The sequence below is a fragment of the Deinococcus piscis genome (genome assembly GCF_014653275.1).
Lineage (GTDB): Bacteria > Deinococcota > Deinococci > Deinococcales > Deinococcaceae > Deinococcus > Deinococcus piscis.
Window position 1 is genome coordinate 1 of record NZ_BNAL01000024.1, and the last position, 47,142, is coordinate 47,142.

The 47,142-nt window shown below is 63.9% G+C and carries 42 protein-coding genes; 23 read left to right on the forward strand and 19 right to left on the reverse strand.

Going from position 1 to position 47,142, the window contains the following annotated elements:
* The first annotated feature begins 182 nt into the window (after positions 1-182).
* The 3 genes from IE158_RS09435 to IE158_RS09445 all read left to right on the forward strand — a co-directional run bounded on the left by IE158_RS09435 (position 183) and on the right by IE158_RS09445 (position 3,941).
* On the forward strand, positions 183-1,850 hold the full coding sequence (locus IE158_RS09435) for a DNA repair protein RecN (protein WP_189643420.1): 1,668 nt from the start codon (positions 183-185) through the stop codon (positions 1,848-1,850).
* Between the two features lie 122 nt (positions 1,851-1,972).
* Entirely contained in the window at positions 1,973-3,055 is a 1,083-nt protein-coding gene (locus IE158_RS09440) for a protease complex subunit PrcB family protein (RefSeq protein ID WP_229839034.1), read from the forward strand.
* A 106-nt stretch (positions 3,056-3,161) separates the two neighbouring features.
* Complete coding sequence (locus IE158_RS09445; protein WP_189643421.1) at positions 3,162-3,941, forward strand: shikimate dehydrogenase; 780 nt, start codon at positions 3,162-3,164, stop codon at positions 3,939-3,941.
* A gap of 48 nt (positions 3,942-3,989) precedes the next feature.
* Here IE158_RS09445 and IE158_RS09450 read toward each other — a convergent pair whose 3' ends face one another.
* The 7 genes from IE158_RS09450 to gap all read right to left on the reverse strand — a co-directional run bounded on the left by IE158_RS09450 (position 3,990) and on the right by gap (position 10,162).
* On the reverse strand, positions 3,990-4,784 hold the full coding sequence (locus IE158_RS09450) for a Cof-type HAD-IIB family hydrolase (RefSeq protein ID WP_189643422.1): 795 nt from the start codon (positions 4,782-4,784) through the stop codon (positions 3,990-3,992).
* Between the two features lie 102 nt (positions 4,785-4,886).
* Positions 4,887-6,218: an asparagine--tRNA ligase gene (gene asnS, locus IE158_RS09455; RefSeq protein WP_189643423.1), complete on the reverse strand. Its 1,332-nt coding sequence runs from the start codon at positions 6,216-6,218 to the stop codon at positions 4,887-4,889.
* Positions 6,219-6,322: 104 nt separating this feature from the next.
* On the reverse strand, positions 6,323-7,054 hold the full coding sequence (gene tpiA, locus IE158_RS09460; RefSeq protein ID WP_189643424.1) for a triose-phosphate isomerase: 732 nt from the start codon (positions 7,052-7,054) through the stop codon (positions 6,323-6,325).
* A gap of 9 nt (positions 7,055-7,063) precedes the next feature.
* Positions 7,064-7,426 carry a nuclear transport factor 2 family protein gene (locus IE158_RS09465; RefSeq protein ID WP_189643425.1) on the reverse strand — a complete coding sequence of 121 codons (363 nt, stop codon included), beginning with the start codon at positions 7,424-7,426 and terminating at the stop codon, positions 7,064-7,066.
* Positions 7,423-7,884, reverse strand: coding sequence for a bleomycin resistance protein (locus tag IE158_RS09470; RefSeq protein ID WP_189643426.1), 462 nt, complete (start codon positions 7,882-7,884; stop codon positions 7,423-7,425). Before IE158_RS09470 ends, IE158_RS09465 begins: the two co-directional genes overlap by 4 nt.
* Positions 7,881-9,053, reverse strand: a complete 1,173-nt coding sequence (locus tag IE158_RS09475; protein WP_189643427.1) for a phosphoglycerate kinase — start codon at positions 9,051-9,053, stop codon at positions 7,881-7,883. Before IE158_RS09475 ends, IE158_RS09470 begins: the two co-directional genes overlap by 4 nt.
* Positions 9,054-9,160: 107 nt before the next feature.
* Positions 9,161-10,162 (reverse strand): type I glyceraldehyde-3-phosphate dehydrogenase, encoded by a 1,002-nt coding sequence (gap, locus tag IE158_RS09480; RefSeq protein WP_189643428.1) that lies wholly within the window; start codon positions 10,160-10,162, stop codon positions 9,161-9,163.
* A 193-nt stretch (positions 10,163-10,355) separates the two neighbouring features.
* Between gap and IE158_RS09485 the strand changes: the two genes are divergently transcribed.
* From IE158_RS09485 to IE158_RS09515, 7 genes are all read left to right on the forward strand, one after another.
* Entirely contained in the window at positions 10,356-10,868 is a 513-nt protein-coding gene (locus IE158_RS09485; RefSeq protein ID WP_229839035.1) for a hypothetical protein, read from the forward strand.
* Positions 10,869-10,880: 12 nt separating this feature from the next.
* On the forward strand, positions 10,881-11,645 hold the full coding sequence (locus IE158_RS09490; RefSeq protein WP_189643430.1) for an MbnP family protein: 765 nt from the start codon (positions 10,881-10,883) through the stop codon (positions 11,643-11,645).
* Between the two features lie 18 nt (positions 11,646-11,663).
* The gene (locus IE158_RS09495) at positions 11,664-12,659 is read left to right on the forward strand and encodes a cytochrome-c peroxidase (RefSeq protein WP_189643431.1); all 996 of its coding nucleotides are present in this window, start codon (positions 11,664-11,666) and stop codon (positions 12,657-12,659) included.
* Positions 12,656-13,066, forward strand: coding sequence for a hypothetical protein (locus IE158_RS09500; protein WP_189643432.1), 411 nt, complete (start codon positions 12,656-12,658; stop codon positions 13,064-13,066). The genes IE158_RS09495 and IE158_RS09500 overlap by 4 nt, the downstream gene beginning before the upstream one ends.
* Positions 13,063-13,479, forward strand: coding sequence for a copper resistance CopC family protein (locus IE158_RS09505; protein WP_189643433.1), 417 nt, complete (start codon positions 13,063-13,065; stop codon positions 13,477-13,479). The genes IE158_RS09500 and IE158_RS09505 overlap by 4 nt, the downstream gene beginning before the upstream one ends.
* Before the next feature lie 2 nt (positions 13,480-13,481).
* A complete protein-coding gene (locus tag IE158_RS09510; protein WP_189643434.1) occupies positions 13,482-14,258 on the forward strand; it encodes a CopD family protein in 777 nt (258 codons plus the stop codon).
* Positions 14,259-14,398: 140 nt separating this feature from the next.
* Complete coding sequence (locus tag IE158_RS09515; protein ID WP_189643435.1) at positions 14,399-15,805, forward strand: aspartate kinase; 1,407 nt, start codon at positions 14,399-14,401, stop codon at positions 15,803-15,805.
* A 16-nt stretch (positions 15,806-15,821) separates the two neighbouring features.
* Here the strand turns inward: IE158_RS09515 and IE158_RS09520 are convergent, their stop codons facing one another.
* The 5 genes from IE158_RS09520 to ileS form a co-directional block, all read right to left on the reverse strand.
* Positions 15,822-16,826 carry a DsbA family protein gene (locus IE158_RS09520; RefSeq protein WP_189643436.1) on the reverse strand — a complete coding sequence of 335 codons (1,005 nt, stop codon included), beginning with the start codon at positions 16,824-16,826 and terminating at the stop codon, positions 15,822-15,824.
* A 271-nt stretch (positions 16,827-17,097) separates the two neighbouring features.
* The gene (locus IE158_RS09525) at positions 17,098-19,098 is read right to left on the reverse strand and encodes a sucrose-specific PTS transporter subunit IIBC (protein ID WP_189643437.1); all 2,001 of its coding nucleotides are present in this window, start codon (positions 19,096-19,098) and stop codon (positions 17,098-17,100) included.
* Complete coding sequence (locus IE158_RS09530; protein WP_189643438.1) at positions 19,095-20,024, reverse strand: carbohydrate kinase family protein; 930 nt, start codon at positions 20,022-20,024, stop codon at positions 19,095-19,097. The genes IE158_RS09525 and IE158_RS09530 overlap by 4 nt, the downstream gene beginning before the upstream one ends.
* Positions 20,021-21,478: a sucrose-6-phosphate hydrolase gene (locus IE158_RS09535; RefSeq protein WP_189643440.1), complete on the reverse strand. Its 1,458-nt coding sequence runs from the start codon at positions 21,476-21,478 to the stop codon at positions 20,021-20,023. The genes IE158_RS09530 and IE158_RS09535 overlap by 4 nt, the downstream gene beginning before the upstream one ends.
* 122 nt (positions 21,479-21,600) lie before the next feature.
* The gene (ileS, locus tag IE158_RS09540; RefSeq protein WP_189643442.1) at positions 21,601-24,888 is read right to left on the reverse strand and encodes an isoleucine--tRNA ligase; all 3,288 of its coding nucleotides are present in this window, start codon (positions 24,886-24,888) and stop codon (positions 21,601-21,603) included.
* Between the two features lie 420 nt (positions 24,889-25,308).
* Here ileS and fsa point away from each other — a divergent pair, with 420 nt between their 5' ends.
* From fsa to IE158_RS09555, 3 genes are read left to right on the forward strand one after another with little or no spacing between them, the layout of a single operon-like run.
* Positions 25,309-25,974 carry a fructose-6-phosphate aldolase gene (gene fsa / locus IE158_RS09545; protein WP_189643443.1) on the forward strand — a complete coding sequence of 222 codons (666 nt, stop codon included), beginning with the start codon at positions 25,309-25,311 and terminating at the stop codon, positions 25,972-25,974.
* Positions 25,971-27,233 carry a transcription termination factor Rho gene (gene rho, locus IE158_RS09550; RefSeq protein WP_189643445.1) on the forward strand — a complete coding sequence of 421 codons (1,263 nt, stop codon included), beginning with the start codon at positions 25,971-25,973 and terminating at the stop codon, positions 27,231-27,233. Before fsa ends, rho begins: the two co-directional genes overlap by 4 nt.
* The gene (locus IE158_RS09555) at positions 27,226-27,987 is read left to right on the forward strand and encodes an alpha/beta fold hydrolase (RefSeq protein WP_189643446.1); all 762 of its coding nucleotides are present in this window, start codon (positions 27,226-27,228) and stop codon (positions 27,985-27,987) included. Before rho ends, IE158_RS09555 begins: the two co-directional genes overlap by 8 nt.
* Before the next feature lie 153 nt (positions 27,988-28,140).
* Here IE158_RS09555 and IE158_RS09560 read toward each other — a convergent pair whose 3' ends face one another.
* Genes IE158_RS09560 through IE158_RS09570 form a run of 3 tightly spaced genes read right to left on the reverse strand, consistent with a single transcriptional unit; the run spans position 28,141 to position 30,617 of the window.
* The gene (locus IE158_RS09560; protein ID WP_189643447.1) at positions 28,141-29,157 is read right to left on the reverse strand and encodes a dipeptide epimerase; all 1,017 of its coding nucleotides are present in this window, start codon (positions 29,155-29,157) and stop codon (positions 28,141-28,143) included.
* A gap of 3 nt (positions 29,158-29,160) precedes the next feature.
* The gene (locus IE158_RS09565; RefSeq protein WP_268248070.1) at positions 29,161-29,913 is read right to left on the reverse strand and encodes a C40 family peptidase; all 753 of its coding nucleotides are present in this window, start codon (positions 29,911-29,913) and stop codon (positions 29,161-29,163) included.
* Entirely contained in the window at positions 29,913-30,617 is a 705-nt protein-coding gene (locus tag IE158_RS09570) for a metallophosphoesterase family protein (protein WP_189643451.1), read from the reverse strand. The genes IE158_RS09565 and IE158_RS09570 overlap by 1 nt, the downstream gene beginning before the upstream one ends.
* 52 nt (positions 30,618-30,669) lie before the next feature.
* On the opposite strand from IE158_RS09570, the gene lnt reads away from it, so the two are divergent.
* Both lnt and IE158_RS09580 read left to right on the forward strand, forming a co-directional pair.
* Positions 30,670-32,106 carry an apolipoprotein N-acyltransferase gene (gene lnt, locus IE158_RS09575; protein ID WP_229839037.1) on the forward strand — a complete coding sequence of 479 codons (1,437 nt, stop codon included), beginning with the start codon at positions 30,670-30,672 and terminating at the stop codon, positions 32,104-32,106.
* Positions 32,107-32,144: 38 nt separating this feature from the next.
* Positions 32,145-33,380 carry an MFS transporter gene (locus IE158_RS09580; RefSeq protein WP_189643453.1) on the forward strand — a complete coding sequence of 412 codons (1,236 nt, stop codon included), beginning with the start codon at positions 32,145-32,147 and terminating at the stop codon, positions 33,378-33,380.
* Between the two features lie 563 nt (positions 33,381-33,943).
* Here IE158_RS09580 and IE158_RS09585 read toward each other — a convergent pair.
* On the reverse strand, positions 33,944-34,948 hold the full coding sequence (locus tag IE158_RS09585; protein WP_189643455.1) for a diacylglycerol/lipid kinase family protein: 1,005 nt from the start codon (positions 34,946-34,948) through the stop codon (positions 33,944-33,946).
* A 36-nt stretch (positions 34,949-34,984) separates the two neighbouring features.
* Between IE158_RS09585 and IE158_RS09590 the strand changes: the two genes are divergently transcribed.
* The 5 genes from IE158_RS09590 to bshA all read left to right on the forward strand — a co-directional run bounded on the left by IE158_RS09590 (position 34,985) and on the right by bshA (position 42,083).
* Positions 34,985-35,350, forward strand: coding sequence for an IPT/TIG domain-containing protein (locus IE158_RS09590; protein ID WP_189643456.1), 366 nt, complete (start codon positions 34,985-34,987; stop codon positions 35,348-35,350).
* Between the two features lie 62 nt (positions 35,351-35,412).
* A complete protein-coding gene (hisS, locus tag IE158_RS09595; protein ID WP_189643458.1) occupies positions 35,413-36,702 on the forward strand; it encodes a histidine--tRNA ligase in 1,290 nt (429 codons plus the stop codon).
* The gene (gene aspS, locus IE158_RS09600; protein ID WP_189643460.1) at positions 36,699-38,426 is read left to right on the forward strand and encodes an aspartate--tRNA ligase; all 1,728 of its coding nucleotides are present in this window, start codon (positions 36,699-36,701) and stop codon (positions 38,424-38,426) included. Before hisS ends, aspS begins: the two co-directional genes overlap by 4 nt.
* Before the next feature lie 363 nt (positions 38,427-38,789).
* Positions 38,790-40,619 carry an excinuclease ABC subunit UvrC gene (uvrC, locus tag IE158_RS09605; protein WP_189643462.1) on the forward strand — a complete coding sequence of 610 codons (1,830 nt, stop codon included), beginning with the start codon at positions 38,790-38,792 and terminating at the stop codon, positions 40,617-40,619.
* A 321-nt stretch (positions 40,620-40,940) separates the two neighbouring features.
* Positions 40,941-42,083: an N-acetyl-alpha-D-glucosaminyl L-malate synthase BshA gene (gene bshA / locus IE158_RS09610; RefSeq protein ID WP_189643464.1), complete on the forward strand. Its 1,143-nt coding sequence runs from the start codon at positions 40,941-40,943 to the stop codon at positions 42,081-42,083.
* On the opposite strand, the gene IE158_RS09615 is transcribed toward bshA, so the two are convergent.
* The 3 genes from IE158_RS09615 to sucC all read right to left on the reverse strand — a co-directional run bounded on the left by IE158_RS09615 (position 42,073) and on the right by sucC (position 44,836).
* Complete coding sequence (locus tag IE158_RS09615) at positions 42,073-42,639, reverse strand: hypothetical protein (protein ID WP_189643465.1); 567 nt, start codon at positions 42,637-42,639, stop codon at positions 42,073-42,075. The genes bshA and IE158_RS09615 overlap by 11 nt on opposite strands.
* Before the next feature lie 131 nt (positions 42,640-42,770).
* Positions 42,771-43,676 (reverse strand): succinate--CoA ligase subunit alpha, encoded by a 906-nt coding sequence (gene sucD, locus IE158_RS09620; protein WP_189643467.1) that lies wholly within the window; start codon positions 43,674-43,676, stop codon positions 42,771-42,773.
* The gene (gene sucC / locus IE158_RS09625; protein WP_189643468.1) at positions 43,676-44,836 is read right to left on the reverse strand and encodes an ADP-forming succinate--CoA ligase subunit beta; all 1,161 of its coding nucleotides are present in this window, start codon (positions 44,834-44,836) and stop codon (positions 43,676-43,678) included. Before sucC ends, sucD begins: the two co-directional genes overlap by 1 nt.
* 115 nt (positions 44,837-44,951) lie before the next feature.
* Between sucC and IE158_RS09630 the strand changes: the two genes are divergently transcribed.
* The 3 genes from IE158_RS09630 to IE158_RS09640 all read left to right on the forward strand — a co-directional run bounded on the left by IE158_RS09630 (position 44,952) and on the right by IE158_RS09640 (position 46,961).
* Entirely contained in the window at positions 44,952-46,004 is a 1,053-nt protein-coding gene (locus tag IE158_RS09630) for a M24 family metallopeptidase (protein ID WP_189643469.1), read from the forward strand.
* Positions 46,001-46,417 (forward strand): septal ring lytic transglycosylase RlpA family protein, encoded by a 417-nt coding sequence (locus IE158_RS13740; protein ID WP_308430684.1) that lies wholly within the window; start codon positions 46,001-46,003, stop codon positions 46,415-46,417. The genes IE158_RS09630 and IE158_RS13740 overlap by 4 nt, the downstream gene beginning before the upstream one ends.
* Positions 46,418-46,499: 82 nt before the next feature.
* Complete coding sequence (locus IE158_RS09640; RefSeq protein ID WP_189643471.1) at positions 46,500-46,961, forward strand: YbjN domain-containing protein; 462 nt, start codon at positions 46,500-46,502, stop codon at positions 46,959-46,961.
* The last annotated feature ends 181 nt before the right edge of the window (positions 46,962-47,142 follow it).

Genomic DNA, 47,142 nt, shown 5'->3' on the forward strand with positions numbered 1-47,142 from the left:
AAGGGCAGTTGGTGGAGCCAACTGGGGAATTGCAATATGATGCAATCTACACCCGGAAGCTACTTATCTCTGGACTTCTCCTGCGCCTGTTGGTGGCGGGCTAGAAATGGCGCGGCCTGTGACTGCCGAGTTTCTATGCCGAACTTTCTGGGGGAGCCGCCCACTTGCGTTAAACTGAGCCAGTGAATCGCCGCGTGGCCCTGGCTCCTTTTTTGACCCGCCTCGAAGTGCAGTCGCTGGCGACCATCGAGACGCTGGACCTGGAGCTCGGCGGTGGCCTGAGTGTCTTTACTGGTGAGACTGGGGCCGGCAAAAGCATCATCGTAGACGCGCTGGGCCTGCTGCTGGGCGAGCGGGCCAAGCCTGATCTGATTCGGCGCGGCGAGGAGCAGTTGCTGGTGACGGGCTTCTGGTCAGAAGGCAAAGACGAAGCCATCAGCTCGCGCCGGGTCAGCCGTCAGGGCCGCTCGGTGGCGCGACTCAACGGCGAAGTGGTGGCCGTGCGTGAGCTGTCGGGCTGGACAGAGCAGCGCCTGACCATTCACTGGCAGCACTCGGCAGTCAGTCTGCTGTCGCATGCAGCCCAGCGGAGATTGCTGGACGGTCAGTGCGCGGAGGCGGTGGGCAACTACGCTGCTGCCTACGCCGCGTGGCAGGCCGCTGCTGCGCGGTTGGAACGCCTGCGTACCGGCGAGCGGGAGCGTGCCCGGCTGCTGGACCTGCTGGAGTATCAGGTGGGAGAGATCCGTACTGTGGGGCCGCAGCCCGGCGAGGAAGAGCCGCTTCAGGCCCAGCTGTCGCGCCTGACCCACCAAGAAGCGATAGCTGGCGCGGCAGCTGGGGCCCTGGACCTGCTGGCTGACGGTGAGGTAACGGCTGAGGGCCTGATGCAAGCTGCCCTCAAGACCCTTGGTGCCGGTGCCCGCTACGACCAGGCTTCGGAAGACCTGCTGGAAGAACTGCGTGCGGCTCTGGACGCCGTGGAAGCGCTGGTGCCAGAACTGCGCCAGATTGCCGAGGGCAGCGCCCCCGACCCCGAAGAAATCGCGCAGGCCGAGGAGCGTTTGGCCGCGCTGGGCCGTCTCAAGGCCAAGTACGGCCCCGAGCTGAGTGACGTGCTGGCCTTTGCCGAGCAGGCCGAAACCGAGCTGGCCGCCTTGCAGCAAGACCAGGAAGATGCGGGCGACCTGGCAGGGGAAGTGGAGCGCCTGTACGCCGCGCTGCGGGCAGCGGGTGAGCGGCTAGACGCGGCCCGCACCAAAGCCGCAGGCCCACTGGCAGGCAGCCTGCTGGCGGTGATTCGTCAACTGGGGATGCCGCACGCCCGGCTGGAGTTTAGCCTCATGCCGCTGGCTCAGCCGGGGGCCGCTGGCCTGAGCGATGTCACCTTGCTGTTCAGCGCCAATCCCGGTGAGAACATGGGGCCGCTGGCCGAGGTGGCTTCAGGCGGTGAGCTCTCGCGGGTGATGCTGGCGATCAGCACGGTGGTAGGAGCCGAGACTCCAGTGGTGATCTTTGATGAGGTAGACGCAGGTATCGGTGGCGCGGCGGCAGTGGCAGTCGCCGAGCAACTCGCGCAGCTGGGCCGTGAGCGGCAGGTGATGGTGGTGACTCACCTGGCCCAGATTGCAGCCCGCGCTGACCATCATTTCCGAGTAGAAAAAGAAGTGATTGAAGGGCGCACGGTCAGCCGGGTACGGCGCCTGGATCAGGCCGAGCGCGAAGCTGAACTGGCCCGGATGCTGGGTGGACAGACTTCCGGTGCAGCGCTGGACCATGCCCGCGAACTGCTGGCAGGCGGCGCGGTGGCGGCTACTGGAGGCCGCAAGCGGGCCGCTTCTCGCCGCTAGGCCTCACGGGGCCCCAAGTTCCCGCTCCCATCTCTGAGTAAAGGCTTGAGGAGTGGAGTGACTAAAGGTGCTGTCAAGCACGGTTCAGCCGGACGTCATCTGAGCCCTTTATGCTGAATGTCATGAATCCAAAAATAAGTCTGATGGCCCTGAAACTGGGGATCCTGGGTGGTGCAGGGATACTGTCTGGCTGCGCCGCGACTGCTCCTGCGGGTCTGGCCGTACATGAAGCGCTGCTGTATGGGGCGGGCAATCAGCGCCTGACCTGGGTGTATGGCGATCTGGCCGCCGGTCAAAGCAGCCAGGTCAGCCTGGGCGGCCAGTCTGTGCAGCTGGCCCAAGTGGCCGGAGCCGCCGATGGAGCACTCACGGTCAATGGCAACCGTTTCTACCAGAGCGGCCTAAGTGGCAGCGTGACACAGCCCAAGGTGACGCGTACGGCCCAGGGGCTGTTTGATGTGGCCAGCGCGGGCGGCATTTCTGAGCTGTATTACACCGATGGCCGCAACTGGTATCTGCTGAGCGCCACAGCGGGCGCGGCCATCACGGCGCAGCCTGTATCTGGCCTGGAAGGAGCAGGGGAGCTGACGCCCAGCGAGGCGGCCAGCTTGACCCGTTCGCTGTCAGGGCAAGGCGCGCTGGCTGTGGGGGTGCTGGCAAGCAGCAGCGTGCCCGACCAGCCGCTGGCCGTGACTCCTGAGCCGCAGGAGCGCCGCTTGACGGCCCTGAGCGTGGCACGGGTCACGGCGGCCACATCCGGCACCGGCGCAGCGACCCCGGCTACGCCAGCTCCCACCCCTGGAGGCACCATGAACTACTCCGTCTTAGACAAAGGCAACAATGCTGCCGCTTCCGGCCCTACGGTGCAGGTGGCCACCACGGCGGCCCAGGCTGAAGCCCTCTATGGCCTGGCTTATGGCCGTCAGTCTTCGCGTCCCAGCGCGCCCAGCCTGAACGGCAAGACTCTGGTGGGGATCTTTATGGGGACGCGCTCCACCGGTGGCTACTCGCTGGAAGTGCAGGCGGTGGACGTGGCTGGTGGCCGCGTCACGGTGCAGGTGCTTGAAAAGGCACCCGCCGCTGACATGCTCACCACGCAGGCGCTGACCAGTCCCTGGGTGATCGTGGAGCTGCAAGGCCGCTACAGCGATGTGCAGGTTCAGGGCTTGGGCCGCAGCGCTGGCGTAGGCACAGCCGAGCAATAACGCACACCAATCCATCAGGTAGCCCCCGCCCTTAGGGCGGGTTATTTTGTGCGACCTACTACTGCGCGAATTACCGACAGACAAGATGAAAGTTACAATGGTCCATATGCCCTCTTCCACCCCCGCTTTCCCCCCACTGATCGGCCTGCTGGGCTACGGGCCAGCTACAGCGCGGGCGCTGCGCGACCTGGGCTACCTGGCCCTGCCTCTCCCTGTTGGCGACTTGGAAGGGGTGTTGGCCGCCTGCCAGACCCTGGAGTTGAGTGGTGTGCTGGTGCATTCCGCCTATGAGCAGCAGGCTTTTGCCGCTGTCCAGTCCGATGAACCAGCGCAGCGGGCTGGACGGGTGGATGCCATTGCGCTGCCCCTGGGAGCCCTGGCCGCCATGCCACAGGGCACCTATACCCTGACCGAAGCGCTGGGAGACGCTGTGGCCGCCACCCACTATGCTGCCCGTGGCGCCAGTGCGCTGCTGATTGGACACGGCGCTGATCTGGCCGCTGTCATGCCGCTGACCCGCCTGGGGTTTGCGCGGGTGGGATTTGTGGCCGACAGCCTACCCGCTGCCGAGCGCCTGAGCCGCGAGGTCCCCGCTGGAACTGCTGCCTACGCGCTGAGCCGCCGTGATCCCGCCCTTCAAACCCTGGCCGAACGCGCTGACCTTATTGTGGTGCTGGGTGGCAGCCTGCCTGCAGGAGTTTTGCAGCCCTACCACACGTTGCTGGACCTGAGTGGCCGCCTGCCGTCTGGCAATGCCACGCGCTTGGAACTGGATCAGCTGCCAGGACTGCGGCTATCGCAACAGCTGCTGCATATCACCGGACAGCGTCTGCATGCGGCAGCTCTGGCTGATCTGGTGCAGGTCATGCAGAGTGAAAGGGCCTGAGACGGACTCCAGCTGTGCAGTGAAGGCCCGGCCTAAAGCTGCTGATCCCTAAAGCTGTTGGGCCAGTGCCAGCGCTTCAAGCAGGCCGCCCGCGTCCACATGGCCGACCTGATACCGCGCCGCTGCCTTGACTATGGGCTCGGCATTGCCCATCGCCACCGGGTGCCCGACCACTGCCAGGGCCTGGAGGTCGTTTTCGCCGTCCCCCACCATCATGCAGCGCTCCAGCGGAATCCCGTAAGTCTGAGCAATGCGCTGGATAGCGGTGCCCTTGCTGGTGCCTGGTGCTGTCATAGATACAAACAGGGTGTCGCGCATCCGGGGGCTGCCCGCTGGGTGCAGGTCCACGCTGGCAGGTGTCATCGCTTTGATGGCTTCCAGCTGCTCATAGCGGATCAGCCACTGGGCACGCACTGGAGTGCCTTCCAGTTCTGCTGGCCACAGGGGAGGGAAGGGTACGCCCAGCAGGTCGGCGTGCTCCTGGGCATAGTTGTCCCGCAGAGTAGAGGCGTAGGCTGCGTCGGTATAGACCTCCAGCAGTTCGCCGCTGCGCTCTGCGGCGTCCAGCAGGTCACGCAGCTCCGCCGCTGGAAATTCGCTGCTGAGGCTTTCGCCGGTATCCACCCGCACCACCGATGCCCCATTTTGAAACACGTGCCAGCCGCCCGGCTGCATTCGCTCGGCGTACTCGCGGGCACGTCCGAAAGCGGGCCGCCCACTGCACAGCACCAGTCGTATACCAGCGGCGCGGGCTTCTTCCAGGGCCGCCCAGACATCGTCCCTCACTTCGTTGTTGGTGCCGACCAGGGTGCCATCCACATCAATACAGACCAGAGCTAACATCCTGCCAGTGTAGCAGTCAGAAAATTTAGTATGCGGATTACAAAAAAAGTAAGAATACTAAGAATACAAAGAAGCCCCTCCATTTGGAAGGGCCATTCACTCTTACGGAAACATCCGCGTCAGCATGCGGGGGAAAGGAATCGCCTCACGAATATGGTCAATGCCGGTCATCCAGGCGATAAACCGCTCCAGGCCCATGCCGAAGCCGGCGTGCGGCACGCTGCCGTAGCGGCGCAGGTCCAAGTACCACTCGAACGCTTCCAGCGGCAGGCCCTCGCCCTCAATGCGCTCTTTGAGCAAGTCAAAGTCGTGGATACGCTCACTGCCGCCGATAATTTCGCCGTAGCCTTCGGGGGCGATCATGTCGTCGCACAGGGCCAGGCGGGGGTCGGCGGGGTCTGGCTGCATGTAAAAGGCCTTAAACGACGCGGGATAGCGCTCCACCATCACCGGACGGTCAAAGTGATAGCCCAGAATGGTTTCGTGCGGCGCGCCAAAGTCGTCGCCCCATTCCACCGGCTGCACGTCGGCCTGCACGTTGTCAGGCAGATCGCTTTGCTCAATGTGCTGGCGGATGATGTCTAGCGCCTCGGTGTAGGTGATGCGGGGATAGTTGCCCTCGGCTGCCGGTTCCAGCTTGGTGATGTCGCGGCCCAACATCTCTAACTCTAAGCGGCACTCGCTCAGCACCCGGCGCACCAGGAACGATACGAATCGCTCCTGCAAATCCATGTTGTCCCCGTGGGTGGCGGGGGCCACTTCAGGCTCCACCATCCAGAATTCCAGCAGGTGCCGGCGCGTCTTGGACTTCTCGGCGCGGAAAGTTGGCCCGAACGTGTACACCTTGCCGAATGCCAGCGCGCCTGCCTCGGCGTGCAGCTGCCCAGTCTGACTCAGGTAGGCTTTGTCCTCACCAAACAGGTCAATCTCGAACAGCTCAGTGGTGCCTTCAGCGGCGTTGGGCGTGAAGAAGGGCGCGTCAAAGCGGGTAAAGCCCTCCGAGCGGAAGAACTCCACAATGCCGCTCTGCACGCAGTCGCGCACCCGCATCACGGCCCAGGGGCGGCGGTGGCGGAACCACAGGTGGCGGTGGTCCATCAGAAACTCGATGCCGTGCTCCTTGGGAGTGATGGGATACTCGCCCACCGCGTCTGAGAGCGGGGAGAGGTCACGGACACTGATTTCCACGCCGCTGGGGGCCCGCTCGTCGGCGCGGACCTCGCCGGTCAGCGTCAGCGACTGCTCCTGGCTCAGGCGCTTGGCGGCCTCGAATACCTCTTCGGACACGTCGCCCTTAAAGACCGTGCCCTGCACGAAGCCGGAGCCGTCGCGCAGCTTCAGAAACTGGATTTTGCCCTTGCCGCTCTTGTCCTGGAGCCAGGCGGTCAGCGTGACTGTCTCACCGATGTGTTTTGGGAGGTCCGAAATTTGCATTTCCGCAGTATAGAGAGGCGGCAGCCAAAAGGCAGAAAGCGAACGAATCTCCGCTTTCTGCCTTTTACCGGAATCAACCACGGGACAGCCCGTGGGAGCAAGTTTTACTTCAGTGCTTCATTCATTGCCAGCACGTCGGCGGCCTTGAGGCTGGCTCCGCCCACCAACGCACCATTCACGCTGGGCTTGCCGCAGATCTCGGCGATGTTTTCGGGCTTGACGCTGCCGCCGTACAGGACACGGATGCTGTCCGCCTGCCCGGCGTAGAACTCGCTCAGCAGTTCGCGGATGGCGGCGGCCATTTCCTCGGCGTCGTCTGCGGTGGCTGTCTTGCCAGTACCGATGGCCCACACCGGCTCGTAGGCCACCACCACATCGGCGCCCACGCCTTCCAGCGAGCCGCGTAGCTGTGCCAGGGTATAGGCGACATGCTCACCCCGCTCGCGCACGTCCAGGCCTTCGCCCACGCACACGATAGGGGTGAGGCTGCTGGCCTGCGCCTGCGCCGCTTTGGCCGCCACGTTGGCGTCGGTTTCGCCGTGGTACTCGCGGCGCTCCGAGTGACCCACGATGGCGTAACGTGCGCCCACGTCCTTTAGCATCGCTCCGCTGATTTCGCCGGTGTAGGCCCCGCTCTCATGCTCGCTGATGTCCTGAGCGCCAAAAGCCACGCTGCTCGGCAGCTCAGCGGCCAGGGTGGGCAGGTTCAGCGCTGGGGCCAGCACCGCCAGGTCGGCGTAGCTCTGATGCAGTCCGCTGCGGACTTCCTCGGCCCAAGCCTTGGCTTCGGTGGGGGTCTTGTTCATTTTCCAGTTCAGGGCCAGTAGGTTGTTCATGTCGTCTCCTCAGATTGCAGCGCGGAAAAAATAGGTGGTACGGTGAATAATTTTGCCGCCGCTCACGCGGTACACGTCGGCAAAGCGTTCTTTTAGGGGCTGTCCGTCACGGCTCTCGCCCCGGAAAAGGCCCACTGCTACCGCGTCGCCGGCAGCGGAGCAGGTCACGGCGGCAACCTGATGTTGCCCCGCGCCGATAATGCGCTCGTAACGGTAGAACTGCTCAATACGGTCCAGGCCGCGCAGCGGCTCATAGCCAGGGCGCTCATAAACGGCTTCCTGGGCGAACACCTGCCCTAGCTCGTCAAAATGTGTGCCGTCAATGACGCCAAACAGCCGTTCAATCAGTTCGCGGGCTTCTTGCTCGGTCATCCTGCTTCCTCTCCTTTGACTGTCTCCCGTAAGCGTAGGCCCAGGCTCTGCGAGAGGCGAACAAGGTAACCGTCCGGGTCTTGCACCAGAAACTGCCGGACACCTGTTTCTTGGTCGCCCACGCGGTACCATTTCTCCTCCAGCTCCATAAATAGCGGCCAGTTCGCTCCACTCAGGCGGTCCAGGATGACCTGCACGTCCTGCACCGTAATTTCAAAGTTAATTCCACGTCCAAACGGTGCTGTAAGCGGCCCCGTCTCCCAAGTGCGCGTTTGCCCGATCTGATCCAGCATAACGTGGGCGCTGCCCAGCACGATGTAGGCAAACCGCTCCTCCGGGCGCTCGTACTTCAGTTGGAATCCCAGGAGGTCCACCCAGAAGTGCCGGCTGGCCTGAAGGTCCATGACCGCCAGCTCTGGAACCAAGTCGGGTAAATTGCCGGGGCCGCTGCTGTTCATTCCATCGCCTCTACGCCGGGCAGGGCTTTGCCTTCCAGCAGTTCCAAGCTGGCCCCGCCGCCGGTAGAAATGTGGCTGACCTGGTCGGCATAGCCGCTCTTGTTGATCGCGCTGACCGAGTCGCCGCCGCCAATCACGGTATAGGCACCCTGGGCACCCAACTCGCCTACGGCCTTGGCGACGTCGTTGGTGCCAGCGGCGAAGGCTTCCATCTCGAATACGCCCATCGGGCCGTTCCAGAACACGGTTTTGGCTCCCTTCAGCGCCTCGGCATAAGCGCGGCGGGTGTCGGGGCCGATGTCCAGGCCCATCCAGCCTTCAGGGATTTCACCGGCAGGCACCACCTGGGTCTTGGCGTCAGCGGCGAACTTGTCGGCGGCCACAGCGTCGGTGGGCAGCATCAGCTTGTCACCGAACTTGTCTAGTAGCCCCCGCGCGTAGTCCAGCTGGTCGTCTTCCACCAGGCTGCTGCCAATCTGGCCGCCCTGCGCCTTAAGGAAGGTGAACATCATCCCGCCGCCGATCAGCATGCGGTCCACTTTGGGCAGCAGGTTCTCAATCACCTTGATTTTGTCGCTCACTTTGGCTCCGCCGATAATCACCACGTAAGGGCGCTCGGCGTCGCCGGTCAGTTTGCCCAGGGCGTCCACCTCAGTTTGCAGCAGCAGCCCGGCGGCGTGCGGCAGCTTCTCGGCCACACCACTCACGCTGGAGTGGGCGCGGTGCGCACTACCAAAAGCGTCCAGCACGAAGGCGTCAGCCAATCGGCTGAGTTTGTCATTCAGCGCGGCGTCGTTTTTCTCTTCGCCTTCTTCAAAGCGCACATTGTCCAGCAGCGCCACTTCGCCGGGCTTCAGCTCACGCACGGCGGCGGCCACTTCGTCGCTGCCGGGCAGCCCGTCGATGAACTTGACCGGGCGGCCCAGGTGCCCTTCCAGCACGGGAGCGATGCCCCTGAGGCTGAACTGCTCCTCATAGCCGCCTTTGGGGCGGCCCAGGTGACTGGTCAGAATCAGGGCTGCGCCGCCGTCCAGCAGCTTTTTCAAGGTGGGCAAGGAGGCCGTGATGCGGGTATCATCCTGCACTTCGCCGCCCTTGAGGGGCACGTTGTAATCCACGCGCACGAGGACTTTTTTGCCGCTGACATCCAGTTGGTCTAGTGTTTGCATATGTTCTCCAATCTAGAAAAGGGAAGAACGCGCCCGCAGGCGGCTCCTCCCTTGTCACCGCAGCGGGGCGGCCCTATTCGCTCCGCTGACCGTCTGCGGCGCCGGCATTAGCCTTTTTTCTGAACCAGTTCCACCACATCGGCGATGCGGTTGGAGTAGCCCCACTCGTTGTCGTACCAGCTGAAGAACTTGACCAGGTTGCCCATCGCCATGGTCAGGCCGCCGTCAATGATGGCGCTGTGGGAGTTGCCCTGAATGTCGGTCAGCACGATGGGGTCTTCGGTGTACTCAATGATGCCCTGGTGGCTGCTTTCAGCGGCCTTCTTGAACACGGCATTGACTTCTTCCACCGTGACTTCGCGGCCCAGGATCACGCTCACGTCGCTGATGGAGCCGGTGGGGGTGGGCACGCGCAGCGAGGTGCCGTCAAACTTGCCCTTCACGGCGGGGTACACCTGGGCCACGGCTTTGGCTGCGCCAGTCGAAGTGGGGATGATGTTGATCGCACCGGCGCGGGCGCGGCGGGGGTCTTTGTGCGGCGCGTCCAGAATGTTCTGGTCGTTGGTGTAGGAGTGCACCGTGGTCATGATGGCTTTTTCGATGCCAAAGGCTTCGTCCAGCACTTTCATGGGCGCGGCCAGGCTGTTGGTGGTGCAGCTGGCGTTGGAGATGATGTTGTGCTGGGCAGGGTCGTAGTCGTTCTCGTTCACGCCCAGCACGATGGAGATGTCTTCGCCCTTGGCGGGGGCGGTGATGATGACCTTTTTGGCTCCGGCCTTGAGGTGCTTGTCTGCGCCCTTGTCGCCGGTGCCGTCGGTGAAGATGCCCGTGCTCTCGACCACGATGTCTGCGCCCAGCTCGCCCCAGGGGATGTTCTGGGGGTCACGCTCGGCAAAGGAACGAATCTTTTTGCCGTTGACGATCAGGTTCTCCTCGTCGAACTCCACAGTGCCGTTGAAGCGGCCAGCAGTGGAGTCGTACTTGAGCATGTTGGCCATGCTCTGCTCGTCCATCAGGTCGTTGATGCCGACGACTTCAATGCCACGGCTCTCGAGAATGCGGAACACCAGGCGGCCAATGCGGCCAAATCCGTTAATGCCTACTTTCATGTTTCCTCCTGTGAGGGCGCCCTGCCCCCGGGGGCATAGGGTGAGTCCAAGTTGTGGGGGTGGGCAGCCTCTTCCCTAGAGTGTAACCGACAAAACTTGAAACGGGCTTCCCTTGCGCTGTGGTCCGGTCAGGCATCACACTGGGACAATTTCCCGTCCGCCACTGCCTAAAGTAAACCTTCAGATGGCCCGCATGTTCCCGCCGTTTCCGCTTTTCCTGCGCCACGTGCGGCGGGGACTGAGGCGGCTGCGGCCTGTCCTGGGCAACTTGCTGGCGCTGCTGGCCCTCATCGGTGGTGCAGCTTTTCAGGTGCGAAATGGCGGCGGCCTAAGCCCTCAGCTTTATGCGGCGGTGCAGGCCCAGGCCGCTGTGCAGCCAGCAGTGCACCACACCGCCGCGCATCCCGCGCCCCAGCACCGCGAACATCAAAACCACGCTGCACACGACCCCAGAGCGCACCACCCTGAACAACATGGTCCCAAGGCGCACGATGCTGGGGCGCACTGCCCCTTTTGCGTGACCCAGGCGTTCGGGGAAGCGGCCAACCCCTTTGTGCTCGGAGCGGTGCCGCCAGACCACCTGCCAGCGGCGCTGCCGCAACTCCTGGCCGCTGCCTGCTTGTTGCCCCGCTGGGCAGATGCCCGCGCTCCTCCTCACTGTGTGCCCAACCCTGACTGCATTGCTCCCGCTTTCTTCCAAACCTGAGGAGGTTCCTATATGCGCCATTTTTTTTCCCTGCTGGCCCTGAGCGCTTTTGCTTCTGCGGCTGCTGCCCCACTCACCCTGACCCTGAGCCTGACCGACGGGGGTGAACAGTTCTTTCATCACCACCCGCTGATGGTGAACGGCCAGGCCCTGAGCGTGCAGGACGTGCGCTTTTACGTGTCAGGCGTGGCACTGGTGCGGGCTGACGGTAGCGAAGTCCCGGTCGCGGGCTTGAGCCTGGCCGAACTGAACAAAGGCACCCCGCCGCGCCATATCGAAATCTTTAAGGGCGATGCGCCCACCGGCGAGTACCGGGGTCTGCGCTTTGACGTGGGTGTCCCCCGCGAGCTGAACCACCGGGACGCCACCACCGCCGAGGCCCCGCTGAGCATTGATGACGGCATGTACTGGGCCTGGAACAGCGGCTATATCTTCTTTAGCCTGCATGGCAATGTGGGCGGCACCAAGGTCGCCCATCACATCGGGGGCGACTCGCGCCGCATCACGGTGGATCTGGCCGACCTGCAAAAGCCTGGCACCGCGCTGACGGTGGGCGCAGCGGGCCTGACGGTTCCCCTCAACCTGGACCTTCAGAAGCTGTACGCGCAGGGAGCGGGAGGCGAAGCCTGGGACTTCCGCAAGCCCGCCTATCAGCAGGTGCATTTTGGCCCGGTGGCTGACCAGTTCTTCCTGAATGCCAGCCGGGCGTTCAGCCGCGCCGCTGAGCGAGCTGACCCGTCGGTGGGCCGTCCGGTGATGCCGCGTGACGGCCACTGAGCCGGGAACGCTGTCCCCATGCAAAAGACTGCCTTTTCTGCCAAAACCTTGTTTCTGACCAGCGCCCTCGCGCTGCTGGCCGGGCTGGGCCTGAGCAGCGTGAGCGCCCAGCCCGCCGACCTCAGCGAAAGCCGCCGCGCCGAGCTGGGCCGTGAGCTGTTCTACGCTCCTCTCCTGAGCAGTGACGGGGCCGTGTCGTGTGCAAGCTGCCACCAGCAAGTGCGGGCCTTTACCGATGGCCGCCGCCTCAGCCTGGGCGCGTTCGGGCGCGAAGGAGTCCGCAACGCCCCCAGCCTGGTCAATGTGGCCGCCCGCACGCGGCTGTTCTGGCATGGCGGCAGCCCCAGTCTGGAATTGCAGGCCCTGGGGCCGCTCTCCGACCCCAACGAGCACGATTTCCGCCCCGAACAGACCGTGCAGGCTCTGCGGGACGACCCGTATTTCGTGCGGCGCTTTCGAGAGGTGTTCGGCGCTGAACCCAGCCTTATCACACTGACCCAGGCCCTCGCGGCCTTTGAGCGCACCATCGTCAGCTACAATTCGCCGTTTGACCGTTACAGCGCCGGGGACGCCTCGGCCATGACGGAGTCCGCCGTGCGCGGCATGGATATCTTTTACGGCAAAGCCGAGTGTTTCCACTGCCATGTGGGGCGCCACTTCAGCGACAACCGCTCCCACAACAACGCCTTTTTGCTGTTTAACCCCGATATCGGCGTGGCGCAGCTCACAGACGCCGAAGAGGACGTGGGTAAGTTCATCACGCCGACCCTGCGGAATGTGGCCCTGACAGCGCCCTACATGCACGCCGGGCAAGTGCCGACGCTGGAAGCGGTGATTGACCACTACAGCGAGGGCGGCCAGCCCAACCCGAACGCCGATCCGCTGATTCGCCCGCTGGACCTGAGCGAAGCCGAGCAGGCCGACCTGTTGGCCTTCTTGCACGCCCTGACCGATGAAACAGTGGCGACCAACCCCGCCTGGGGACCGCCGCCGCCCCGAATGGAGACTCCATGAAACGAACACTGTCTCTCTTGCTGGCGCTGCTGCCCGCTGCTGCCGCCCATGAAGTCGTCAGCTACGGCACCGTGAGCGCCGAGTTCCACACCGACGCTGGCGAGGGCCTCCGTACCGGCGACGACACCCTGGTGGGCTACCGCCTGACCGTGGCCGGAAAGGTGATTGCGCCCGAAGCCTGCCGGTGTCAGCTGCTGCTTTACCCCGGCAAACCCAGTGCCCGCGTGATGCCACACGTGATTGAGCTAAGCCCCGGCTTCGATGACCCGCAGGCCGCCGAAGGTTGGGTCAAGGTAGAGGCCCCTGGCACCTACACCCTGGTCCTGGCCGGCAAACCCGCCCACCCCGGCGCTTTTGACCCTTTCCGAATCGAGCACGTTCTGAACACCAAGGAGAACACCCCATGAACATCAAACCTGCCCTGGCCCTACTGATTGCCCTCAGCCTGCCACTGGCCGCCGCCCATACCGCCGTGACCGATCTCCAGCCCGCCGCTGGCAGCGTAGTGAAAGCGCCTTCCAGCGTGACTTTGCGCTTCAGCGAGAGCGTGAATCTGCGGTACTCCATCTTTAAGGTGTACCCTTTGCCAGCTGGGCAAAGCGGCCAACGCGCCGCCGCCGAGCTGACCCGCCGGGTCATTGCGCTGCGCGGCGATGAGGCAGCCAGGGCAGACCGCTATCGCCCCCGCACCGGCCAGTCGCAGGGCGTGACTGTTCCGCTGAAACCGGGTCTGAAACCGGGCCAGTACGTGGTGATGTGGCGGCTGATGTCCGCCGACGGCCACCCGGTGACGGGGCAGTCGGTCTTTGGCGTCCGTTGACCATGCTGACGCTGTCCGTGTGGCTGTCGCTGGCGCAGCACCTGGGGCTGGCGCTGCTGCTGGGCGGCGCTTTTACTCGGCGCTGGTGGCTGGACAGTTGGCCGCTGTGGCCGCTGGGACTGGGTCTGGTGCTGCTGGGCCTGGGCAGCCTGGGCGCGGCAGCCTGGACCCTGGCGCAGTTCGGGTTGCTGACCCCGGCAGACCTGAGCGGCTACCTGCTGGCCGAGCCGGCGGGCCGCGCCCTGGTGTGGGCGCTGCTGGGTGGGGTGCTGTTGCTGGCGGCTGAAGCGGGCCGCTGGCGTTTGCCTGGGCTGGTGCCCCCTGCGGGACTGCTGCTTTATGGCCTAGGTGCTCAGGGCCATGCGGCGCTGGGCGGCGTGCCCACCACCGCCACGCAGATGCTGCACCTGGCGGCCATGAGCACCTGGCTCGGCGGCGTGCTGGCACTGGCAGTGGGCAAGGAGCCCCCGCGTGACGAGCTGAGCCGCATGACCACGCCAGCACTGCTCAGCCTGCTGGTGCTGGCGTTTACGGGGGCGTTCGCGGCGCTGGTGAATGGGGGCCACCTGGGCACCCTACGCACTTCTCCTTACGGTGCAGTGCTGGCGGGCAAGCTGGCGCTGGTGCTCGCCGCTGTCAGTGCGGCGGCTTGGTTGCGCTGGCGGGTTTACCGCGCCCTGCCCGCCCGCCCGGCGCTGCGGCTGGAGCTGGCGTTGCTGCTGCTGGCCGTGCTGGCATCTGCCTGGTTGGGAGAGACGCCTCCGCCTGCTCAGCACTGAGGCAGCAACCTGCCTTAGCCCCTGGTCATAGGCCAGGGGCTTCTATTTAAGAAATAATTCTCTAGATTTCTAGAAATATCTTTTTTTCACAATATTCCCGCTGACTCCTTCCCTGGCAGTGCTCCCGTACAATGTCCGGCATGTCTCATTCGCTGCTGGTCATGAAATTCGGTGGAACCAACATGCAGGATTCGGCGGCCATTCGCCACTCGGCGTCGCTGGCGGCCCGCTGGGCGCAGCAAGGGGTGCGGGTGGTGGTGGTGGTGTCCGCTATGGCCGGGGTCACCAACTCGCTGCTGAGCATCGCCGACGCCGCCGAAACCGGCGATATTGCCGCTGCCAACGATGCCCTAGCCGAAATTCGCCACCGCCACATGGCGGCGGCGGGCGAGCTGGGCGGGCGGCCCGACAGCGCCACGGTGCGCGAGCTGCGCGAACTGCTGGAAACCTTGCGGCAAGCCATCTACGGGGTGTATCTGCTGCGCGAACTCAGCCCCCGCTCGCGTGACCTGATCGTGGCCTTTGGCGAGCGCCTGAGCGCCCCGCTGATGGGCCTGGCCCTGGAAGGCCTGGACCTGCGCGCCCACCACCTGACCGGCGGCGCGGCGGGCATCCTCACCGACCGGCACTTTGGTGGGGCCCGCCCGCTGCCACAGAGCGCGGAGCGCATCCGTGACCGCTTGGGTGGCCTCCTGGACGCTGGCGTAACCCCGGTGGTGGCCGGGTTCATGGGCGAAACCGAGGGCGGCTCAGTGACTACCCTGGGCCGGGGCGGCACCGACTACAGCGCCACCATCCTGGCCGAAGCCCTGCGCGCCGACGAAGTGTGGGCCTGGAAAGACGTGGACGGCGTGATGACCGCCGACCCCCGCGTGGTGCCGGACGCCCAGAACATCGAGGTGCTCAGCTACGGCGAGGTAATGGAGCTGGCCTATTTTGGGGCCAAAGTGCTGCACCCACTGGCGGTCACGCCCCTACAGGACAGCGGGATTCCCCTGCGCGTCAAGAGTGCGGCGGACCCGGACTTTCCCGGCACCCTGGTGCAGCGGGACACCCACAACCTGCCGGGCCGCCCGGTCAAGGCGGTCACGGCCATTCGCAATGTCAGCGTCATCAACGTGACCGGCGCGGGCGTGCTGGGCGTGCCGGAAGTGGTGTCCAGCCTGTTTGGGGCCATTGCCCGCGAGAACATCACCCTGCTGATGGTGTCGCAGAGCAGCTCCATGAGCAACGTCTCGCTGGCGATTCCCGACGCCGACGCGGCCCGGGCGATGGAAGCCCTGCGCCAGTCGGCCACCGACGACCTGACCTACGAGCAGCAGACCGGCAAGGCCGTGCTGGCGATTGTGGGCGGCGGCATGCGGGGCCAACTGGGCGTCTCGGCACGGATGTTCACGGCCCTGGCCGAAGCCCAGATCAACATCCTGATGATCTCGCAGGGCTCCAGCGAGCTGAACGTGTCGGTGGCGATTGAGAACAGCGAAGTGGACGAGGCCACCCGCGCCGTTCACGCGGCATTTGGCCTGGGCGCTCCTGTGGGAGACTGAGCAGGGATTTCCTGCTTCAGCGCATTGCCTTTAGTCGCACCTCAATCACCTTGCCTGCGCCCGGCCCCGCTTCGGTCACTGCGCGGATGGCCCGAATCTGGGCCGCGTCGCTGTAGTTGGTCAGTTTGATGCCGTTCAGGTACACCGACGGGGTGCCGCGTACCCCCAGCGTCCGCTGAAGCTGGTCGGCCCCGGCCTGAATCTCAGCGGTGCGGGGCTGGGCCAGGCAGCGGTCAAGGGCGTCTTGTTTCACGCCTGCGTCCACGGCGTAGGCCGCAAAGCTCTGGCGGGCAGCGGCGCCTTGCTGCTCGGTCCAGGTGCCGAAGTGCTCATTCAGCCGGTCCGAGAATTCCCAGAAGCGGCCCGCATCGGCAGCGCACTCGGAGTATTCGGCGGCAGGCAGCGCCAGCGGATGAAATGACAGCGGAAAGTGATGGTAGTTCAGCCGGTAGACACTGGGCTTGCTGCGCCACTCGGCCATGTTGCTGCTGTGCCACAGCTGATTGCAGTAGGGACACTGGTAGTCACTGAAGATGTCCAGCTGGGCTGGGGCTGCTGCGTCTCCCAGCGGGGCGCTCACCTTCGGAAAAGCGTCCCTGGGATAGACCTTCAGGGACGTGTAGGCCTGCCAGCTGCCATCACGTAGCCGCACCTGTACGGCACTTGCGCCGTCTTCGCTGACCTCTTCAAACAGCTGTGCGGCGGCCTGCTTCTGAAAGCCGGGGTCGTCCAGCACCTGCTTGAGGCTGGGCACTGCTTCTTCTGGCGCGCCCCAGGCTGCCAAAATGGCGCGGGCCACTTCCTCGGTATTTGCCTTGGGTGCAGTCGCATACACCCCGATCACCCGCTGTCCGACGCGGTCCAGCTCGATGCGGGCCTGGCCAGCCCTCAGCACGTCGCCGTCGGCCTTAAAGCTTCTCAGCAGCGGCTGCGTGGCAGTCACCTGCGGGGTTTGCCAGAGTTGGGCCTGGGCGCTGCCGACCAGCAAAGCGGCCACCAGAAATGAACTGCGGGAGGTCATGGAGCACAGTCTAGCGAGCCGCACTCTCCCTGAGAGCCACGCAGCAAAAGCACCCGCCTCCACGCGGGAAGAGGCGGGTGCTTCCAGGCCAAGAAAGTCAGGTCGCAGATTGTTCAACTGAACCGGGTGTTCTCCGGTTCTCTAGCAAGTCTCTGTCAAGCGAGCTTGCAACTGGTAGGAAGTGTTGTGCGCCTGGCTGTCTTGTGAAGCGAGTATAGACTCATCGTCTGGCATTTCTAGGACAAAAGCCCCGAATTCTTTACAGCATTCCTTAAAGCAGCGTGACCTGGTCACCACTCACTTCGACGCGCTGCCCTTCATCCAGGTTGGTCAAGATAACTGGGGTAATCAGGCTGGGCACCTGCGGACGAATGGTGTCCAGGTCGGCCCGCAGCAGCGGCTGACCGGCCTCGACCCGGTCTCCTTGGGCCACCAGCGGCGTAAAGCCCCGGCCCTGCAAATTCACGGTGTCCAGCCCCACATGAATCAGCACTTCCAGGCCACTGTCGGTCTTCAGGCCGATGGCATGCCCAGTGGGGAAGAGGGTTTGCACCGTCCCGCTGAGCGGAGCCCTGACTTCGCCGCTGCTGGGCTCAATGGCGAACCCTGGCCCCATCGCCCCGGAGCTAAACACAGGGTCAGGCACAGCGGACAGCGGCAGCACGGTGCCGGACAGCGGCATGACCCAGCCGTCCAAGCGGCCTGTCTGTGCGGGTGGCTCGGCCACGGCACGGGCCGGTGCCCCTACAGACTGATCCAGCGTAGACGGGTTCAGCGCTGCCGAATGACCCAGCGGCGCTTCGGCCAGAGCGGCTTGTGCGCCCGTGGCGGGCAGTGGCGCGGCGGCGCGGTCTGGATTCAGGCCGCTGCGGGCCAGGGCCAGCGTGCCCACAAAGGCCACTCCGAAGGAAATCACCATGCCCATGATGTAGTAGGGAATGGTATCGGCCCGAATAGAGATGATGCCGGGAATGCCGGCTGCGCCCAGCGCCACCGCCTTGGTGCCAAAGACTGTGATAAAGGCCGAGGCCAGGCCCGCGCCCAGCATGGCCGCGTAAAAGGGGTAGCGCAGCTTGAGGTTCACGCCGAACATCGCTGGCTCGGTGATGCCCAGCACCGCCGACACCCCAGCCGCTGAGGCCACGCCCTTCAGCTTCTGGTCACGCGTAGCCAACATGGCCCCGAAGGTGGCTCCGCCCTGCGCCATGTTGGACATGGCCGCGATAGGGAAGATAAACGAGCCTGCCGTGCGGGCCATGTCGGCCAGCAGCTGCGTCTCGATGGCAATAAAGGAGTGGTGCATGCCAGTAATCACAATCGGCGCATAGAAGAGCCCGAACAGGCCCGCACCCAGCGGACCGGCGGTGTCGTACAGCCAGGTCAGGAAAGCTGTCAGACCGTCGCCCAGGCTGCGCGTGAGTGGGCCCACCAGCGTAAAGGTGAGCACCCCGGTGATAAACAGCGCCAGCAGCGGCGTCAGAATCAGGTCCAGCGCGGCGGGGACGATGCGGCGGAAGAACTTTTCGAGGGTGGCCAGAATCCACGACAGGACCAGCACCGGCAGCACCGTGCCCTGGTAGCCTACTTTTTCCACGCTCAGACCCAGCAGGTTCCAGGTCGGCACCGTGCCTTCCAGCTTGGCCGCGCCGTAGCCGTAGGCGTTGAGCAGGTCCGGGTGGACCATGATCATGGCGAGCGCCGCGCCCAGATACGGGTTCCCGCCAAAAATTCGGGTGGCCGAAAAGCCGATCAGGACTGGCAAAAAGACAAACGGCGCATTGGCGAACATGTTGATGATGGCGGCCAGGTCGGCGTACTGCGGGTAGGCGTCAATCAGGCTGCGGCCCTTAAAAAATAGGTCCGGTGCCACCAGCAGGTTGTTCAGGCCCATCAGCAGGCCGCCGGCCACGATGGCCGGAATAATCGGCACGAAAATGTCCGACAGCAGCTTGACCAGCCGCTGTACCGGGTTGCCCGCTTCGGCCCCCAGTGCGCCGGCTTCCTCCTTGCTAACCTCCTGCACGCCGGCCAGTCGCACGAACTCGTCGTACACCCGGTTCACGGTCCCGGTGCCCAGCACAATCTGATATTGCCCGGCGTTCGAGAAAGTGCCCTTGGTGACCGGCAGGGCGTCGAGCGCGGCTTGGTCTACCCGGCTTTCGTCGTTCAGGACCAGCCGCAGCCGGGTGGCGCAGTGGGTGGCGGCGCGGACGTTGTCGCGCCCGCCGAGTGCAGCCAGGATGTCCCCGGCGGCCTGTGTGTATTCGTTCATAGGTGTTCCTCCAAAAAGTGAGCCAGCCGGGTCTGGTCCGGCAGAGCGGCCAAGGCCCCGCGCCGCAGGGTGGTCAGGGCCCCTACAGCGGCGGCCCGCCAGAGCAAATGCTGGACCGCTTCGGCGTCCAGGTCCGCGCTCAGCCGGTGCCCACGCCGCTGCATCTCAGCCAGGACTGCGCCCGTAAATGCGTCGCCCGCCCCGGTGGTGTCTACCGCCTCCACCCTGAAGCCCGGCACCTCGGCCAGCAGACCGGCGCGGGTGTGCCACTCTGCTCCGTGGGGGCCTTTGGTGTACAGCACGTGCTGGACCTGCCCCACGAGCAGCTCGGCCACCGCGCCCGACCGGGTCACGAAGGGCAGTTCGTCGTCCGAGACCTTGACCAGGTCGGCGTGTGGCAAAAAGTCCCAGACGGCGGCGCGGCACTCTGCTGGGTCAGGCCACAGCGGCAGGCGGATGTTCAGGTCAAACGAGACTCCGGCACCAGCGGCCCGGAAGCGCCGAATGGCCTCTGCGTGCGCTTCCCGCATCGGGCCAGGCACCAGCGATACCGAGCAAAAGTGCAGCAGGTCGCCCGCCTGCGGCTGCACGTCCAGGTCGCCCGGGCCGTACAGCATGTCGGCGCTGGGGTCGCGGTAAAAGGCAAAGGACCGCTCTCCACCCTCGTCCAGCGTCACGAAGGCCAGCCCGGTTTTGGCGGTGTCCGTCCGCCGGATATGGTCGGTGTTCACGCCCGCCGCCTGCGCCGCCCGCACCAGCTGGTCGCCAAAGGCGTCGCGGCCCAGCTGCGTGATCAGGGCCGAGTGCCCGCCCAGCCGCGCTGCTGCTGCGGCCACGTTCAGCGGTGCTCCACCCGGCTGCGGCGAATAGAGGCCACCCGGCTCGGGCACGAAATCAATCAGGGCTTCTCCGATGGCGTAGATCATTCCGTTTCTCCCAGCGGCCAGACTGTGCATTCCCCGCTGCCCTCCCAGCGCACCCAGGCTGCGTCCGGCCCAGGGAAAATGCGCCCGCTCAGCACCTGTTCGCCGTCATTCACGAACACTTCTAGGCTGGAGGTATCGCTGAATATCCGCAGTTCACGGACCTCGTGGACCGCCACGCGCCGGATATGGCCGCCTTTGCCGCCGTCCAGCCCTGCTTTGTCCAGCTCAGGCAGCTCACCGCTGTGGGAGCGGTCAAAGATCAACCACTCCCCGTCAAAGCTGAGCCGGGTGTAGTTCGGCCCGTCCACCCGCAGGTCCAGGCTGAATGGCCCCGCTCCCGGGCGCAGCAGCAGCTCAAAGCGCTCGCCCGCCTTCGCCTTTGCGTCTTGCGCTTCTCCGCGCAGGGCTACCAGCCCCGGCCAGGGCCGCTGCCGCAGTTGCCCGCCTTCCACGCTCAGCACACGCGGCAGGGTGAGGCAGTGCGCCCAGCCGTGCGTATCGGTGGGATAGGTCATGTCGGGCAGGCCCATCCAGCCGACCAGCAGCCGCTCGCCGCCCGCACCCAGGGTCGTCTGCGGGGCATAAAAGTCAAACCCGCCGTCCAGCTCGGCAAAGTCGCCATGCGTCAGTTGCCAGGTTTCCCGGTCCAGTTGCCCCAGCAGGTAGCCCGACTGATAGACGTTGCGCCAGCGCTCGCCCTGGCTGGGCAGGCCCTGGGGGCAGATCAGCAGCACGTCTGCGCCGTCCAGGTGGAACAGGTCGGGGCACTCCCACATGTAGCCGAACTCGCGCAGGCCGGTGTGCAGTTCGCCCACCAACGACCACTCACGGGCGTCGGGCGAGCGCAGCACCAGCGCCGCGCCGGTTTCATCCTCTCGCTGTGCGCCCAGCACCACGAAGAACTCGCCCTCCTCGGCCCACAGTTTCGGGTCGCGGACATGCTCGGTGTACCCGGCAGGTGGCCCGCTCAGAAACGGGGCGTCCTTGTGCAATGTGCCGTTCCAGTGGGCGGTCAGCTGGTAAGGCGTGCGCTGCCACGCCGCGTCCCGGTGATTGCCAGTGTAGGCGATCAGCAGCTCATCTTCTAGCGGCCAGGCGCTGCCCGAATACGCCCCGTGCGAGTCGTAGGGTGTATCCGGGGCGATGCCTACACCCAGATCTTCCCAGTGAAGCAGGTCAGGTGAGGTGACGTGCCGCCAGTATTTCAGCCCATGCACCGGCCCCAGCGGAAACCACTGGTAAAAGAGGTGGTACTGGCCCCGCCAGAAGCAAAAGCCGTTGGGGTCGTTGAGCAGGCCCGTCGGCGGCTGGACATGGTAGCCCTGCCGCCAGGGTGAAGCCGCCACCTGTGCCTGCAACTCGCGGAGCGTGTCCGCAGGCACCTGCTCTAGCGCGGTATAGCGTTGTTCACGGCTCCAGGCCTGAGCGCCCTGAGCCACAGGAAGAGATGTCATGTGGGGGTCAGCCTAGCAGGCGAGCAGAGCAAAATGATTAGAAATAAAGAATTCTGCTCAATTTTGCTCAGAGTGATAAACACAAAAAAGCGGCCCCGCAGGACCGCTTCTGCCGATTGGCCTTATACCCGCTTCAGCCAGGCGGTGCCGCCCTCAACGGCTGCACCGTGGCCCTCGGCAGGGCCGTAGCTCACGGCTGTGGCAAGCACCTCACCGGCAATGAACTCCTGCCAGGCTTGCGCCGCTTCCAGCGCATCGCCGCCCAGTTCCAGGCCGAGGTGAATCCGGTCAGACACCTCAAAGCCAGCGGCCTTGCGGCCTTCCTGAATGCCGCGCACCAGGTCGCGGGCCAGGCCCTCTAGCACCAGCTCACGGGTCAGCTCGGTGTCAAAGGCGACCAGGTAGCCGCTGTCCTCGGCGGCGGCCATGCCCTCGGGGGCCGAGGCGTCAATCAGCAGCTCTTCGGCGCTCAGCTCGAATTCGCCCAGGCGGGCCACTCCGCCGCCCTGCACGGTCTGGACCACTTCGGCGGCGTTCGCTTCAGCCAGGGCTGCTTTGAGCGCTGGCAATTGCTTGCCGTACTTTTTACCCACCACCGGCAGGTTGGGGCGCAGCGAGTAGGTGACCAGCTCGGTGCCTTCGCCCAGGTACTCCACCGCTTTCACATTCAGCTCCTCGCGCACCTGGGCTTCAGCGCGGCGCACTGCGCCTTCCAGCTCGGCGTCCGGCAGGCGCACTTGCACCTTCGCCAGCGGCTGACGCGCCCGCAGGTTATGTTGCCCGCGCACCGCCCGGCCCAGGTCCACCACTTTCATCACGGCGGCCATGTGGCGGGTCAGCTCGGTGTCCAGCCGCTCCCCGCGCACCTGCGGCCATTGTTGCAAATGTACGGACTCATCCTTGCCGCTGAGATTTCTAAACAGCTCATCGGCCAGGAACGGCGTAAACGGCGCGGCCAGCAGGCTCACCGTCAGCAGCGCCTCGTGCAGGGTGGCGTAAGCAGCGGTGTCTACGTTTTCCTCGCCGCTCATACTCGCTCCGCTCGGGCTACCAGGGGCAGCCCCGGCAGCCGGAGTGCCGCTCCAGAAGCGTGCACGGGAGCGGCGCACGTACCAGTTGCTCAGCTCATCCACGAAGCGGGCCAGCGCCTGCCCGCCTCCGCGCGCGTCGTAGTGTTCCAGCGCGTCCGTCACGTCACGCACTGTTTCTTCCAGGCGCGAGAGCAGCCAGCGGTCCATTTCGGGGCGCTCGCTGACTGCCGAAGCTGCACTCAGGTCGGGGCGGTCCAGGTTGGCGTACAGCACGAAGAAGGAGTACACGTTCCACAGCGTGCTCACAAAGCCGCGCTGTGCTTCGCCCACCAGCCGCTCGGAAAAGCGCTTCTGGTCGCCGGGGTCCGACGCCGTGAACATGTACCAGCGCACCGAGTCCGCGCCGTACTGGTCAAACAGCGGCAGCGGCGCGACCACGTTGCCTTTGGACTTGGACATCTTCAGGCCCTTTTCGTCCACGATGTGTCCCAGCGAAATCACGTTGCGGTAGGCGGGCTGGCCGTACAGCAGGGTCGAGATGGCGTGCAGCGAGTAGAACCAGCCACGGGTCTGGTCAATCGCCTCGCAGATAAAGTCTGCCGGGTAGTGCCGCGCGAACTCCTCGCCGCCCCGCACCGCGTGGCCTGCGTCATCCAGCAGCAGGCCCCACTGCGCGTAAGGCATCGCGCCCGAGTCGAACCACACGTCCAGCACCTCCGGCACCCGGCGGTATTCCTGGCCGCCTAAGGTAAAGGTGATGTCATCGATGTAGGGCCGGTGCAGGTCAAGTTCGCTCAGGTCTCGCCCGGTCAGCTGCTCCAGCTCGGCGCGGCTGCCCACCACTTTCAGGTCGCCAGATTCTGACATCCAAAACGGCAGCGGCGTGCCCCAGTAGCGCTCGCGGCTGATGGCCCAGTCCACGTTGCCTTCAAGCCACTTGCCGAAGCGCCCATGCTTGATATTGTCCGGCACCCAGTTGATTTTTTCGTTCTGGGCCAGCATTTCCCCTGCCATCTTCGCCGTGCGGATGTACCAGCCCTTTTTGGCGAAGTACAGGATGGGGTCGCCGGTGCGGTCATGGAAGGGATACCTGTGCTTGAGCGTGCCCGCCCAGAACATCAGCCCGCGCTCCTTGAGGTCGCGGATCAGGCCCTTGTCGGCGTCCTTGAAGAACTGGCCTTTTTCGTGCGTGACCTGCAAGATGCCGTGGTCGTCCACCCCGAAGATCAGCGGCACACCGTAGCGGCGGGCCACTTCCATGTCCTCCGCGCCGTAGACGGGAGCCTGGTGTGCCACGCCCGAGCCGTCGGCGGCATTCACGAAGTCGGCCAGCACCACGAAGTGCATCTGCGGGCGGCCATCTTCGCGGCGTTCGTGCAGCTCGCGGACTGCGCCCAGCTCCACCGCCACCTCCGGGAAGGGCGGCTCATACTCTGCGCCTTCCAGGTCGCGGCCCTGCAAGCGGGTCAGCACTTCCAGCGGCTCTTTGTCCTTGTGCAGGGCACTCAGGCGCTCTACGGCGTCCTCAGCCACGATGATGGGGCCAGCGTGGCTCTGCGCCACCACATAGGTCAGCTCGGGACTGACCGCTGCCAGCGTGTTGCTGGGCAGTGTCCAGGGGGTCGTGGTCCAGATCAGCAGGCTCAGGCCCTGGCGCTGCTCGCCACTCAGGGCGCTCAGGGCCGCGTGTGCCCGCTCCGGCAGGGTGTCCCACCGCACCGGGAAGCGCACGTACACGCTGGGGTCGTCCACCATGCGGTAAGAATCCACCTCGCCCAGCTCGGCCTTGGACAGCGTGGTGGAGATGCGGGGGCTGAGTGGCACCACCTTGTAGTCCTGGGCCAGGAGGCCCCGGCTATGCAGACGCTTCAGCAGATTCCACACCGACTCCACGTATTCCTGGTTGTAGGTCACATAAGGGTCATCCAGGTCCACCCAGTAGCCCATGCGCTCGGTCATGGTGTTCCACTCCTGAATGGTTTCCCAGACCGAAGTGCGGCACAGCCGGTTGAACTCTTCCAGCTCCTCGCGGCTCGCGCCGTGGTTGCGGCCCTGCAACCCCAGCTTTTTCTCCACGCTGATTTCCACCGGCAGGCCGTGGGTGTCCCAGCCGCCTTTGCGCGTCACGTGGTAGCCCTGCATCACCCGGTAACGGGGAAACAGGTCCTTGAAGGCGCGGGCCAGCACGTGGTGCAGCGCGGGCAAGCCGTTGGCGGTGGGCGGCCCCTCATAAAAGACAAAGTCGCCTTTGGGGGCCGGGCGGCTCTGGGTTTGCTCAAAGACCCCCTCATCTTTCCACTGCTGAAGGATGCGGGCTTCCAGCTCGGCGTAGTTGGGCTGGGAGGGAACGGGCTTGAAGGTTGGAGAAGATTGGGTCATGAAGGCTCCTTTTCAGCGCTGCTTCAGGGCAGACTCAGTGCTGGGACGCCTGCTGCGGCGCGGTACCACCCAACTTCGCCCTGGCCTGGGCCTTCATTGCAGCCCACTGACGGAGGGTGACCGGGCGGGTCTAGTCGGCGCTCCACAGGGCCTTTCTTCCGCCGGCGCGGGAGGAGATCTTCACATTCGGGCGTAGGTGTCAGGCTTGCACCGTCCCTGACTCGCTCATTCCCCGCTTTTCCGAAGCTACTGGCCTCACGTTCGCCTTGATTTGGCCCCCACTCTAGCAGAGCCTGCCTCCGGGGCAGTCCAGGTGGCATCTGCCCCAGGTGCCTGCCCGGGCAGACGCGGTAAACTGACCGCAGACCCATCCCCCCGACAACCTGTCAACCCAGGGCCTGCCTAAGCTAAGGAGAACCTATGAAATTTTTTATTGATACCGCCGTCATGGATGAAATCCGCGAAATCCACGCCTGGGGCGTGCTGGATGGCGTGACCACCAATCCCAGCCTGATCGTCAAGTCGGGCCGGGACTTCCGCGAAGTGGTGAGCGAAATCGCTGACCTGGTGGGCGGGGCCATCTCCGCCGAGGTGACCGGCCTGACCGCCGAAGAAATGATCACCGAGGGCCGCGACATCGCCAAATGGTCCGAGCACATCGTGGTCAAGCTGCCACTGACGCCCGCCGGTCTTCAGGCCTGCCGCACCCTTACGGGCGAGGGCATCAAGACCAACGTGACCCTGTGCTTTAGCGTGCCGCAGGCGCTGCTGGCTGCCCGCGCGGGTGCGACCTACATCAGCCCCTTTGCGGGGCGGGTGGACGACATTGGCTGGGACGGCATTGAGCTGATTCGGCAGATCAAGGAAGCCTACGTGCTGGGCGACATCGAAACCCAGGTGCTGGCGGCCAGCATCCGCCATCCGCAGCATGTGGTGCAGTCGGCTCTGGCCGGCGCAGACGTGGCAACCATTCCCTATAAGGTCTTTACGCAGATGGTCGCCCATCCCCTGACCGACGCCGGTATTGACGGCTTTATGAAGGACTGGGCCACCCTGGGCACGCGCCAGGAGAAACAGGCCGAATGACATTGACCTTCCAGGAACTGCGCGAAAAAATCCTGCCGGAGCTGCATCTCCTGGCCGCGCAGGCCGGCATTCAGGATTACCGCAAGCTCAAAAAGGACGCCCTGATCCTGCAACTGCTTGAAGCTCAGGCGGGCCAGGGCGGACAGCAGTTGGCCGAGGGCTACCTGACCGTGTCGGAAGATGGTTACGGCTTCTTGCAAACTGATCTGCTGGACGCAGGCAGCCGGGTGGCGCTGGTGACTTCGGGCCTGATCCGGGACTTTGCACTCAGAACCGGCGACCAGGTGATCGGTCTCTCGCGTCCGCAGCGCGACACCGAGCGCTATCCCACGCTGCTGAACGTCCAGGCGGTGAACGGGGTAGACCCCGAAACGGCCAAGAACCGGCCCCGCTTTGACGACCTCACGCCCACCTTCCCCGATCAGCAGCTGGTGCTGGAAGACCCCGGTATGGACGACGGTATTAGCCTGCGTGTGGTGGACCTGCTGGTGCCGATTGGGCGGGGCCAGCGCGCCCTGATCGTGGCCCCGCCCAAAGCCGGCAAGACCACCCTGATGAAAAAAATCGCCAACTCCATCGTGAAGAACTACCCCGACATTCACGTGATGGTGCTGCTGGTGGACGAGCGCCCCGAGGAAGTGACCGATTTCCGCGAAAGTGTGGCGGGCGCCGAAGTGATCGCCTCCACCTTCGACGAGCCGCCGCAGCGCCATGTGCGGGTGGCCGAGTTTGTCCATGAGCGGGCCCGCCGCATCGTGGAAGAAGGCGGGCATGTGGTGATTCTGCTGGACTCAATCACCCGCCTGGCCCGCGCCAACAACCTGGTCACGCCGCCTACCGGCCGGACCCTTTCGGGCGGCCTGGATTCCAACGCCCTGCACTGGCCCAAGAAGTTCCTGGGCGCGGCGCGCAACACCCGTGAGGGCGGCAGCCTGACCATCCTGGCAACGGCGCTGGTTGAAACGGGCAGCCGCATGGACGACGTGATCTTTGAGGAATTCAAAGGCACCGGCAATGCCGAGCTGGTGCTTAGCCGCCGCCTGGAGGAACGCCGCATCTTCCCGGCGCTGGATATCCTCAAGTCGGGCACCCGCCGCGAGGAGCTGCTGCTGGACCGGGCGGTGCTCGAAAAAATCTGGCTGCTACGCAAGGTCATTAGTGACATGGACCCCGCCGACGCGATGGAAATGCTGACCGCCCGCATGGGCAAGACCAGCAACAACGCCGAGTTTCTCCAGCAGCTGACGGGCCGTGGCTAAGACTCCCGCACAGGTCTTCGCACACGGCGGAGGCGTGCTGCACTGGCGCGAGTACGGCAGCGGGCCGCCACTGGTGCTGATTCACGGCCTGAGCGGCTCACGGCGTTGGTGGCGGCGCAACCTTCCGGCCTTTGCTGCGCACTTCCGGGTGTACGTGATTGAGCTGACCGGCTACGGCTCGGCTTGGCGTCACCGCGCCCTTGGGGTAGAAGGCTCCGCCGAACTGATCGGAGCCTGGCTGGAAGCGCAGAACCTGTATGACGTGACGCTGCTGGGCCACTCGATGGGGGGGCAGATTTCGACCATCGTGGCTGCGCGCCACTCTGAACGGCTGCGGGCGCTGGTGTTGGCCTGCGCTTCGGGCCTGCTCGAAACCGATCTGTTCCGCGCCGCCCTGCAACTGCCCCGCGCTGCCCTGACCGGGCGCTTCAGCTTTATTCCCACCGTGCTGTTCGATTCGCTGCGGGCCGGGCCCTTCAATGTGGTCCGCTCCACGCTGGACCTGCTGGGGCACCCGACAGGGGAGATGCTGCCCGCCATTGCCCTTCCTACACTGGTCATCTGGGGTGAACGCGACGCCCTGGTTCCTGCCGCTCTGGGCCGCACCCTGGCTGAGGCTCTGCCCAATGGCAAGTACGTAGAGATTCCCCGCGCCGGACACGTGGTGATGGTGGACCAACCGGACCGCTTCAACCGTGAAGTGTTAGGGTTTCTCAACTGTCTTGGGCGTACAGAAGACTCGCAAGCCTGCTGAAGCTAGGCCATCAGGTCGCTGAACGGGCGAAATTACTTTGCGAATTATAAAAATAGAGAATAGGAATCAAGAAGCAGAATCAAGGAGAGAATCGCATAGCGCGTGAAAATTTTCACTAATCAAATCAAAAAAAGGTGACTGGGCGGGCCTCTTTTATCCCACCCACTCCACGCCCCAGCCTGGACCCGGCGGCAGCTCCAGCTGTCCAGCTGTCCACTTCAGTCCAGCCACCGGATCAGCCGCCAGCAGCAGGGGAGAGTCCAAATCCACCCAGTCACACAGCGGGGCCAGCATCGCGGCGGCGGCCACGCCGAGTGAAGACTCGATCATGCAGCCAATCATGACTTCCAAGCCATACAGGCGCGCCAGCTCCAGTGCCCGCAAGGCCTGAAGGGGACCCCCCAACTTGGCCAGCTTCAGGTTCACGCCATCGAATGCCTCCGCCAAAGCGGGCACACTGCCCACCGTGTGCAAGCTCTCATCCGCAATGATCGGCAAGCGGGCCGAGCGCCGCAGCGCCGCATGTCCAGCGAGATCATCTGCGGGCAGGGGCTGCTCCAGAAATTCCACGCGGTACTCATCCAGCACGTCCAACATGCGCCGCGCCCGCGTCAGCGTCCAGGCGGCGTTGGCGTCCACCCGTAGAGTCACCGCTGGAGCCACATCACGCAGCGCGGCCAAAATGGCCTCATCCTGCGCGGTGCCCAGTTTCACCTTCAAAATGCCGTGCCCACGGGCCACCGCCGCCTCAGCCTGGGCCGCCATTTCCGGCAGGGCGGCCAGACCGACGGTGAAGCTGCTTTCCGGCACAGGGCCGCCCGGTAGGCCCAGGACTTCGCGCACCGGACGGCCCACGCTTAGGGCACACACCTCCAGCGCGGCCATTTCTAAGGCGCACTTGGCACTCGGATGATGTCCAAGCGCCGCGTCCAGCCGGGCCGCCAGCGTACGGAATTCCCAGGGATCACCTGCCACAGCCACCAGCCGCTCCAGCACAGCCGGGACCGTGGCCCCGGTTTCACCATAAAAGGCATTGGGGGCCGCTTCACCCCGGCCCGTGAGGCCGTCCAGGGTCCAGTCCACCCGCACCCGCTCATAGCTCGAATGGGTCCAGCGGGCAATACCAAAAGGCTGAGCGGTCTGCAACTCAAAGGGGGTCCAGGTGATCATTCTTTACTCTCCTTTCTGGGGCACTGTCTGTATACGGCCAAAGCCAAGCAGGTCACGCTCCAGCAGCTGGCCGTATTGGCCTTGGCCTAGCGTGTCTATGGCCACAGCCATGTGGTAAGAAGTGGCGTTCAGCACACGGCGGTCATCCAGCATCAACCCCACATGGCCGGGAAAAAAGGCCAGGTCGCCCGCCTGGGGCCGCTCGGCGGCGGGCAGTGCCAGACGCTGCGGCCCCGAGTCGCGTGGCAACACGGTCCCATACGCCGCGTGCAGCACCTGCATCAGCCCAGAGCAGTCCACCCCCCACGCCGAACGGCCACCCCAGCGGTACGGCGTCCCCAGAAATGCCAGCCCCAGCTCGGACAGCGTAGAGGGCAGCGGGCGAAACGCTGAACGGCTCACCCAGCCTTCCGGCCAGGCCAGGCGCTCCCAGAAGCGGCCCGGTTCACCTTCTACCACTTCACCAGAGAGCTGCACCTGACTGCCCAAGCTGAGGCGGCCCAGCACTGGAGCCGCTACAGTGGGCGCTGCGTAAACATGAGCACGCAGCGCTGTGACCGTGGACCAGCCACCTGCTGGCACTTGCACGGCGGCGGCCCTGGCCCAGCCCTCATACCCGTCCGCAGCCAGACGCACCCGTTGCCACTCGCCCACGTGTTCCAGCAGGGTCAGCTGTTCGCCCAGCAACACTTCCGAGATGGTTTCAGCTTGCGGGTTGGGCTCCCGGTGTAAGAAAGCCTGCCTCACCGCTCGCATCAGCTGTGGCCTGTCTTGAGAACATGGGCAATTTGGGCGGGCAATTCCCAGGCCAGGACATCGAACGCCGCCGAAGCCACGTCATATGGCACCTTGTGGAGCGTGACTTCCGGGAACCCGCCCGGCACGCAGTCCACCACCGCCACATCGGCCCCTGGCTCATGGTTCAGCGACAGCCCCACTGAACCGGGATCAAGAAAGGTCACTTCGCCCACGCGGCGCAAATAGGGAATATGCGTGCCAGCCGACACAATCAGCCGGGCCGGGAACTGCGCGGCCAGCACCTGCAATTTCTCCTCGGAACCGGCCAGGTCCAGTTTCTGCTCGGGGTCGTGCGGGCTGCCATGGAAAAAACGGATACGTCCCTCGGAAGTCCGGAGCCTTCCACCCACCGGCAGCGAGCGCAGGTAATCGAGCTGCGTAGGCAGCAGCACTTCGCGGGTCCAGCTGATCACCTGCTCGGCCACCCCGTGCCGCCCTTGCCGGTCACCCAGTGGCAGTGCCACCCGCAGGTCACTGGAACCCAAGCACACCAGATAGCCGCGCTGCTGCACAAAATCAATCACTGGCCCCGGATTGGCTCCGTAGCCCACCAAGTCACCCACCACCACCACCTGGTCCACCACCTGGGTGTCCAGAAACTGCGCAGCAGCCGTAAGGGCCTGGATGTTGGCATGAATGTCGCTGATAAAAGCCAGTCGCACGTTGGGTCAATCTTAGCAGCCTGCTCCGGAAAGGCAGCCCTATCATGAAGCGGTGCCTCTTTCCCCACACCTCCGCACCCTGACTGCCGGACTGCTGACCGGCCTGGCGACCCTGACACCTGCTGCACCACTGGCGGTTCTCCCGCTGGCAGTCTGGCTGGCCCTCGCCGCTGAGGACGACACTGCCCGCCGGATGGGGTGGGGGGCCTTCGGCTACGTGGGCGCTCACCTGTGGTGGGTGATGGTGCTGGCTGCCCAGGTCTTTGGCGTTGCTCCAGCAGGCTTGCTGGCGCTGGTGCTGTACGCCATAGAGGGCCTGTTCTTTGCCGCGCTGGGCTGGGCCGTCCTGCGACTCTTCCACACACCACGCCGCCGACTGTGGGCACTGGCCGGCGGCTGGGTCCTGCTGGAATACCTGCGGACCCTGGGCACGCTGGCCTTTCCCTGGCCCACGCTGGGCATGGTCTGGCTGGAGACACCACTGATTCAGATTGCCGACCTGGGCGGTGTGCTGCTGGCTTCCTGGCTGGCGGTGACCGTAGCAGCAGCTCTGGCCGACTGGCAAAGCGGCCACCGCCGCCCACTTGCCCTGAGTCTGGGTTTGCTGGCGCTCGCCAGCGCTTACGGCCTGAGCCGCAGCCCGGCAGAAGGCCCCAGCGCCCGCGCCTACTTGACCCGCACCGATGTGGACTCGTTCAGCCGTTTGGAAGGCGGCGCTTTGCTGCCCAGCTTGCTGGAGGCCAGTGCTGGGCGCGCCCCGGACGAGCCGGTCATCTGGTCAGAGACGGCCTTGCAGCGCGACCTGAATGAAGAAGCCCTCTTTCCTGGCCCTGGCATCAGCGGTGCAGGTCTCTCCTCAGGTGGGCTGAACACCGTCATCGCGCTGGACAGCCGCAACCGGGTGGTGGGGGAGAACCACAAGGGAAGGCCGGTGCCATTTGGGGAGACATTTCCTTTTCAGTTTCTGTTACGCCCGCTGTATACCGTGCTAGGCACCCTGACTGGCTTCAATCTGACCACCAGTGTGCAGCCCGCCCAGAAGATGGTGCCGCTCGACCTCAATGGCATTCGTTACGGGGCGTATGTCTGCTATGACTCGGTCTTTGCGTGGCCGGCGCGGCAACTGACCCGGCAGGGTGCTGAAGTACTGGTCAACGTGAGCAACGACTCCTGGTACGCTGCCACTGGGGTGCGCCAGCACTTCGACCTGGGCCGCGTGCGGGCCATCGAGAATCGCCGCTGGGTGCTGCGCGCCGTGCAGCGCGGCTGGGCCGGCAGTGTGGATGACCTGGGTCGCCCCCAGCAGGTGCTGCGCTCGGGGCAGGGCGGTCTCTCGGTGGAGTACCGCCGACTGAGCGGGCAGACCCTGTACAGCCGACTGGGCGACCTGCCCGCGTTGACGCTGGCTGGAGGCCTCCTCCTGCTTGCCAGTGGGCTCAGGCCCGGCGCAGCCAGAGGGCATAACACACCACACTCAACTTCAAAATAGCCCTTTATTGCCAAATAGAGGAGCGTCACAGTGATAAAATGACCCTTTCTTCACTTGTAGAACCTCCTCCCCGGCTCTGGACCCGCAGTTTCACTGTCTACTGGCTGGCCGGGTTACAGTCGGTGTTCGGCAATGCACTGACTGCTGTGGTGGTCGCCGTATTGGTCTACAACTTGACCGGCCAGGCCAGCGCGATGGGCTTCACGCTGGCGCTGGGGATGTTGCCCGCACTGCTCAGTCCGTTTGCTGGGGTGGTGGTGGACCGGGTGCCGGTTAGGCCGCTGCTGATTGCCGGAGATGTGCTGCGTGGTCTGCTGGTGCTCAGCCTGGCGGTGGGCCTGATGACTGGCCAGGCGGGGCTGTTCTGGCTAAATAGCGTGGTGCTGCTGAGCGGCTTGATCACAGCTTTTACCTCTCCGGCCACCTCCACGCTGCTGCCCCAGCTCGTCCAGCCCGAGAACCTCGCCCGCGCCAATGGCCTGATGGGGATGGGGACCCAGGGCGCCCAGCTGGTCGGCCTGCTGTCGGGAGCGGCACTGGCCTCGCTGCTGGGGCAAAGTCAGACCCTCGTGCTGGACGCGGCCACTTTCCTGATCAGTGCTGCGGCCTTGCTGCTGGTCCAGTTACCTGAGCGGGTCAAAGCGCCGGTCAAAGAAGGCTTCTGGTCAGCATTTCGCGCTGGCCTCCAGGTGCTGAAGCGTCACCCCGGCTTTGCGATGATTCCTGTGCTGGCGTTCGTGGTCAATGTGGCTTTTGCTCCTATGCAGATGCTGCTGCCTGAGCACCTGGCTGGGCTGGGGTTGCCAGAAAGCTTTTATGGTGTGGCCCTGGGCACTGTCATGGGTGGCATGCTGCTGGGAAGTCTAGGCGTGACCGCGCTGGGCCAGCGCTTTCAGCCTCAGCTGGCGCTGCCGCTGGGGCTGCTGGGCGGCAGCGCCAGCCTCGCCGTGATGGCGCAGAGTGCCTCACTGCCGCTGTTTTACCTGGCCCTCGCCACTCTGGGCATTGGCGTGGCCCTGACCAACACCGCCATCGCCTATCTGGGTCAGACCCTGATTCCCGAGGAGTTCCGTGGCCGCGTGTTCGGGCTGATTTCCGCAACCGCTCAGGCAGGGATGCCCCTGGCAATGATTGTGCTGGGTCCAGCCGCCGATACTTACGGCAGCCGCCCCCTATGGACCGGCGCAGCAGCGGTGATGTTCGTCAGCACCTGCGCGTGGCTGTACCTGTCCCAAGCCGGACGCCAAGCTCAGCAGGCCCCCTCTGGGTCTTGATTTGGGCACCAGGCATCAACTTGAAAGCCTCAGTTTTATTGCAAGTTGGGAGTGCTGATACTGGACCTCACTGAGAGAGGCCGTGGCCCTGATGGCCGCAGCACCCTCTGGGGGGAGGGTTTCTCAGTTCCTCACAGGTGGCTTCACTTGACAGTTTAATTTACTTCTTTATTCAGCGTCGCCTTTCGGGGCGACTTTTTTATGTACTGCGGATTGTGTGGCATGAAGATCGGTTATCGGCTGGAGCGACGCAAGCTGCTGTAGGCCAGTCCTGGTCGCGGGGCAGTTTCCGGAGGTTCGCAGATGGAGTCAAGCCTTCTTTGATCTGAAAGAGCAGTATTCCCATACCAGCTTGAGCATCTTATGCGGCTTGGTCATTTTCTTCAGCCCTGAATCCAGCAGAGGGTTGGAAGAAGCCCTCTCTTTCCTAAGTGGACTTAGGAAAGAAATAATAGATTACGTCTATCATTTTTCTACCCTACCTGTACCCCTCAGCGCCCCGCGCAGGCCCCTTCTCGTCCATTCTGTGGCCCCACCTTCGTAGGGCCCAGTTTCTTCAGTCGTCAGGTGTTCAGGTCCTTCTCGGTCTGGGTGGTAAAAAAGTGCACTGCTTGAGGCAGCACGCGGGCTTTGAACGGCGTCGTCTCCACATGAATCTCGCCATCGAACTGAAGCGGGAACGGGTCCTCCGCCACGACTTCAATCTCACGGGCTGTAAAAGTTTCTAGGTTGTCGCTAAATGCGGGATCACCCAGCTTGAACTTGGCCTTGAGCGAGTCAAGCAAGTTGGCGCCCAGGCGCAGGATGTTGCCTTCCTTGAGCAGAATGACCGTGAACTGGCCGTCATTCGGGCTGATGTCCGCCGTGATGGGAATGCGGTAGTTCGCCATCCCAAGATTGGCCACCATCACCCCGATACCCGTAAAGGTACGCGGCTGACCGTCCGCCACAATGTGAAAGGTGGTGGTGGGCGGATTGATCTGGCGCATGGCCGCCATGACATAGGCCATGGTCCCGAAATTCTTCTTGAGTGGCTCGCTTTCTTTGATCATGCTGGCATCTGCGCCTGCACCGGCCAGCATGGCAAAGCCTTTGCGGTCACCGTCGCCAGTTTCCAGCTCACCCAGATCCAGGGCAAAAGTGTGTCCAGAAAGCATCAGCTGAAGCAGGGCCTGCGGCTCATCGGGAATATCCAGGTTCAGCGCAATCAGGTTGGCCGTACCTGCAGGAAACGCCAGCAGCGGAATCTGGGTGCTGCGCTGCGCCATGGCGTAGGCCAGAGCGCTGACGGTGCCGTCTCCCCCAGCCCCAATGACTGCCGCGTACTCGTCAAGGTCATGAATGAACTCGCGCATGGGGCGCTCCCCTTCCAGTGCGCGCTCCGTGAGGGGAATGCCCTGAGCGCGCAGCAGGTCAAGCAGTTCGGGAAGTGAGCTGTCACCCTGGCCACTTTTGGGGTTGAAGATAACCAGTACGCCTTTTTGCAGCAAGGTTTCGGTGAACTGTGCGCCAGCCGAACGCTGACCTGAAGCCGCCATATTGGGGGGGGTGGTTTGACCTGATGTCATAACTCTCATTAGACTGCAAATGCGGAGGAGATCACCATGAAACGAGTCCTGTTTTCTTTAGTTTTTGCCGGCAGCCTGGCTGCCTGTGCCCCCACCCAGCAAGCGCCTGTTCAGCAGGCTTCTGTCACCCCAGTTCTGATTAAGACTTCGGTGGCGGCGGCGCGCGGCGACACGCTGACCATCCAGGGTCGCTACCTGGGCGGTGCCCAAAACGGCACCGTTCGACTGACGGACAGCCAGGGCGAGGGCGGCTACGTCTTTCCTGCTTCAGCGGTGCAGTCTTGGACCGACAGCCAGATTGTGCTGACCGTGCCTCAGAATGCTCCCGTTGGCGGCCACTGGCTGTTTGTGGAAGTGGACGGCCACCGCAGCACCGGCCTGCAATACTCTGTGCGCCAGTAACGTCGGTAGCCGGGAGGGTCTCCAGCTGGAGGCCCTTTTTTTGTTGGTAGACTCGCCTGCATATGGCTATACAGCGCCCCAAAGGAACCAAAGACCACCTGCCCGGAACTCCGGGAACCCCTGAGATTCAGGCTGCCGCCCACGCCCATATCCAGCATGTCGCTGCACAGCTATTGGAGCGGGCTGGGGCGCAGTTCATCGCCACTCCTATCTTTGAGGAGGCCGAACTGGTGCAGCGTGGCGTGGGCGGCAGCACCGACATCGTCCGCAAGGAGATGTTCACCGTGTATTACGCCGGGGACCACGGCGGCTACGTGCTGCGCCCCGAAGGCACCGCGCCGGTGGTGCGGGCCTACTTGGAAAATGGTCTCAAGCAGCTGGGCAGTCCCCTGAAGCTCTGGACACATGGGCCCATGTTCCGCGCTGAGAACGTGCAAAAGGGCCGCCTGCGCCAGTTTCATCAGGTGGATTACGAGTGTCTGGGCAGCACGGACCCGCTGGCCGACGCCGAAGCCATTGCGCTGATGTGGGACATTGTGACCACACTGGGCCTGAAAGGCGTCAGCATTCAGCTCGGATCTATCGGTGATCCGGAGGACCGCGCTGCATACAACGACTACCTGCGCGGGCTGTTTACGCCGCGTCTGGCCGAACTCTCCGAGGACTCCAAAGACCGCCTGAGCCGCAATCCGATGCGGATTCTGGATTCCAAGAGTGAGACGGATCAGGCCATCATTGCAGAGCTGAATGTAAAGCCCATGCTGGACTTCTTGGGAGCCGAAGCCCGCGATCACTTCGGGGCAGTGCAGGGCCACCTGCAGGCCTGGGGCGTGCCCTTTGAGATTGACCCAAGCATTGTGCGGGGCTTGGACTACTACCGCCGCACCGCCTGGGAACTGCACCACGCGGGCATCGGGGCCAAGTCGGCGCTGGGCGGTGGGGGCCGCTACGACGGACTGGCGCAGGAACTGGGAGCCAAGGAAGAGGTGCCCGGCATCGGCTGGGCGTTTGGCATTGAGCGCATCCTGCTGGCCATGGCGGATGAGGGTGTCCCTTTTCCGCAGGGGCCCAGTCCTGCCCTTTATCTGGCGGCACTGGATGGGGACTACATCCCTTTGGCCGCAGCACTGACCCGGCAGGCCCGCGCAGTCGCTGGAGCTGATTTCAGCTACCGCAAGCGCGGCGCAGGGCAGGCATTCAAGGAAGCGGACAAGAAGGGGGCGACCTGGGCCGCCGTGATCGGCAGCAACGAGGCTGCGCAGCGTCAGCTCACCCTCAAGCACCTGGGCAGCGGCGAGCAGGTGGCCGTGCCTTTTGACGAACTGAACACCTTCCTCAAGGAGAACGCATGAAAAGAACCGCACTCATCGGCGAACTGAACGCCACCCACCTGGGCCCCGTGACCTTGCAGGGCTGGGTCACCCGCCGCCGCGACCTGGGCGGAATGATTTTCTTTGAGCTGCGTGACCGCTCCGGCACCGTGCAGGTGCAGGTGGACCCGGAGCAGACTGAAGCATTCGCCCAGGCCGGCGAGCTGCGCGCCGAGTATGTGGCCGAAGTCACTGGCACCTTCTCGCAGCGCCCGGAAGAGCAGCGTAAGGGTGGCCTGGCTGACTACGAGGTGCTGGCTGCTGGGGTGCAGATTCTCAACCGCGCCAAGACGCCGCCGTTTGAGCTGGACAAAGGCGGCGACGTCTCCGAGGACGTGCGGCTGCGCTACCGCTACCTTGACCTGCGCAGGCCGGAGATGCAGCGCAATTTGATGCTGCGCTCACGTACCTGGGCGGCGATTACCGAATTCATGGAAGCCGAAGGCTTTATCAATGTAGAAACGCCGATGCTGACGCGCTCCACGCCCGAGGGGGCACGGGACTTTCTGGTGCCCAGCCGCCTGAACGCGGGCGAGTTCTACGCGCTGCCGCAAAGCCCACAGCTGTTCAAACAAATGCTGATGATGGCGGGCTATGACCGCTACTACCAGATGGCGCGCTGCTTCCGTGACGAGGACCTGCGCTCGGACCGGCAGCCCGACTTTACCCAGCTGGACTTGGAAATGAGCTTTGTGGACCAGGAAGACGTGCTGGAGATGAATTCCCGGTTGCTCCAGCACATCTTCCGCCGCGTGCTGGACCGCGAACTGAGCCTGCCTCTGCCCCGCCTGACCTACCAAGAAGCAATGGACCGCTACGGCTCCGACAAGCCGGACCTGCGCTTTGAGCATGCCTTCAGCGACGTGACGGACCTGTTTGCAGGCGGCGAATTCAAGGCCTTTGCCGGTGCAGAAGCGGTCAAGGTCATCGCCGCACCGGAGCTGACCCGAAAGACTATTGACGAGCTGGAACGCATCGCCAAGCAGAACGGCGCGGGCGGTCTGGCATGGCTCAAGCGCAGTGGTGACAGCTTTACCGGCGGCATTTCCAAGTTCGTGACGGGCATCACGCCGCAGTTACTGGAGCGCACCGGCGTCGAGGACGGGGGCACGCTGCTCTTTACGGCGGGGGCATGGCGCACAGCTGTAGAGGCGTTGGGCGCGGTGCGCCTCAGCCTGCGCGACCTGTTCGACTGGACGGCAGGCGGCCCCGAGTTCGCGCCGCTGTGGGTGACCGACTTCCCGCAGCTGGACTATGACGCAGAATCCGGCACCTGGACCTACATGCACCACCCCTTCACCTCCCCACACCCCGAAGACGCGGCGCTGTTCGGCACTGAGCGACAGCACGAAATCCGCGCTCAGGCCTACGATCTGGTGATGAACGGCTTCGAGATCGGCGGCGGCAGCGTGCGGATTCACAATCCTGAAACGCAGCGCCAGATGTTCCGGGCCATCGGCCTGAGCGACGCAGAAGCGCAGGAAAAGTTCGGCTTCTTCCTTGAAGCGCTGGACTACGGCACCCCCCCACACGGCGGCGCGGCCTGGGGCTTTGACCGCTTGGTGATGGTGCTTAGCGGCGCGCCCAGCATCCGAGACGTGATTGCCTTTCCCAAGAACAACCGTGGGCAGGACCTGATGGCGGGTGCGCCTTCGCCGGTAGCAGACGGGCAGCTGGAGGAGTTGGGCCTGAAAGTTCAGGAGTAAGCAGTGGCCCTGCCCCGGTGGGTGGGGCTTCTTACTGGCATGATTTGTGAAATAAAGATTTTATTCTAAAAGTTGTGAAGATTTTATTTTATATAGATTATCCTTCCCCAACTGGAGCCCCGGCAAAGCGATGTAGCTTGGGCAGCGCCGTAATTGGTCCCGTCCACCGGGTAATGGGTTGTCTGCTGAGGCTCTATGCTTGCGCCTGCTGGAGTCCCCTTTTCTGAAAAGTAGCAAGGGCAGTCAGAGATAACCGACAACTAAGTGAAATAAATTTCCAATATCTTTGCTTGTGAATGTTTGGTCTATCCCTGCTGCTGGTCGCCACAAAGCTGGCTGCAACCAGCAGTTAGACTGCCTGACGTGCAGATAGCCGATCTCCCCGTTCTTCCTGTCACCTCCGGCGTGTACATCTTCCGCAAGGGGGGCACGCCGATTTATATCGGCAAGGCCAACAACCTGCGCGGGCGGGTGATGCAGCACTTCAAAGCGGGCGGCAAGAGCGGCAAGTTTACGGCGCTGGCCGACGAATTGGAATTCATTACCACCCGGAACGAAGTCGAAGCGCTGGTGCTGGAAGCCAACCTGATCAAGCAGCACCGCCCGCACTACAACGTGCTGCTCAAAGACGGCAAGCACTACCCTTTTCTCAAGCTGACCAACGAAGCGTTTCCGATGCTAATCGTGACGCGCAAGGTGCTCAGCGATGGCGCCAGCTACTATGGCCCATACCCGGACGCCTCCGCAGTGCGGCGGGTCAAGCACTTGATCGACACCATGTTTCCGCTGCGCAAGAACTCGGGCCTGCCGATGAAGCTTAAGCCCCGTCCCTGCCTGAACTACCACATGGGCCGCTGCCTGGCCCCCTGCATCCAGGCAGCCGACCCCATCGCCTACGCGCAGGTGGTGGACGACGTCAAGGCGCTGCTCGAAGGCCGCGCCGGACCAGTTGTCAAGCGGCTGCGTGAAGAGATGAAAGACGCCGCCCAGAGGCAGGACTTCGAGATGGCCGCTCGGCTGCGTGACCGCGTCGCGGCAGTGGAAAAGCTGTTCGGCAACGAGCAGCACGCCTTTATCAGCGACGAGAGCGACCTGGACTTTTTGGGTGTGGCGCAGGCGGGGGAATACGCGATGGTGCAGCTGTTCCGCATGCGCGGCGGGCGGGTGGTCAGCCGTGACAAGCGCTTTTTGAGCGCCGGTGAAGCCAGCACCCCCGGCGAAATCCTGACCGCGTTTATGCAGGACTACTACACCCAGGCCACCCACCTGCCGCCGCTGGTGCTGCTGCCTGCCGAGCTGGAAGATATGTCATTGTGGGCCGAGTTCCTCTCGGAGCGGGCCGGGCACCGGGTGAGCGTGCGCCTGCCCCAGCGCGGCGACAAGGTGGACCTGGTCGAGATGGCACAGCGCAACGCAGGGCATGGCCTGGAGTCCGAGCTGGCCGTGCTGGAGCGGCGTGGCGATCACCCCGGCCTGGACGCCCTGCGCGAGGTGTTGGCCTTGCCGGACCGGCCCTGGCGCATTGAGGGCTACGACAACTCCAACCTGTTCGGCACGCACATCGTTTCCGGGATGATTGTGCTGGAAGGGGGCCGCGCCCGCAAGAGCGAGTACCGCCGCTTCAAAGTGCGTGGCCTGGACCATCCCGACGACTACGCCGCCATGCGCCAGACCATCTTCCGGCGCTTTACGGGCAGTCTGAGTGACAAGTTGCCGCTGCCCGACCTGCTGCTGATTGACGGTGGACGCGGCCAGGTGAACGCTGCACTGGACGCGCTCAAGGAAGCGGGCGTGCAGGTGCCGGTGGTGGGCCTCGCCAAGCGTGAGGAAATCATCGTGTTGCCCAGTCCCTACGGTGCCCAGTGGTGGCTGACGGGCGGCACCGTGGTGGGCGACGGCAAAGAGCTGCTGCTGCCGCACACCCACCCAGCGCTGCGGGTGCTGATCCACGCCCGCGACGAGGTCCACCACTACGCCGTGAGCTACAACCGCAAGCTGCGCGGCCAGGCGATGACCGCCAGTATCTTTGATGACCTGCCTGGCATCGGCCCCAAGCGGCGGGACACCCTGCTGGAGCATTTCACCAGCTTGGAAGAACTCAAGGCTGCGGATGTCCGTGAAATCGCCGCGGTGCCGGGGATGGGCCTCAAGGCGGCGCAGGCGGTCAAGGACTTTTTGCAGACGCGGGTTTAGCCTTGTTGAGTTGGGGCTGCGTCCTGAGCGGGCGTGGGGGCGGGTGTATGCGGTGCGTGACCGCTGGAGGTGCAGGCCACCTTGCAAGCCTTGGCCCAGGCTGAGGAAGCCCAGGGTTATCACCTGCCACCGAACGCTTTCTTCGTTGCAGAAGACCTGCTTACCTTCGAAAGCGTTTCATTGGATGGTTAGTCTCCACCTGCGCTTCCAGATAGAAGGGGTGGTTCGGAGTGGCCGTGATGACTTCGGTGCTGGAGCTTTGGCCCTGCTGCCTGTGAACGAAGATAGCGGGGCTGCTTTTCTCTGCCCTACACTCTGAGCATGACTTCTGCACTCAATATTGCCGTGCTGTGCCATACCGGGGCAGGTGGCTCCGGGGTGGTGGCCACCGAACTGGGGTTGCTGGTGGCGGCACAGGGCCACGCTGTGCATTTCGTGGGGCCGTCGGTGCCGTTCCGGCTGGCCCAACACTGCGCCATCCACGGTCCTTACTTTCACCAGATTGGCTCCTTTGCCTATGCGCTGTTTGATCAGCCTTATCCAGAGCTGTCCGCGGCCAACACCCTCTCTGAAGTGATTCTGGAACAGGGCGTTCAGTTGACCCACGCCCACTACGCCATTCCGCATGCCACAGCGGCGCTGCATGCCCACGCCATCACGGGCCGCGCTCCAGTGGTGACGACCCTGCATGGCACCGATGTGACCCTGGTAGGAGCAGAGCCTGCCTTTTTTCACACCACACGCCACGCCATTGAGCGCTCACACCATGTCACAGCGGTGTCGCGCTTCCTGGCCGAGCAGACCCGCGAAGTCTTCCGCACGGACCGCGAGATAGAAGTGATTTACAACTTTGTGGATGCCGAGCGCTTCCGCCCCATCTATGATCCGGCCATGCGGGCACAGTTCGCTCAGGAAGAAGAAGCCCTGCTGATTCATGTGAGCAATTTCCGCCCGGTCAAGCGCGTTGGTGACGTGATCGATACTTTTGCCGGTGTGGCCTCCGAACTTCCCGCCCGCCTGCTGATGGTCGGTGATGGTCCTGAGCGTGCCCCAGCGCTCGAGCGAGCACAGCGGCTGGGCATCGCTGACCGGGTCACCTTTTTGGGGTCCTTTCCAGATGTGCAGACGGTGCTGGGCCTCAGCGACCTGTTTTTGCTGCCCAGCAGCAAGGAGAGCTTTGGCCTGAGCGCTCTGGAAGCCATGAGCTGCGAGGTGCCGGTGGTGGCGACCCGTGCTGGGGGCATTCCTGAGGTGGTCGAGCATGGGGTCAGTGGCCTGCTGGCGGCTGTGGGCGATGTGGACGGCCTGACGCAGGCTGCGCTGGACATCCTGCGTGACCGCTCGGTACGGGTGCGGATGGGCCAGGCCGCCCGGAAGCGGGCCATAGAGGAATTCCATCCTTCCCGTATCGTGCCGCAGTACCTCGCGGCATACCGCAGAACGCTAGAGCACGCTAAGGGCTAAGCCGCGCGTCCAGCGGCTGACCGCTGTAGGGGCGCAGCTGCACACTTTTTCCCAAGTGTAGCCCTAGCGCATTCCAGCCTGGCTGCAACTGCAGCTGATACCCGTGGGCCGCGCTGACCTGTACGGCACGATCCACCCAGACCAGGAACAGGGACTGACTGCCGTCACGGAGCCGCACCTCACGCAGCGGTTCCCCGGCACCAGGCTGCCCGTTGCGATCACGGTCCACAAACGCATAAGCCCGCAGCTCCTGCCCCTGACTGGGCACCGAAACCTGCACCGGGGGCAGCACGCCTGGCCAGTGCAGCGCCGCACCTTGCAGTTCAGGCGTGCTGCTTGGCGGCTGCTCCAGCGTGATCCGCCAGCGGCCCTCGGGAGCGGGGGCCGTGCCCAGCAGTTGCTGAGGCTGCCCAGCGGTGCCCACCGTCCAGATGCCCACGCTCAGGTCCGGGGGCACTTCGCCCCGCAGCTGGCCCTGAAGCACCAGCGGAGCCGACTGCGCTGCACCCAGCAGCAGAGCAACCAGCGCAGGAAGAACAGTTTTCAGGGCCTTCATGGCATGAATCTAACATGAGAAGTGCTCAGGTGCCTGATTGAGTCTTGAGACTGTTGATCCTCCAGAAAAGGCTGTCAAAAAGAAAGGGGGCCCGCTCGGGGCCCGCCGATCCTCACTTCTGGACTTCCGGCTTATTTGCTCAGCGCAGCTTTGACCAGTTCCACGATTTCGGGCATGGTGTCGGCCACAGGCACGTTCGCGGCTTTGAACGCGGCCAGCTTGCTTTCGGGGGTGCCCACGTCACCCATGATGATGGCTCCAGCGTGCCCCATGCGCTTGCCCGCAGGGGCCGAGCGGCCAGAGATGAAAGCCACAACGGGCTTTTTCATGTTGTTCTTGATGTATTCGGCGGCGGCTTCTTCGTCGGCGCCACCGATTTCACCGATGACCACGACGGCGTCGGTGTCCGGGTCGGCCTCGAACATGGGGAGCACGTCGGCGAAGGTCGTGCCGATCACAGGGTCACCGCCGATGCCCACGGTGGTAGAGGTGCCCATGCCCGCGTCGTTCAGCAGCTTGGCGGCTTCATAGGTCAGCGTGCCCGAGCGGCTAATCAGACCGATGCGGCCAGGGTTGGTGTAGATGCGGTTGGGCATGATACCCACTTTGGCTTCACCGTTGGTGACCAGACCGGGGCAGTTGCCGCCGATCAGGCGGATGCCTTCACCGCCACCCGCGCGGCTTTCGGCGTCCAGTGCCTTGACTTCCTGCACGGCCCGCATCATGTCCACGGTGGGCACGCCCTCGGTGATCAGGACAATCAGGGGCATACCGGCGTGGGCGGCTTCCAGCACAGCGTCGGCGGCCCCGGCGGGGGGCACGAAGATGATGCTCACGTTGGCACCGTGCTTCTCTTTGGCTTCGGCCACCGAGTTGTAGATGGGCCAGCCTTCAAAGTCCTGACCGCCCTTGCCGGGGGTCACGCCCGCCACGACCTGGGTGCCGAATTCCTTCATCGCGCGGCTGTGCTTGGCCCCTTCGGAACCAGTCATGCCCTGCACGATGACTTTGCTGTCCTTGTTAACCAGGATTCCCATTACTTGCCTCCCAGTGCGTTGGCTTCTTTGGCCGCTTCTTCAGCAGCTTCGAACATGGTGGGGTACATCTTGATCAGGTCGCTGTTCTTCTCGTTCAGCAGCGCCTTGGCTTCATCCTCGGCGGTCCCGGCGATACGCATACGCACGGGCTTGGTCAGGATGCCTTCGTCCAGCGCCTGAATCACGCCTTTGGCGACTTCGTCAGCGCGGGTGATGCCACCGAAGATGTTGATGAAGATGGCCTTGACGTCGGGGTCTTTGCTGACCAGCTTGACGGCGTTGTACACCACGTCGGCCTTGGCACCACCGCCGATGTCGAGGAAGTTGGCGGGTTTGGCCCCGGCGCGGTTCACCACGTCCAGGGTGGTCATCACGATGCCAGCACCGTTGCCCAGCACGCCGACGTTGCCGTCGTCCAGCTTCACATAAGCAAAGCCGTACTCGCTGGCTTCCACTTCCAGGGGGTGCTCGGCGGACAGCTCGCGGTAGTGGGCCACGTCCTGATGGCGGTACATGGCGTTGTCATCAATCTCGAACTTGGTATCAAGCGCGAGGGGGATGCCATCCGCGCCCACAAACAGCGGGTTGATCTCGACCAGCACGGCGTCACGTTCCAGTGCAGCCTTGCTCATCTTGACCATCATGTCGGCAATCTTGTTCAGGTTGCCCTTGAAGCCCGCCTTGATGGCGACTTCACGCGCTTCGTAGGGACGCAGGCCGGTGACGGGATCCACGCGGTGCTTGATGATCTTTTCGGGAGTGGCGGCGGCCACTTCCTCGATCTCCATACCGCCCTCAGCGGAGGCCATCAGGGTGTAGCTCTGGACGTTGCGGTCCACGATCATCCCGACGTAGTACTCGGTGCCGGCGTCAATGTCCACAGCTTTGGTCACCAGCACCTTCTCGACGGTCAGGCCCTTGATGTCCATGCCCAGGATGTTCTGGCCGTTTTCCAGCGCCTTGTCGGCGGTCGGGCTGAACTTCACGCCACCGGCCTTGCCGCGGCCGCCCACGTGTACCTGCGCCTTGACCACGACCGGCTGGCCGTACTCTTCAGCGATGGCTTTCACTTCCTCGGGGGTGTGAGCGACTTTGCCTTCCTGCACGTTGACGCCGAAATCACGCAGGATTTCCTTGCCCTGATACTCGTGTAACTTCACGGTGTTCCTCCTATGGGAAATAGTTTGGGTGTCCCGATTCCTGAGTATAGCCGCTCATTTCCGCCGCTGCCCCTGTTCCCAGACTGGGGACAAAGTGGCGTGCTAGCGTGGGGAAATGGAAAAAATCGAACAGGTGAGAGCGGCTCTGGCGCGCCGGGGCCTTCAGGCCCTGTGGGTGTCGGACCCGGCCAACGTCCGGTATCTGAGCGGCTTTACCCATCCAGATGACGGCCGGCTGCTCGTCACGCCGGGCGCGGCGGTGCTGTACACCGATGGGCGCTACACGGTGCAGGCCCAGGAAGACGCCCTGCCTGGGATTGAGGTCGTGATCGCCCGACCTATGGAGGCGGTGGAGGGTGCGGCGGGCACAGTGGCCGGAATGAAGCTTGGCATAGAGGGCGCGCATCTGACCGTGAGTGCCCTGGAACGCCTGAGGGAGCGCTGGCAGGTCCAGTTTCATCCGGTGGAGGGCTTGGTTGAGGAATTGCGGCTGCACAAAGCTGAGGATGAACTGGCAGGGATTCGGGCCGCGCAGGACCTAGCAGACCGTGTCTTCGCTGAGGTGCGTCCGCAAATTCAGGCAGGTGTGCGCGAGCTGGACATCGCCATTGCGCTGGAGCAGGGGCTGCGGCAGGCCGGGGCTACTCCTGCTTTTGATGTGATTGTGGCCAGCGGGGTACGCGGCGCTCTCCCCCACGGCACGGCCAGTGACAAGGTGATCGAAGACGGCGATCTGGTCACGGTGGATTTTGGGGCCAACTTGAATGGCTACAACTCCGATATGACCCGCACCGTGGCGGTGGGGCAGCCTTCAGATGAGCTGCGGCGCATCTACAGTGCGGTGCTGGAAGCTGAAGAAGCCGCAGTGCGGGCGGTGCGCCCCGGCCTTAAAGCCGCTGAGCTGGACGCGGTGGCCCGCGACATTCTGGCTGGGCATGGTTTGGCGGAGGCGTTCGCGCACTCGCTTGGGCATGGTGTGGGCTTGGTAGTCCACGAAGGGCCGCGTCTGGCCCAGGGCAGTGAGGACGTGCTGAAGCCGGGCATGGTGATCACCATTGAGCCTGGGGCGTACTTGCCGGGTCTGGGCGGCGTGCGAATTGAAGACCTGGTGCTGGTCACCGAGGACGGCTACGAAGTGCTGAGTCACTCGCCCAAGGAGACGCTATGAAAGGATATGCCGTGAAAGAAGGCGCTCTGAAGCGGGGTTCTCGCTGGTTGGTCGGCTTGTTGATGGTGTCCTGTGCGTTGGGTCCTGCCCTGGCGCTGACGGCTGCTGCTCCGTCTGCGCTGGAAGTCGCTCAGGGTTCGGGGATTTATCAGCGTGGTATGGCGGTGTATTACGGTGGTCGGCGCGACCCACAGACGACCATGACCGCCGCTCATCTCACCTTGCCTTTTGGGACCTGGGTGCGTGTGACCCATACCCGCACAGGCCGCAGCGTAAAGGTCAAGATTAATGACCGTGGCCCTTTCAATGGGGGTGGGCGCATTATTGACCTGTCCAGGGCGGCAGCGCAGGAGCTGGGTATTCTCCGCGAAGGCGTCGCGCCGGTGACGATCACCATTATTTCCCGGCCCTGAACTGGGGCTGGATGTTAGGATGGTTCAGGTTTGACCACAGTGGTGGCCCTGGTGGGCCGCCGTTTCCTAAGGAGGAACACTTATGACGACTGACACTGCTCTGCTGACGCTGGACACCCTCGCCAACTACCTCAAAGAACGCGATGTTCAGCTGGAAATGGACCAGAACCCTGAAACCGGCCAGCGCTTTATCCGCATGGGCTGGCGCTTTGAGATGGGTGACGCTGCCGTGCTGGTATCTGTGAACGACGGTCCTCAGAACACCAGCCGCCTGGAAATCACCTGCGTGACCCAGAAAACCTACGAAGGCCGCATGCAGGAAGTGATGGAGATGCTGAACGCACGTAACCGTGAGCGTGCGTTCAGCCGCTCGGTGGATGCTCAGGGCAATGTGTGGCTGGAATATGTGGGCTTCTACCCTACCCTGGCTGAAATGCCTCAGGAAACTTTCGACACGCTGTTCGGCGGCGTGCTGATGCACTTCCAGGATGACTACGCTGCCCTGGAAGGCGTGCAGCTTCAGCCTGTGCAGCCTCAGGCCTGATTTTCTAATTTTTCTCATCTTGGCGGCCGCGAGGTCGCCTTGTTTTTGGTCTGTTTACTTGGGTTTGGCAACTTTACTTTTGTAATTTGAATATGAAATCGTATTCAAAAAAATTAGAGCATTTGACATAAGAACATTCCAGGATAGGCGTGGGTCATCCAGGCGGAAATGTCTTGTGTGG

Coding starts and splice junctions, on each gene's coding strand:
- IE158_RS09475 (WP_189643427.1), bottom strand. CDS start 9,053: ATGCAAACACTAGACCAACTGGATGTCAGCGGCAAAAAAGTCCTCGTG.
- IE158_RS09510 (WP_189643434.1), top strand. CDS start 13,482: ATGCTGACGCTGTCCGTGTGGCTGTCGCTGGCGCAGCACCTGGGGCTG.
- fsa (WP_189643443.1), top strand. CDS start 25,309: ATGAAATTTTTTATTGATACCGCCGTCATGGATGAAATCCGCGAAATC.
- IE158_RS09485 (WP_229839035.1), top strand. CDS start 10,356: ATGTTCCCGCCGTTTCCGCTTTTCCTGCGCCACGTGCGGCGGGGACTG.
- tpiA (WP_189643424.1), bottom strand. CDS start 7,054: ATGAACAACCTACTGGCCCTGAACTGGAAAATGAACAAGACCCCCACC.
- IE158_RS09470 (WP_189643426.1), bottom strand. CDS start 7,884: ATGAACAGCAGCGGCCCCGGCAATTTACCCGACTTGGTTCCAGAGCTG.
- aspS (WP_189643460.1), top strand. CDS start 36,699: ATGAAAAGAACCGCACTCATCGGCGAACTGAACGCCACCCACCTGGGC.
- asnS (WP_189643423.1), bottom strand. CDS start 6,218: ATGCAAATTTCGGACCTCCCAAAACACATCGGTGAGACAGTCACGCTG.
- IE158_RS09590 (WP_189643456.1), top strand. CDS start 34,985: ATGAAACGAGTCCTGTTTTCTTTAGTTTTTGCCGGCAGCCTGGCTGCC.
- ileS (WP_189643442.1), bottom strand. CDS start 24,888: ATGACCCAATCTTCTCCAACCTTCAAGCCCGTTCCCTCCCAGCCCAAC.
- gap (WP_189643428.1), bottom strand. CDS start 10,162: ATGAAAGTAGGCATTAACGGATTTGGCCGCATTGGCCGCCTGGTGTTC.
- IE158_RS09585 (WP_189643455.1), bottom strand. CDS start 34,948: ATGACATCAGGTCAAACCACCCCCCCCAATATGGCGGCTTCAGGTCAG.
- IE158_RS09465 (WP_189643425.1), bottom strand. CDS start 7,426: ATGACCGAGCAAGAAGCCCGCGAACTGATTGAACGGCTGTTTGGCGTC.
- IE158_RS09530 (WP_189643438.1), bottom strand. CDS start 20,024: ATGATCTACGCCATCGGAGAAGCCCTGATTGATTTCGTGCCCGAGCCG.
- IE158_RS09580 (WP_189643453.1), top strand. CDS start 32,145: ATGACCCTTTCTTCACTTGTAGAACCTCCTCCCCGGCTCTGGACCCGC.
- IE158_RS09615 (WP_189643465.1), bottom strand. CDS start 42,639: ATGAAGGCCCTGAAAACTGTTCTTCCTGCGCTGGTTGCTCTGCTGCTG.
- IE158_RS09505 (WP_189643433.1), top strand. CDS start 13,063: ATGAACATCAAACCTGCCCTGGCCCTACTGATTGCCCTCAGCCTGCCA.
- IE158_RS09640 (WP_189643471.1), top strand. CDS start 46,500: ATGACGACTGACACTGCTCTGCTGACGCTGGACACCCTCGCCAACTAC.
- bshA (WP_189643464.1), top strand. CDS start 40,941: ATGACTTCTGCACTCAATATTGCCGTGCTGTGCCATACCGGGGCAGGT.
- IE158_RS09445 (WP_189643421.1), top strand. CDS start 3,162: ATGCCCTCTTCCACCCCCGCTTTCCCCCCACTGATCGGCCTGCTGGGC.
- IE158_RS09450 (WP_189643422.1), bottom strand. CDS start 4,784: ATGTTAGCTCTGGTCTGTATTGATGTGGATGGCACCCTGGTCGGCACC.
- IE158_RS09495 (WP_189643431.1), top strand. CDS start 11,664: ATGCAAAAGACTGCCTTTTCTGCCAAAACCTTGTTTCTGACCAGCGCC.
- IE158_RS09565 (WP_268248070.1), bottom strand. CDS start 29,913: ATGCGAGCGGTGAGGCAGGCTTTCTTACACCGGGAGCCCAACCCGCAA.
- IE158_RS09535 (WP_189643440.1), bottom strand. CDS start 21,478: ATGACATCTCTTCCTGTGGCTCAGGGCGCTCAGGCCTGGAGCCGTGAA.
- IE158_RS09440 (WP_229839034.1), top strand. CDS start 1,973: ATGAATCCAAAAATAAGTCTGATGGCCCTGAAACTGGGGATCCTGGGT.
- IE158_RS09490 (WP_189643430.1), top strand. CDS start 10,881: ATGCGCCATTTTTTTTCCCTGCTGGCCCTGAGCGCTTTTGCTTCTGCG.
- IE158_RS09525 (WP_189643437.1), bottom strand. CDS start 19,098: ATGAACGAATACACACAGGCCGCCGGGGACATCCTGGCTGCACTCGGC.
- IE158_RS09560 (WP_189643447.1), bottom strand. CDS start 29,157: ATGATCACCTGGACCCCCTTTGAGTTGCAGACCGCTCAGCCTTTTGGT.
- IE158_RS09630 (WP_189643469.1), top strand. CDS start 44,952: ATGGAAAAAATCGAACAGGTGAGAGCGGCTCTGGCGCGCCGGGGCCTT.
- IE158_RS09500 (WP_189643432.1), top strand. CDS start 12,656: ATGAAACGAACACTGTCTCTCTTGCTGGCGCTGCTGCCCGCTGCTGCC.
- rho (WP_189643445.1), top strand. CDS start 25,971: ATGACATTGACCTTCCAGGAACTGCGCGAAAAAATCCTGCCGGAGCTG.
- hisS (WP_189643458.1), top strand. CDS start 35,413: ATGGCTATACAGCGCCCCAAAGGAACCAAAGACCACCTGCCCGGAACT.
- IE158_RS13740 (WP_308430684.1), top strand. CDS start 46,001: ATGAAAGGATATGCCGTGAAAGAAGGCGCTCTGAAGCGGGGTTCTCGC.
- IE158_RS09520 (WP_189643436.1), bottom strand. CDS start 16,826: ATGACCTCCCGCAGTTCATTTCTGGTGGCCGCTTTGCTGGTCGGCAGC.
- IE158_RS09515 (WP_189643435.1), top strand. CDS start 14,399: ATGTCTCATTCGCTGCTGGTCATGAAATTCGGTGGAACCAACATGCAG.
- sucD (WP_189643467.1), bottom strand. CDS start 43,676: ATGGGAATCCTGGTTAACAAGGACAGCAAAGTCATCGTGCAGGGCATG.